The following is a 57,671-nucleotide window of genomic DNA, read 5'->3' on the forward strand; positions in this document are numbered from 1 at the left end:
GCGCAACCCCAGGCGCTCTACACCGCTCATTTCTTGTCGTACTGCCGGTTTAGACTGCTTCTTAGCCACGTATACACCTCCCAAATTAGCTGTATATGCATACAGTTAAATCGCAGGTTATCTCATGCCCTCTCAAACTGAAAGCTTCCTGAGCAAGACCGATGCAGCATTTAAAGTTTAGTTTTCTAATCAATCCGATTGACAGATCACGTTTAGTTTTCTAAATTAAACCCATCGGCGCTCATCAAGCAGCGCCACAACGACAAACAAGGATCTCGACCATGATCACCACCACTACCAGCAACGGCACATGGACTGGCTTTCTCGGCCGGGGTCTTGCCGTGCGAGAGATGGAGGCGACGTTACTGGCCGCTGGTGGCTTGACGATGAAGGAGATTGCCAAAGAGATGGGCGTGTCGCCAAAGGCAATCGAGAAAGGCCTCGAAAATGCCAGATTCAAAATGGGTTGCCGCACCCTTCGAGATTTGGTTGTGGCGTCATTGACTCAGGGGCTGATTGCCTTTTCGACCCCCGCACAAACGCCTAATAACCAAAAGGGTAGCGATCAGCACGACGGCGTTTTTGTCGCATAACCGCCGAGGCAGCGGCGAGCGCCTTTGCGAGGGCGCTGTCCGGTGCGAAAGCATCACGTGGTCGGGCGGGCCGTTGTACGGCTGGGCTGGGCATGGCTTGGCAATGCATGGGCTGCAAAGCAGCGTACAGGGCTTTCACTGAGAGCTCTGTGCGATGCGAAAGCATCGCAAGGCGCCGTAAGGTCGGGTTAGGCGAGGCTGGGCCTGGCCGGGCGAGGTTAGGCATGGGCTGGATGTATCAGCGTACTGGTCACCATCAGGTGATCAGTGCAGTGAAACAATCATCAAGGCAGGGTGCGGAAAATGCAGACGATCAAACTCAAACTCATTGGCCAGTCGCCGCTGCTGATGCACAGCGACCGGTTCGCCAATCCGTTGGACGAAGCGACCAAGGGTCACAAAGTGCTGACCAGCAAGCGCAAAAAGCTGGATGAGGACCACGCCGACATTGCCAAGTCTGAGTGGCTGGGCGCGCTCTATCACGACACGGAGCTGGGTCCGTTCCTGCCAGGCCAGAACATCAAGTCTGCGCTGGTTGGGGCGGCAAAAATCCAACGCCTGGGCGCGGCATTCAAGCGTGCGGTGCTGGTGCTTGATGACCGCTGCAAGCTCGAGTACACCGGGCCGCGAGACCAAGAAAAGATGTTCGCAAATCCTCGTTTCGTTGATGCGCGCAGCGTAGTGGTCGGCACCTCCAGGATTATCCGGTACCGACCGAAGTTTTCGGACTGGGCCACCACTGTTGAGATTATGTACTCCCCCGAAATGATCGAGCGCGAAGACGTGATCCGTGCCGCTGAGAACGCGGGCCTGTTCGTTGGTCTCTGCGATTACCGCCCAGAGAAAGGTGGTGCATTCGGGCGCTTCAATGTGGAGGTGATTGAATGACCAAGACGACACTTCACCCGGAATGGCGCCAGGCCGCAAAAGATATCGCAGAGCAATTCAAGTACGGCGATCTGGTGAGCATGGCCTGGCTGCAGGAATCGTTTCACTTGCAAGAGCCGAAGAACATCGAAGAGTTCAAGTCTTACCAACTGGACTTCCTCGCCAGCATGGACGCTCTGCGCCAGGAACTATTAGAAGAACATAAGTTGGTTCTTCGCAATGTTCGCGGCGCCGGCTATGAAGTTGTCGAGCCAAATGAGCAAGTTGAATTCGCGTGGCATTCGGCATTTGGAAAGGTTAAGCAAGAACTTGGCAAGCTGGCCGGTGCAATTCGCAATATCCGCTATGACGAGCTATCAGAAGAAAAATGCCGGGAACACGCGGATGCTCAAGCAAAGCTGTGCGGCGTAACAGCTTTCGTGCGACGCGAAGGTAAACGAAAAACCGGACTGCTCAAAGCTTCCTAATAGAAGAGCATTAACCAACTCTAATTGATTGCCATATATCGGCGGGCTACTGGCTTGCCCGGAGAAAGCAAATGAAGTCTATGCGAGTTACACCCACACGGCTTTTCTTAATCCTGACAGTGACGCTTTCCTATATCACTATTTCGGGTGTCTGGCTGATTCACTTTGCGCCAAACCTAATTGGGAGTTCATCAGAGTTTGAAGTTGTTGCTGGTTTCTTTGGCGTGTCCGTTTGGTTGATCGCTTCGGCGTGTCTGGCGTTGAGCGTGATTGGAATCCCTTCCAGCACCCGCCTCCCCGCCGAGCCGTTCAATATCGACACGCACGTACACATGATCGCCGATGCGCGCCGATATCAGTGGCTGCGCGACCGCAATCGCGTAACCGATATCGATACCGCTCTGTGTGTTGCGCGTGATGACACTGTCTTCTTCGGACACGACCTGGACAAAAACGTCGACGACGAAATGCGCCTGGCCCGCCTGGAGGAGTTGCACCCATGCATCGACTGATCGCGATTGCCCTGGTGCTGATAGTTGGCCAGGCCACTGCCGAGGGCTTGCCATTCAACGTCACCGTCTTTCACGACGCCGAGCGCGGCGCAACCTGCTGGCTTTACTCAGGCATCAATAAAGGCGGCATCAGTTGCTTGCCGGACAGTTCGCTCCTACAGCAGGACACTGCCATCGCCACCCCTGAAAGCGAGGCGGCGCGGGCCTCTTTGGCGGTTTCACCTAGCGAGAATGGCCCCGTCATCGCCACCCCGCTCCCACAAGATGAGAGGTTCCAGCTATGAGCAGCGGAGCAAGAGTAGTGACGCACCGTAACCGTGCCGGCGAGCTGGCCAACCTCGGCTCCCGCTTGGTCCGCCTGGGCCAGATGCTGCAGGACGATCAGACCAAGATCGGCGAACTGATGCGCCTGGCCCAGGAGTGTCGCTTTAATCTGAACCTGCATGTGGCGACTGACTCCGGCCAGGAGGCGGAGTAGTTCATGCGCCAAAACCTCGGCGGGCGTAAGCGTAGGCACTGGACCGAAACAGAGGACGCCACACTCCGGAGCCTCTATGCGGATAGCGATCCTGACACTTTGGCGGAGCATCTGCCAGGTCGGACCTACAGCTCAATAATCACTCGCGCTCACCTTCTCGGTGTTGGAAAGAGCCAGAAGTATCTGCGTGAAGTTGGTTGCGCCAGCATGAAGATCGGAATGGAGCGCTACGGAAAAGAGCTTTGGGAAAAGCCTATAGGGTCAACTCGCAATAGCGGAGATAGAACGCTCTTAAAAGTTGCAAGCCCTGATGTTTGGATCGCTCTACACATTCATGTATGGGAGCAGGCGAACGGGCCAATTCCCGAAGGCTTACTCGTCGTCGCCAAAGACGGAAACCTGAAGAACGTGGACCTACAGAACTTGCGTCTGCGCACATTCAGCGAACACGTTGTTCGAAGCTGCCCGAACTACCGGCACCTCCCCGAAGAGATTGTCGACATCCTGCACCTGCAGAACGAAATCAAAAAAGAGATCAAGAGGAAGAAGTCATGAAGAACAAACTGAGCGATCTGCGGGACCACCTTTTTGCGCAGCTTGAAGCGGTGCGCGAAGCAACTGACGAGAACTTGGCCAAGGAAGTATCCAGGGCGCAATCCGTCTCCGACATCAGCCGCGTGTTGATCGAGAGCGCCAAGGTAGAGATCGATTACTTCCGCCACATCGGCGGAGAGAACGGCGCCAGCAGCTTCATTGAATCGAAGCCTGCGCTGCCTCCGGTAAACAGGAGCTAGCCATGAGCAATAAGCCACTTTTCGACGGTGAGAAACTGGCACTGCTTCGGGCAAGAGCCGGCACCACCCAGCGCGACCTTGCTGAAAACCTCGGCGTCAACGCGAGCATGATTTGCAAGTACGAGGCCGGTACGTGTCAGCCCAGGCTGAAGGTAGTGCTCCGATTGGAGGGCGCATTTTGCGTGGAGCGTGGCGGTCTGTACGTGAAGGTCGCGACACAAAACACGCACAACGAAAACGTGTCGCGACACGAAGAGCGGTGAAGGTATGCGCTATGTGACCGTCAGGAAATTTGCCAGTGAGTCTGGCTACACAGAAGACGCGATCCGCTCAAAGATCCGTGACGGCATCTGGCGGCTCGGTGAGATATGGATCAAGGCGCCGGATGGCCGGACGCTTCTCGACGTAGAGGGTTATGAATCATGGGTAGAGGCGGGAGGGGAGTTCGGGCAGTCTCCGATACGAGTATCGAAATCACGTTCATGTATCGGGGCGTCAGGTGCCGCGAGCGGATCACGCTCAAGCCCACCGCCACTAACCTGAAGAAGGCCGAGCAGCACAAGGCGGCGATTGAGCACGCGATATCTATCGGTACCTTCGACTATGCGGTGACCTTCCCAGGCTCGCCCAGAGCGTCGAAGTTTGCGCCCGAAGCATCCCGAGAAACGGTCAATGGTTTCTTGACCGGGTGGCTGACGGCAAAGGAAAAGCACGTCGCCAGCAGCACCTTCGACGGATACAGGAAGCTTGTCACGCTGCGCCTGATCCCGGCCCTTGGCGATACCATGCTCGTGGACCTGAAACGAAAGGCAGTACGCGACTGGCTGGACACCCTGGAAGTGAGCAACAAGACGCTCAGCAATATCCAGAGTTGCCTGCGCTCCGCGCTCAACGATGCTGCCGAGGAGGAGTTGATCGAGTTGAACCCGCTGGCCGGCTGGACCTACTCGCGCAAGGCGGCGCCGCCGAAAGAGGATGATGTCGACCCCTTCAGTCCAGAGGAGCAGCAGGCTGTGCTGGGCGCCCTCTCCGGCCAGGCTCGCAACATGATGCAGTTCGCCCTATGGACCGGCCTTCGCACTAGCGAGCTAGTGGCGCTGAACTGGGGCGATATCGATTGGCTGCGCGAAGAGATCATGGTGAGCCGAGCGATGACCCAGGCAGGCAAGGGGAAGGCGGAGACAACGAAGACCGTTGCCGGGCGCCGAAGCGTAAAGTTGTTGAGGCCCGCGCTGGAGGCATTGAAGGCGCAAAAGGCGCACACGTTCTTGGCGGATGCTGAAGTCTTTCAAAATCCCCGCACCCTTGACCGATGGACCGGCGACGGACCGATCCGGAAAACGATGTGGGTGCCCGCGATGAAGAAGGCCGGCGTTCGGTACCGGCGACCGTACCAGACAAGGCACACCTATGCCTCGATGATGCTATCTGCTGGAGAGCACCCTATGTGGGTCGCGAAACAGATGGGCCACACTGATTGGACCATGATCGCGCGCGTCTACGGAAGATGGATGCCGGCCGCAGATACTGCTGCCGGTTCCAAGGCAGAAAACTTGTGGCTCGTCAGTACGAGCGAGCGGGTGCCAACTTCAAAAATAATTCCTTAGATTAGCTTTTCCATAAAAATGCTGTTCCAGCGAAGCTTGTATAAAGCAAATATAGCCGCCGCATAAACAGCAAAATACACGGGTGCCATAATTAGTGCTGAAGGAATAAGAAGAGCAAAAGCAATAAGAATAATCACAACATAAAGGTTCATCAGCGGAGAAAACTCGCTCCTGCTCTTTATTCTATAAACTGCCATGCCAATACCTGTCAGATAAATGGCGAGACAGAATAATGCTAAGCGCGCGGTAGAAAGTAAGGCGTAATGACCGGTGCCCTCGTCATTTTTTAATGCAGAGTAACCAAATACCAACATCACCCCAAAATAAATAGCGAAGGCACCAATCCCGCCATACAAGAAATAGGTCTTAAAAAAACCATACTCCCCGCGACACAATTTGCTATTGAAAAAGCCTTTTGAAAAAAAGGCTACAAGGATAATTACGAGGTAAGCCATGACTGTATTCCGTTACGAGTGATGGCAAAAGCATACCATAGCGGTACCACTCATGAATCGCTGCGAATGGAAATGCCAGCTTTATGACAGCCTCGTCGCTGCAGGCTATGGGATATATAGCCTAGACGGGGGTTCAAATCCCCCCGGCTCCACCAACTTTACATCTAAAGACGTCCACGGACGTCTTTTTTTGTGCCTTAAATCTAGCAAAATCAAGGCTTTAGGGTCTATTAGCGTCCATGGATGTCCGGCACAATCCACGCCACCTGGTATTCCAGATGGTATTCCAAGCCCTGCAGTGGTAATTTTTGGAATACCAATTGATGTCATGGAATACCTCATGTGCGCCCAAGCAACCCGCCTCTCTGACCGCCAGCTCAAAGCGGTAAAGCCGAAAGACAAGGACTACGTCCTCAGCGATGGAGACGGCTTACAGCTGCGCGTGAGGATCAATGGCTCTACGCTATGGAACTTCAACTACCGCCAGCCAATTACCAAAAACCGCATCAATATGGGCCTCGGTACCTATCCAGAGCTTTCACTTGCGCAGGCCAGGAAGAAGACAGTCGAAGCCAGAGAGCTTCTCGCCCAGGGCATCGACCCGAAAGAACAACGTAGCGAGTTGGAGGAGACAAAAAGGCAAGCAACCGAGCACACGTTCGAGAACGTGGCATCTGCCTGGTTTGAACTAAAAAAGGATTCGGTCACTCAGGCTTATGCCGAGGACATCTGGCGCTCGCTCACGCTGCATGTCTTTCCATCGCTGAGAACAACACCTATCTCGCAGATCAATGCCCCGGTGGTCATCGAGCTGCTGCGCCCTTTGGAAACGAAAGGTAGTCTGGAGACGGTGAAGCGGCTGACCCAACGACTCAACGAGATCATGACCTACGGCGTGAACTCGGGAATGATCTTTGCCAATCCACTCAGTGGCATCCGGGCTGTTTTCAAAAAGCCGAAAAAGCAGAACATGGCCGCCCTTCGTCCTGAAGAGCTGCCGGAACTGATGGTCGCCATTGCCAATGCGAGCATAAAAAGAACAACGCGCTGCCTGATCGAATGGCAACTTCACACCATGACCCGCCCTGCGGAAGCCGCGACGACTTCCTGGGCTGACATCGACCTCGACAAGAAAATCTGGACGATTCCAGCGGAGCGTATGAAGAAGCGACGCGCTCACGTCATTCCACTGACCGAACACGCGCTTGCTCTGCTAGAGACGATCAAGCCCTACAGCGGCCACAGAGAGTACGTGTTCCCGGCCGACAGAGACCCACGAGATCATTGCAACAGCCAGACAGCAAACATGGCCCTGAAACGAATGGGCTTTGAAGGTCGATTGGTCAGCCACGGCATGCGCTCCATGGCCAGTACTATCTTGAACGAACAGGGATGGGACCCGGAGCTGATCGAGGTAGCACTTGCCCACGTGGACAAAGATGAGGTGCGCAGCGCCTACAATCGTGCGGATTACATAGAGAGAAGACGCCCTATGATGATCTGGTGGAGCGAGCACATTCAGCATGCTGCTACTGGCAGCCTTTCAGTTTCAGCCATTCAAGGAACCAGAGGCCTGAAAGTCGTTTCGATGCGATAGCAAGTTACGGCGAGATATGGGCCCGCATGGACACTGAACATGTCTATGTACAAAAATGTTCAAACCCAAAGAACTAGATCCTGACCACCGGGTAACAGGCGTCTCCCCAGAGCGTGCGTGGGTTATCGAGCATCAGCACAATCACCAGCGGGACCAATTTGCTGAGCAATTTCGCACAATCCGCCCGGCTGACGCTGCTATCCCAGGTTGCACCGCCATGAATCAACTGGTTGCGCAGGGTGTGTTGGTATCTCTGATCAATCAAGCCAAGACCAAGCCCACAGAAAAAGGTCGTGCTAGTTTCCGACGACTACACCGCCTCTTCTAAAGGAAGAAAATTAGTGATAAATTCCGCTTTAAGAAGATCAGCGCTCGGAGAGCCTAATGTCACTTAAGCAAGATATTCTGCGTTTTTTGAGAACCGAGGCCTCAAAGGGCCAGGTTGAGGAGCTCGTGGACGCCGTCAACCGGGCGTATGAGCGTGCTTTTGAGCAGAGCAAAGGTCTTCGGAACCTTCCAACACACCGAAAGCTCGCACAAGATCGAAATTTCTTCGTGCAGGACGTGTTGATCGGTCAGAGCTCTTGGCAAGGTAGCTGTGTCTCCGCATCCCACAACGGGGAACAATTTGCCCTGCTTAGAGCAGGCAGTACACTCATCACCGCATCGGTCGTACCATGGCGGAAGAAAATCCGCCCCTCAAAAGGTCGGCTTAAGAATTCGAGATTGAACGCGTATCTGGAGCACCTCCAGAGAAATCCAGACCTGTTCGAAGGCCAGGATCTGCTAGGTAAGCTGGCCACGGATAGCCTGAATCTCATCATAGCTCCTTTGTCACCCGCTACCAAAAGCACCCTGGACCAATCGAAGCCGCAAGGGCTGATGATTGCAGTGCCTTATGCCAACAATCTAGATAAGTTCCACTTATGGTGCACGGTTCAGGAACTTCTGTTGAGCTACGAAGACGAAGCTGATGATGATGAGTCTGGTGATTCCGTATGGCCAAAACTCCGTATTCGGATGCGGAGTGAAGAAGAAAAGACTGATTCAGAAGATGATCAATAGCGTTATATGAGGTACATGTATCATGCGCATAGGTATTCAAGGTTTTAAACCTGAACGCCTGAAACAGCTCCGCCTTTCTGCTGATATGACGCAGACCGAACTAGCTGAAAAGCTGGAGTGCGCGGCCGGCAATATATCGAAGTGGGAAAAAGGCGACAGCTGCCCATCAGCTCAGAGCTTCAACCGCCTTTGCGAGATATTTTTCACAACAGAAAAATGGCTACTGGAAGCTCCCGTTCAGGGCCATAAAACCAATCCCAGCTTTTATAGAAGCCAGGTGAGCACTCATAAGTCGTCTTGGGAAATCGGGCGAGTTCGTCTGAACTGGCTTGAGGAGATATCATACAAACTTCAGGAGGCCTTAGAATTTCCGCCTGTCGACATCCCACTTTTCGAGGGAGATGACGCACGCCTGATTGATGATTCTGACATTGAGCGGCTTGCCACCAACTTTCGAAAAAAATGGGGCCTCGGAAATGGACCGATAAAAGATGTCGTCCACACACTTGAGAAATCAGGGGTTGTTGTAGCAAGGGACGAGATCGGATATGTAAAAATGGATGGAATTTCGAAATGGTCGTTAGTTGATAGCCGCCCTTATGTACTCCTTGCCGCAGACAAGGCCGCTCCCATCCGGAATCGGTTTGACGCTGCTCACGAGCTTGGACATATCGTACTCCATAGCAAAATTTCTAATGAGCAATATTTGAGTCATTATGACTTAATCGAGAGACAGGCTCACCGTTTTGCGAGCGCATTTCTAATGCCCGCGGAGAGCTTTAGTCACGAAGTCAGCTACGCGACGCTGGATACTTTCCACTCAATGAAACCCCGATGGAATGTTTCAATTGCCTCAATGATAAAGAGGTGCATTGATCTGGAGCTGGTTTCCCCTGACGCAGGTATAAGACTTTGGAAAGCTAGGTCAGCTCGAGGATGGGTTAAGTCAGAACCACTGGACGACTCAATACCTTTTGAACAGCCAAAACTCCTTTCACGCAGCGTACAAATGCTTGTGGAAAACAAAATCCTATCAAAGGATCAGCTGAGGAACGAATTAGGTCTACCCACCGCTAGGCTTGAGAGACTATGCAACTTACCTAAAGACTATTTTTCAACAAGCAGCAAAGATAGAGTGCTGGACCTTCGACTTCGAACTTCCAGTTCGAGAACAAGTAACTCAAATCCAGCTAACGGCCATCAAAAGGTCTTACAATTCCCTAAGAAACCATCATGAAATAGATCAGTTGCTGCCGTATAAGTGGCAAACGCTTTAATCACGCAAGGTGTGATACCCGGACGCATAAGCGTCCGGCCAACACACCTTCCTGCCCCCTGCCTAGTGAAGAGGGGCAACTAATGCAATTAAAAACCTTTGAAGGATTGCCGAGAGGATTCACACACGCGGCAGGTAGGCTTTTTTTGGCAGAAACCTATCTTCAAAACACGCAGGAAATGGGTCATCGGTATGCATGCCCCCAACCGGTTTGCGCAGGTACTGTTCCCAATCGTCCGTCACATTACGCAGATCGATCTCGTCGTTGAACTCGGTATGACGGCAGGCATCCATACGCGTCTCGACCGCATGCTTGAGTAATACGAATGAGGCTAATTGCTCCTGGTCGAACGAACGTGTGAGATAGGGATAGTGAATCGCCAGTTCAGCCTCTCCTTTCTCTTGCAACTGCCGGTTTATTCGACCGAACAGCCGATCCACACGGCCTACTCGCTGCTCGTTGTCACCAGGCGTCCAAGCGATACCATAGTGATGCACCTTGCGGCATTGCAGATGCAGATTCACACCTTCCTGGAATACCGAAGTGGCCACTAGCACGTTTGGATAAAAAGGACTGTTGAAGCCAAGAATCAGCCGCTGCCGGTTACCTGACTGACCACTGGCGAACCAGGCAGGGCTTTGCAGACTGGTGAGAGTGCGCCAATCTTTCTGCCAGTCCGCCAGCGCATGATCGGTAATTTTTTCACATATTTGCTCGAAAGAATCCAGGGCCGCGATGAAGTACTTCCGGATCAGCGAACTTGGAAGGCGCGGTGTCATCCAATCGACAAAAGCAAGGTAACGCTGCTGAGCATCGCCACCATGAGAGGTGCGACGAAACTCAGTGAACCAACTATAGAGTTCGATGATTACGGGGCTAGCAAACAGGAAGCCTGCTTTCACATAATTGCCGAAGTTTTCGGCAATACCTCGATTTCCCGTCTCGGGGTCCAGCCAGACATCCAGTCTCTGACGCGTAGTTTCGGGCAGCCCTTCATACATCAGGCTCCACAGGCTCGGCATTGGCCTGTCGTAATCGATTTGTGTTCGGCCAGCCGTATCTCCCAGTTCGCTGCTACTCGCTCCCCCCTGATGTGATGCAAGACGCGCCTGCAGCGCCGCCGTACCGTAGTCGTCGCGATCACGTTCGCCAACATGTTTGCGGTCATACCGCGTATACCCGCCTCGGCGGTAGTCACTTGCCGGCTCCAACAACAAAGAGAACAGGCTCTCGGGCTTGCGCAATCGCAAGCTGAAATTCGAGCAGTCCGTACTGCGCTCCTTGTGGTTCTTCTTCACTACAAATAGATCAGCAATGCGGGAGGCCAGCTTTTCATCGCTTTCGTGAGCATCGGCAACATCTGTTTGATCCTGCTCATCTAGCAGATCCTGATCGCCCAAATCCTCAGATGCCTGCTGCCTGACAAACTGATTGAAATAACTACGCGACCAACCCGTCTTCCGCCACCGCTCTAATAACCGCTCCTGATCTTCCGGTTGCCAGGCCTGGACAATTCGTCGCGCCAGCATCTGGTCACTGGCTGCATTCAAGCGCTGGGTGATTTCCCGGACCGAAGCAATCCGCCGCACAAACACCAGATGCTTGTGTTCGTGCAAGGCGATGCGCGTATCAAAAACATCTTCAGGCTGGCACTCGCGCATCAGCGCGTCGTATTTAGGATGCTCGGGATAGCTGTGGAAATACTCACGGTGCAGTTGGGTTAGATGATTAAGAATCTTCGTATCCGGGGCGCCAGAAAATGCCTGTGTGGAGTGATCCTGTTCCGCCTGTGCAGCATCAATAACGTCGACATCCAGCTTGGTGCCAATGGATTCGAATCCCTCGAGGTAGCCGTACAAAAACCTGCGATTGCTACCAGCCTGCCCCTGTTGTTGCACGAGTTTTTTCTGATACAACGCGAAGAACATCTCGGCTTCAGGATTGTTCTGGAAGCTTGCCGGCAAGGCTTTTTCATGACGATAGTTGTACTTGTTGCGGTAGCCTTGTGCGCCCTGCATCAGACGCAGACGCCGCAACGCATATTTGGTTAGAAGCTCATCAGGCTCTAGTTGTCGCCCGTCGACCGGAGTATCGATGAAATAGCCGAGAATGGCCGCTATATCCTTGAGCGAGGAATGACTGGGCGTAGCGGTCAGCAGTAAGACTTTCTGCCCGAGCCGATTGCCCAGTTCACCGAAGAATTTCCGGGCTGCTTTGGCGCGCTGTGACCCTCCATCAGCGTTGCGGAAATAATGGGCTTCATCCACGACGATTAGATCGAACCCCTTGTCACCCAGCGATGACTTGAGTTTTCGGTGAATGCCGGCCGCGGCTTGTTGCGCTTTTGCCAACACGTCACCCTCTTCTTTTTCGCATTTCAGAACCAGGTTGCTGAGCGAATAAATCGTGGTGAGATAAAGTTGCCCACTGCCCTCACTGACCGCTTCCGCCAGATCCGCAAGCCGCCAGTGCATTTGCGCTTCATGTAGCGGTCTGCGGTCGGGCGCATCGCTGGTCAAATGCTCACCGCCCCGGTAGTGGTCACGCAGGAAGGCCGCATATTCCCGCGCCCAGTGATGGCAAATGTCCCGATTGGGTGCCATAACCAGCACCCGGGCAGAGGGCTTCAGTTTCCATAACAGCGCCATGATACCTAGCGCCTGAAACGTCTTGCCCATGCCGACCTCATCGGCCAGCAGTGCCACGTTGTGCATAGACAGTTTGTTCCACAAACCAGCGACACCTTCGGCCTGACGCGCCGGCATTGAAATACGCTCGCTGCTTGCGTAATGCCAGTCGCGATCAGTCGCGTCGAAGTTGATCCAGTCCGCGACCTGTTCTGGCTTCAAGCCCCCCCACTCACTGCCGCGCATAGTCACATTCCTGTTCGACGCAGCGAAGATAGTCCAGATGTTTTTCCAATCCCCGCGGCAATTTTGGCGGCACCACTCTCAATGTCGACCACAATTCCTGTGCGGGCTTGCGGCGCTCGTAGCTCCGGTATGACCGCACTGCCTGGTCGTAAAGCGAATTGACTTCCTGTGCGAGAAACCAGTTGAACACGCTGGGTTGACTCCCTTGAAGTTGTTGGCGCGTTTTGGCCGCCAGTTCCTGCAGACAACCTGGGTAGCCGAAAAGCCATTTCTCCAGTTGTACCGTTTCCGCGACTGTGTTCAGGCGCTCCCGAAAATGCTCAATCGCTTGGAACAGTCGGAAATAAGACAACGCATCATGTTCGATAGAGGCCGAAGGTATCGGCAGGTCTTCATCCGGCCCGGCACCTGTACGCAGGCACGCGCGGAGCACCGTGTTGTTATCGCTCTGCGGATCAATTTGAGTGACCAAACTGTCGAGCAAATCCTTGAGCGACTCGAATCCTTGCGCACGCCGGAAAGACTGACCGCTTTCAACAATAATCCCCCGATAGACCGGAGGGGTCTGGTTCCGCAGAAGAATGCTGTAGCTGTGATCCGCCAGCATTGCCTCATTATCCGGGGTAATCCGCTCGATCGGCGTAAGCGAAAAGATTCCACCCTGACGTCGCGTCCTCCAGTGCAGGGGAATCGCTTCGTTCACACCCGGCAGCTTCAGCCAATAATTACTGTTGGGTTTGTTGGCGCACCACTGTCCCGTCACCGTAAAGCAGGCTCTCTTCCAGTCGTAATGCACGTTCAGGTCGAATGGCAGTTCCTCTGGAATGGTCAGGCTATCCTCTAGCAACAACAGGTCGCTGGCAAAGTCAGCCTCGGTGACATCGATGGGGTCTCCAAGCATGTCTGCGTTGCGCTTGTAGTTCAGTACGATGCCCGCTTCGATATTGCGCTGCTCGAAACTGCTGGTACCTGCGTGCGTGAAATTCCACGATCCGATCGCCAGGCGGCACCCCTTGGTTGAGCGAAACAACCATGCCTTGGCGTGAGTTATTTCGACGAGGTTATGGCGAAAGGAAGGGTTGTGATGAAAAGCCAGGCTCTCATCGTCAATACTCGTTGCCAGTGCTTCGCTCCAAGGCGTTCGGAAGTAGCGGCCCTCGAGCCGGTCTGCGACCAGTGCCACTTTCAACTTGGGATTGCCCGACACTTGCTGAAGTCGAGCCAGCAGATCGGGCAGGTCCGCCGCCAGGTACGGTGACCACACCTGCAAAGAAGTGATCCTGTCCTGCGCCATGAGTCGATGGAGAAAAGTGTCTCGGTCAAAGCTGTGCACGAACTGCCAATCGGAACCGTTGTTCGCAAAGCGTCTGTCGGGCCAATCGAACGTCAGCTCCCACGGTTCGATCAATGCATTGAAAAACGCTTTTATCTGTTTGTATTGCCCGACATTGCAGACCCGATGAAAAGTGAACACTTCCTGATTGCGTCCCCAGCCACCGACCGTCAGGTTGGCACTGCCCGCGCCTAACACCATCTGTCCCGACTTGCTCTCAAGGTAGATGACTTTCGGATGAAATAGAGACTGGTCTGTGAAGCCATCGTCTTCACTGAATGCACGCGCTGAAACGCAATGAACATGGATGGCCGTACGTTTGTATTGTTCGGCCCCCAGCATGCGTTTGTCGCAGAAGATCCGAAAATCAATGTCTTTTTCTACCAGATACAATTGGAAGCTTTCGTAGTCCATGCGATTGCGTGGCTGATCCATGCCCAGCACTGCCGGCAGCAGGTAAGTTTCGACAAAACCGATATTCAGGTTGAAGCTAGTCAGCCAGACCCGGCGTATTTCGCCCAGTTCCTCCAACTGCTGCTTGAAGGCATCGAGCAGCTTCATGCTGCCACTCCCTGCAAGCCGCCGAGCAAATGACGAAACTGGGGAATGTAATACTGATGAACCCAACAACCCAACGGCCTGTCGGCGAGGGTCGGTTCACTCCGAGGCCGAACATGTAGCTTGAGCTGCGCGCCATTGACCAATGTCAGCCACGGCGACTGCCCGCGGCTTTCCATGACTTGCGCATGGTAGTTCAGCAATGCGCATATCTGGGTCGGTACGTCACCCTGCCTGGACAATATCAGCAAGCGATTCAGCCGTGATTGACCGGTTGCCGAAAGCACCGAAGACATCGCTACGTTCTCTTCAATGGGGGCGGCATAGGATGCCAAGGTGGCGGCATTACGGCCGAGGGCCTCCCAGCGTCGTTCAGCCTGCTCCAAGGATTGGGACTTCTCGGCCAGCATTAAGTTGAACAACAGATCCAGCTCGCCCAGTAAAGGCTCAAGCAGCCGCACGTGTTCAAGCTTGTCCTGCGCTTCTGGCGGCAGCGGGTGCTTCACCGCCTTCTCAAACACGGCGGCAGCGGATGCGCTGCTGAGCCCTTCACCGCTCTTGGCGGGTGAGAGCACCTTGTACAACGCTCCCGGTGCTCCCTGATCCAGCTCTGTGACGGAAAGCCAGAAGTCGCACGTCCTGGCGCCGACAGCCGCCGAAGAAGGAAAGGCTTCAATCAGAGCCAGTTTAAGCGTCGTGGGTATGTCGGAAAAATCCCGCTTCGGCTCGCCACTGTTGCTCGCCAGCAATTCCCGCAGATGCAGGCGCAGTACGCCATAGAGGCGGGAGAGTGTCGGGACACTCTTGATCAGTGCCTCTGCGCTTTTCCACAGCGGTGCGGACGTCGGCAAACTGTAGTGATACTGACGATTGAAAAAGCCAATCTCCACCAGAGGAGTCTTATAGCGACCGCTCACACCAAGCATGGTTTGACGAACCAGTACCTGAGCCTCGCTGTTATGGCTGAACGTAAGCCGTGGGTTCCCGCCGCGTTCGTACCACCTGCGTCGCGCCTTGCTGATCCCCAGCACACCAGTGCTTTCCAGGTCGGCAGTGTCTTGATGAGCAATGACGCTATAGACGTACAAGTTTTCCAGGTATACCAGGCAAGCATGCTTGAAGTTGAGATCATTTTTGCCGGCGTAGACTTTTTTCAAACCGCTGCCTAACGCGACCGAGTCGTCATCAATCAGGTTCTTGATCAACCAGTGATTGAACAGATTCAAGGTGTAGTTGCGGATATCGTTGGAAATCGAACTGATCCGGTTCTGAAAAATCTGCTGGCCAAACGCCGACCAAATCACCTGCAACCCCAACGGATCAATATTCAGTTCACTGCCAAGACTGTCATCATACTCGGTCAAAAACTCATTTAGAAACATACATGGATACCTTCGCAGCCCAGACACCAAAAAATCAAATAGCCGCCAGAACTACAGACGCGCCATGCCTAGTCACGTGCAAACCTGCCATCCTGACCGGCTAGCAGTGTGTGAGGCTGATAGCCGGGCGGGCCGTCTGAGACCCCGCACCTGCATCCTTGCTAGTAACTGTTGGTTCAAGTTCTCAGAGTCCACCGAAATTGAAGTTGCGCATCATATCCGTGTTGAAACGCTTCAATATGTGACAGCCAACTTGATTTTTTTGGACGTATTCCACACTTGCCCTTAAAGTCGGCCCTCAGCCCCTCGCCACTATTACTTCCCGTACCATTACGCCCTAACGCGATCCAAAGACAACGCTGGCCCTCAAGTGATACTGCTGAACCGCTCCGGAAATCCGGAGCTATTCAGCAGTGTCACTATTTGTCCAAAGAGAGGAATAGTTGCGTCCCTTCGTCTGCAGCGGCACGTATAGGGGTTTGAATTTTCTCCATAAGCTCTGCGCCCATATTTCCTATCTCGAAATTGAAACGGGTGGAGTAAGCATTTTCGCTACGCGTTGCCTCCCAAAAAGAGAGCCCCTGGTCAAACTGAATGGTCAAACTTCGACCGGACGCAAGCCCGATACGTAATTGACGGTAATGAGCGAGCACAGGCTGGCTCAACACTTCACCAATCAGACCGCAATACTCAATCGCCTGAAGAATAGCTCTGTCACGATCTTCGCTACTCAACCAGTCATGCCAGCACTTCCAGGAGGTACGGCTTGACTCACGAAGGTACTTACGCCCCAGAATTTTGACCGAGAACTCCTCGCCGCTGCGCTGCTTTAGCTCGTACAGAATGTTGACTAGGACGCAGGCGGTGAATGGGTTGCATACATAGCGATCGGAGTACGACACGGTCTCAATTGGGTCTTGGCCGCTCAATGCAAAGTCAAGTAGGCCGGCTTCAGGCTCAACGGCATCCCAGAACCGTTTTGCAAAGCCGCTCAGGGAGCCATCCAGCTCGCTCCCCAGCTCGACTTTCACGATTCCCGGTGCCGACGCCGATGCTTGGTTCAGATCCTGAGCCGTGATCAGTCTTGCTTGCGGCAAGGCTGGAAGCACCCCGTACACGATGCACGATCCAGCAGCGACGGGGTTCCAATCTTTGTTAGGTATCAGTAGTCCCTCGTCATTACTCGCCCAGGCGATATGCTGTTTCTGGCTGGACAGGACCGTATTTAACGTCAGCACGCCGACGTCTAACAACGACTGTTCGACTTCGATATTAATGTTGTTCACAGCCAGGCGATGCAGCCACTCTTTCTGATCAGAGGGCAGCTCGTTGAAGGTGCTTTCTGTCAGGCGCAACGCTATTTGGTGACCAGCCCCCTCCCAAGCCAGAAGTCGGTGACGCAGTTTTCGAGCGATAGCCAGATCCCACTCTGCGGCTGGCGCTGGCAGGTAAATCGAGAGTGTCTTGGGCAAATTATCAGCCGCAAGCTCACGCTCAATCGCCCCATACAGTGTGACGATCTCCGGTCGTGTATCCACGCCAAACACCTTCAGCTCGGCTGGCAGGTCCAGCTTCACCAACCAGTCCTTGTTGATCCATTTCAGCGCTTCATGACGATCCAGACGGTCTGCTTCAAAACGGGTATCGAAGCTCAATAGGCAGCACTGGCATGCGTGACTGCAATCGCAGTCGAGTCGGTCAATCACTCGTTCCCACAGGCCTCGCTCATTCAGCAAACCCACCGCTTGGGTCGCGTAACCTCCGCTGCGCTGATCGAACACACGAATCGCGCTGGCCCAGTGTCCGTCGATCTGGATGTTCTCGCAGTCGCAGCCAAGCTCGTCTGGCTGCACGCACAGTTGCTCGGCAATTGCATCACGCAGGGCAATGGCGATGGAATAGCCGGTATCTTCATCCTTGAGCGGCTCACCGCTATCAGGATTGAACAAGATTAGTTCCAGGGCGTCGGTAATGCTGTCGTTACCCAGATGGATAGCCTGTTTGATTTTCCATGAGTTATAGCTGCCCGGACAGACGTTTTCGCCCGAGTCGTTCTTGCCGCCGCGCAGGCGTCGGTGCGTTTGCCCACTACGAAAGGTATGAGCAAGGCGCTGCTCATTGGCCGCAGTCGAGTCCGAACTGTCATCAACTTCCAGCATCGGTTCTGCTCGACCGCATTCAAGGCATATTGCAAAGCCGTTGCCGCCAGCCCCAGAGGTGTAATGAAACAGGTGTGCTTCATGGCTGCTTCGGAACTGTCCCAATGCAGGGTTCGACAAGGCAATCCAACTCGCAGGGACGTTCAGCAACGGCTTTTTGACCGGCACATACGCCAATGACTCAATGGCGGTATGTGGCTCTGCAAAGAAATCTACGGCAAACCCGGACGGAACAAGGTACTCACGAATATTACCCTTATCGACGTCAGCGCCACATTCCGGACAGTTAAGATTGAGTCCGGGGTTGAGCCCCGTTCCGCTGGCCCCACAAGCACCACACTTCCAGGCTTTCTTTATCAATTGCAGCTCTTTGACGTTTTCCTCGGAGGCCGGGGCATGCCAGTTGAGAGTAATCCCTCCTGACTTGTATACCAGGCCATCCATCACCAGTTCTGCGCCAGGGCCATACTCGCGAAGGCCAGTAATCCGGTCGCGGGATGCCAGGTCACGGTAGCGTCCCCTGTTATCCTCGCGGCCTGCGCCTCCTTCGTTTGACCTGAAGTTTTGCATGCACTGGTTGTCGAAGCTCACGATGTCGGTCGGGAATCCGTATCCCGGCAGGAACCGGCGGCCAGCCAGTTCACTTAGCAGATACTCCTTCTCGACTCGAGCCAGTTGCGCGGACATCGCCCGATAAGCAGCAGCCGTCTTGTTACCAATCCCATCCAATTGAGACTTACTGATCGAGTGTTCGCCTACCCATTTCTGTTGAATTTCGCGCAAGGCTTTCAATGCATCATTCAACAATCCAGACACAGGCATTGACGACAACACGCTGCGCCGGGTGATGCTGGCGACCGCCTCGGTGACCGCAGCGCAAGCGCCATGAGACTCACCCTCAACCCAGGCGCAAAAACGCTCGGCCAGGGAAACGGGAAGATCTCCATTCAGAAAGAAGGCCCCCACGGTCATGGATTTGATTTCCAAGGCACCTGCGATGTTTTTCAACCAGTGAGAAAGTAGCCAGGAATTAACGTGACGCTGGATTAACGCGGGACTTTGCAGAGAAACCTTGGGCATCCGCATGCCGGTATTGAACGGCCAGAGCGGATTGCGGAACACAGCCTGATCATGTGGTGTGTTCTTGCAGACGGTCACTGCCAGTGCACGACCTTCACGTCGACGACCGGCGCGACCAGCGCGCTGCAAGTAGTTCGCCGGATGCGGCGGTACATTATTCATCGCAACCACCGTGATACCGCCGATATCCACACCCATCTCCATGGTGGTGGAACAGCTCAACAGGTTCAGTTTGCCTAACTTGAAGTCAGTCTCGTAGCGATCGAGCTTCTTCTTTGGCTGTTGAGCCGAGTGCTCGGCAGAACGGAAATAGTGCCCGCCCTCGACTACCAGGTCAGCAACGTCAGACCACAAGCCTTGCTGGCGGAGCTGGACGATCCCTGGTTCGTTTTCACTCCAGTCACGTATCGCCAGCAGTCCCTCGTCACCATGCATATCGATCAGAGACTGCGCCGGCACCGGCAACGTGTAAGGCTTCACTATGGCGACGTGATTGCGGTCATTTCGTGGAGTGTAAGGACTCAAACCCTCGAAGGGGGTATCGATAAATCGGCGACTCACCGTGCAGAAATAGACCGTTTTCGGAAGACGGAAACTTAGGTCAGCCAGATCCAGTTGATAGCCATCAGCTTTATTGGTGAGCAGTCTGACTTGCTGGGTCAGCACCTGCCAGGCGTCCTGCAAAATGGAGTCGATTTCCTGATCATGCGTTTGCACTGACCAACCAAATGCCTTGCAGAGCATAAGGATCGGGCGCGACTGTACGCTGGAGCCCTTATTAACTGAAGGCCAGCGGACAAAACGTCGACCTGGCTTGTCATTGGTGTCTGAAGGCAACAGCCACTTCGGTTGAATTTTGGCACCAATAAGCGACTGCCAACGCTTGTCGATATTCAGGATGGTGTTTTCACGAACATAGAAATCCATAATCACTTTCAGGTAACTGCGCCACGAATCCACGCCTTTACCGCTGGGCCATGCCGGAGGTGTGCTGGTTACCTGAGCTAGCTTCGAGTAAGTCACTTGCACCAGGCCCATGGTCTCCAGGCTGTTGGCGCGTTTCGGGCGACGATAGAACTCACGCGCCATCAGCATACCGGCCAACGCCACACTGTCGTGCGGGCCAAAAACGTGCGGTGCCAGACCACGGTAGTAGTCGAGGATACCGATTTCCACCTCAGGAATGCTCGAAAGCTGGCTGACCATGGCAGTCCAGCTGATTTCTGCCGGACCTGCGTTATCGCGCAGAGCAACAAGCATGTCGAAAAGCATTTTCTCCATCGGATCGCGATCAGCTTTTGCTTCCAGCGCGGCGAGACTGACCTGCTGGGCACTTGTCAGCGTATTGACGGACTGCGAACTGATTAGGTGGTGGTAGACCAACCCCCGGATACGGTTGCGTTCCGAGTCCTGCTGCAACTTGACCGCAATCCGGGCCGTGCCCTGCCGGCTGTCAGTGAATGAGATCAACTTGCGGCCCTGGAACGGCTTGCCTTGAGGAGTTTTATCCTCCGGGCAGTACTCCAACAACGTGCCAATGACCGTACCCAGAGTAAACGGCGCACCAATACGGTGAGCGCGCATGATGCTGCGCGTTTTGCTCTGATTGGTGCAGCACGGGCACTCGTTTACAAGGCTACGAAACAGGGTTACTTCAATGCAGTCTTCGGTTGGTGTATTGATGAACTTCTGGCTGGCGCGATCCAAATGCTCGGTGTAGCAATCCTCACCTGGGCGATTGGTGATCAGCACCGGGGTACGCATTGCTTCGCCGCCATCGTCGGCTTCCACGTCGTCCCCACCCTCTGCATCCATGGGTTCCGAATTCATGGAGAATTCGTCGTCCTGATTAAAGGACTGATCTACCAACCGATCTCTTTCGCTCTGATACCCCTGCAAGAACAGCTCTGTACACTCTTCGCACTTCACCAGAGGCATTAGTGGAGCGTTGCAATCACAATGTGTGCGGTCATCGGTGTAGACCATGCCAAACGGCCAGTCCTGATTGCCGAGTGCAGTTCCCGGTTTGAGCTTGCAGTTTTTGTCGATGCAGGCGCGAATGATTGGGATCACACCATGGAAGAGGTGACCACGAAGAGGTAGGAAAGCAAGTCCCTCAGCATTCTTGGTGCCAGTCATCAAATCGAGCCAAGCCAGCAGCACGCTCAGGGGCAACCCCGATATTTCCTGAAGGGCTGTAAGGGTTTGCGGCCGTGTTTCACCGCCCGGCACAAAGGCGTCACGCAGACTGACGGCTATTGGGCTTGCTGCCAGACGCAAATAGCGTTGTGCAGAAACTTCGTGGTCGGGGTCGATGTCTGCAATGCCTTGCGGGGAGTCATCTACTTTATTCGCGGCCAGTACCGGTAGCGCCGGAATCTCGCGTCGCCCCTGTACGACGTGAACCTGATCCACTGAAATACCACCGATGTCTGCCAGAAAACTGCGCAAGTTTTCAATTGTCTGCTCATCCGAACCAAAGGTGGCGGATGTTGCAACGAATCGAACGTCTTCCGGTTTGACCTTGAACGCTAGCATTACCCGGCGCAACAAGAGAGCCATTTCAGCCGCTTGGGAACCGATGTAACTGTGGGCCTCGTCAAGAATAATCCAGCGCAACTTGCCTTCCGACTTCTGAAGCAGCGGCGCATCCTCTTTACGAATCAGCATGTACTCCAGCATGGTTGCGTTAGTGACCAGGATCTGCGGTGGACTATCGCGCAATCTGGTGCGATCGATCACCTGACCTTTGTACTTCTGGTCTGTCGCCTTGCGCTCGTTTTCCAAAGCACCCGTGTAGAGACAGTGGCGTATCTTGCCGTCGAAACCATCCGTCCAGGCATCCAGACGGCTTTGCTGGGAGTTGATCAGGGCATTGAGCGGATATATGAACAGCGCACGGATGCCTTCAGGGTCGACGGTAGCGTCAACTTCATTAGCAAGCTGATTGAGCACAGGCACAAGAAAGCACTCAGTCTTACCGGAGCCGGTGCCGCTGGTCACCACCAGTGATTGCGGTTTTGGATGGTTCAGCACCTCCCACGCACTCAACTGATGTTCAAACGGGTGCCGATCAGAAGGGAAGGCATACTCCTCTGCTAACTCCTTGGGCGGCGCAGCCATTACCTGCGCCAACTTACGATTCAGAAATGAGCCGCCAGCCAGTGACGACATGGTTTCCTGGCTTTCCTGCCAGCCGAAAGTCGGCTCGAAAACCGGGTCAGCCAGCAGTGCTCCTTCGGTGCCTGGCACCGCTGTCAAACGGTCATGCAGAAACTGACGCAAAGGCGCATTACCGATCCCAAGCAAGCCAAGCGCCGCACGCTCGCTGCGCTGTGTCAGGTTGTGCACCAATGAACTGAAATAGTTTTTTTTATAGAGCATGGTTAGTTCTTCAAATTCAGAGAGGCAGTGTGGGCCATAGCTAGGCTCAACTCGTAAGCGGAGTCAAACCAGGCGGCATCGAATTGGCGAGCGGCGCGCAGAGCAAAAAGGCGCGAGGAGTCCCCTTGCCAGAACTCACTTTTTCCGGCGCACGCATCAAATCCCACCATGAACGGCAGCATCGTCGCCGGCATTTTTACGTCATCCGCGCTGAGCCGTACGCGCTTTAGGAGGAGCTTGCCGTTGTCGGTGCGTAGAAACTCCTTCATCAAGTTTCCAGGCAGCATCGGCCAAGGTTGATCGTCTGCATAATTGCGATGAAAAAACTGCTGCATTTCACAGTCCGGCCCATCAAGCAGCCGACCAAGCCACAGTTCCGTCAACATCTGTGGGTTATTGAGAAAAAGGCGAGCATCCTGGGTATTGCCATCGAAGTGACGATGAATACCCTGATCAAAGATGAATTTCAGAGCGGGCTGCCAGCGCGGCAGGTACTGGCTTTTGCGCTGAATGTCCCTACGGATGATTGGCAGCAGCGCAGTGTCGGTCACCAGCGCCTCTTTCAACACCTCAAATGCCTGAAGCCATTGCGAAGGAGAAATCAACAGCCATTCAAAAGGGAGCTCAAGCGGCATGCGCTCTACCATGTTGGCGGCAAAGCCATCCAGCAAAAGCGTGACCATAACAAGCGCAGAAGGCGTGCGGATCAGCGCTTGGTACAGATCAAGACTAGGTAATGGGAGGTGCTGCAACTTATCCAGCAACGCCTCAAGTAACACCCAATCCTTATCCATCGGGGTCAACGCCATCTGTTCCAGTCGGCTGATCAGCAGCAATATGCGATTATCGTGATTCGCTTCACAAAGAGCCTTTTGTAGTGGTGAAAACCCTTCCGCCTGGGCGTCCCCTTGCGGAGGTGCGACGCACGGGCGGCAACGGTAGTTACTTTCAGCGCTGGCGTAGATCAGCCATGGGCTGGCGACGTTATCGGGAAGGTTTAGCCCCCAACTACCGGTGAATACTTGCTCGGATAAATGTAACGATAACGGCTCGGGGTCACGATTCGGTAACGCGAGGGGGAGCGCCATTAGCAAGCCCTCCGCATCCTCTCGCTCCAGCAACAAATCGCGCCGTCCATCATTGACCGAAACGAACGGCGAATGACTGTGTAGGCGAGCGACGGTGGAGTAACGACCGACGTGAAAGGTCCCTCGAACTCGATGAGCGTGGACGAACTGCATCGTCACGCTCATGTCGAGCCCGGTATGGCATGACAGTATTTGCTGGATGGGATTGATCAGTTCAAACAAACGTATTTCACGAGTGCCTGTATAGCGAATTTCACGTGTAAGCGCGTTAGGTTGGTCTGTGCTGTGCGCAGTCAACCGTACTTGCCAGGCGTCGGCGCCAGTGGGAGACATTAGGATTGCCCGACAGCCCATTAGCTCCTCAACCGACAGATTTGCTCCTTCCCGGATAGACTCTTGCCTGGCATCCAGAAGAACGGCCCCTTGCCCCGGGAATGCCAGGGTCAGCTTCTGCTCCCCCTCCGGCCATTGAATGAGTAGCTGAACCGAGGTAGCCGGCGCCGCAGCCTTGCTTTCTACCGTCAGGACATTCGTATTGTTTTCATAGGTACGAGACAGCGTGATATCCGGACTAGCGCAGGTGACATGAATATCAGGCCAGTTCTCCAGAAGGATGCAACCCTTGGCGGGATCTGCACTCGGAGTAAAACTAATAGATGCATTGGCAGGCAAAACAACGGCACGGGAACGTAATAGACGTTGCCCTCCTCGGGACCAGCTTAGCCAGCATAGTCCCGGGGCTTTTGCCTGAGCGAACGGTGTGTCTATGCCATTGGATCGAGTATAGAGCTCGCTGACGGGAGCATAGGTAAAGCTGCCACCCGCCTGTTGGACACGCAGGCGAGGATTGCCACGGAAGAGCAGCCCCGGCACGGAGCCCGCATCCAGAGTCTGCCCTTGCCAATACGCATCAACTCTGGGGGCAGCATTAGGGCTCACGGTGACGTAATAGGACTGCTTACGATAGGTAAACTGCGTCTTACCCTGAGAGATTATCAGCAAGACCTGATCGCCGGGCATGCCCTCGTGTAGAACAATGGCGTCGTCGCCTTCCGAGTAGAAAAACGCGTTGGCGGGGATGAGGGCTATCGCTCTGCCCCCTTTGAGCGTAGCGCTGCCCTGCCCGATAAGGCTGGCGAAAGGTCGGCAGTCTTCAAACAGCAAGGGCTCGTCGAAGCTAATTGGCTCCCCCCCAGGCAGATGCGCTGTATGTATCGCCTGACCGTTGCGACTGAGGATCAGCTGCGCTCCCGCATGGAGGTTTTGCAGGGAAAGCCCCTTGCGTGCAACGAGTTGATAGCCGCCTCCGCGACGCAGGGCTTCACCTACCAGATGCTCCTTGCCCGCAACCAACAGCAGCAACCGGAACTGGTGAGGCAGCTTATCGGGAGCAATGCCTAAGGCGTCAGCCAGTTCTTGTGTCGATGTCTGAGCCAGCATCTCAAATGCCATTTCAAACACGGGCATTCCATCATCGGACGAAAATCGCAAACCACGGACAATCTGAAACGGTACGCGACTGTTCTGCACGCTGATAGTCGCAACGCTGGCGACAAGCCCCTTGATTAGCGTGGTAGCGACGGCACTATCCAAAGCTAGCGGAAATCGCATTTCCCAGTCAGGGCATTGCTGCTGAAGCTTCAAGAGTGGATCGGACTCATTTTGAAGCTTGTATTGCTCGCGAAGCTGCAATACGCCCCACACCAGATCGCGGAGTAATTGGTAAATAAGGTCCTGGCGATAGCTTACTGGAAGTAATGCCGCCTGCGTCTTGATGGCATCCAGCAAGTCATCCTGGTGTAGGCTGCATCGAAGCGTTTGCTCAAGCACCATTCGTAGAAGACGAGACAAGCCGCCTTGAGCGGTCTCGAGCAGACGCATGGGTAGGCCACCGTTAATGGCGACATGTCCAATGTAGCGCTTGCCCTCCCCCCTGATTTCGGTGGTCAACTGCCATTGGCGGTGGCCTGCCAATACGTGGCGACTTGTTTGCTCATGGGTCATGCCGGGTTGTCCGGCCGCGAGGCAGAGCGGAGCCCAGCGCCAAGCTCCGCCGGCGTATTCACGCTTCCACCATTCCGCAGCAAACAGAAGCCATACCTGGCAGTACTCTGCACTACCAACGGCAAAACTTGGAATCGCACGAAGACATTGCTTTAGCTCGTTGTACTGAGCTTCTGTGGTTTTGTAAGCGAATAGCGGCCGGCCATCCGGAGCATCAAGGCCTTTTTCAGAAAGAAAACGGCTAATCCATTGGTTAAGCTGCACGTCTAGCTCCATCTATTCGCATGCTGGGCAGGGGTGTCGATGGTCGATACCTCCCGATTTCTCTGAGCTTAGAATTGCAAGCTGGCCGTTTAATATCAACCAATACTTTCTCGTTGAAGGAAGTCTGACGGGCAATACTTTCCCGCCTAGGCATTAGCAATTCTGCGGGCACTGCACGGCATCACCGCCAATTATGGGAAGCATCGCCTTTACGTAGAGAGGCAGTACTATTCCATCTAAAAAAAATTCAGTCCTACATCACTGCTATGACATCCCACCATGGAGCTTCAAACCATGTCATTGCAGTGTCCTCGCTGTAACTCACCCAAAATCGCGTCTTTCCACCAAGCCATGAAAATTGCGGCGGCCATAGGTACGGTTGGCGGTGCAGCACGCGGCGTCAGCGCAGCACTCGCGGGCGGCCAGTTAGGAGCCACTGTTGGCGCTATCGCTGGCCCACTCGGAATCACTCTCGGAACCGTTTCCGGCGCCATTCTCGGAGGACTAGCCGGCGGTGTCGGCGGCTGTGCGCTTGGCGCCCAACTCGGCGACCAACTTGACCGCCATGTGCTCGCCCACAATTTCTGCCTGATCTGTGGACATCGTTTCAATCTGCCTGCTTAAACCGTCCTCCCCTCCTCTCTTTTAGTACGTCCGGACAGTGCCACGCGATGCGTGGCATTTATGCCGGCTTGCACCCTCTTGCACCTTAAGGAATCGTAATCATGGCTCATCAAATCGAACAAATGGCTTACGTTGGCGCGACCCCGTGGCATGGCCTCGGCAGTCAACTGACTCAAAAACAACCTATTGAAATCTGGCAGCGTGAGGCCGGTATGGACTGGAAGATCCAGGAAAGCCCCGTTCACTTCAAAGCCGATGCTATCGGCCATCTCGGTAGCATTCACTCGTTCCCGGAGCAAAAGGTGCTTTACCGCTCTGACACCAAAGCGCCGCTGTCAGTGGTTTCCAACCGCTATCAAATTGTTCAGCCGCGTGAGGTGATGGAGTTCTATCGAGACCTGACTGAAGTGTCCGGCTATGAGCTGGAAACCGCTGGTGTGCTCAAGGGGGGTCGTAAGTTCTGGGCATTAGCGCGAACCGGGCAAAACACCGCGTTGAAGACCAACGATCAGGTCAGCGGCTATTTGTTGCTGGCGACCTCTTGCGACGGCACGCTCGCCACCACCGCGACACCAACCACCGTTCGTGTGGTCTGCAACAATACCTTGTCCATCGCACTGGATGGCACCACTCGCGCCATCAAGGTGCCGCACAGCACCCGTTTCGACCCACAGGTTGTCAAAAAGCAATTGGGTATCGCCGTCTCGCAATGGGACGAGTTCATGTATCGCATGCGCATGCTGGCCGAGCGCAAAGTCCAGTGGCATGAGGCCATGGGGTTCTTCATGACCGTATTGTGTGATGTCACGCCCAATAGCAAATTGCCTGAAATCCTCCCCAATGAACGCGCCCTGCGCAAGGTACAAAGCCTGTACGAGGGACGTGGCCGTGGTGCAACGCTTGAGTCGGCGCAGGGCACTGCCTGGGGTCTGCTCAACGCCGTGACCGAGTACGTCGACCACGAGCGCAGAGCGCGCAGCAATGAGTACCGCATGGACTCCGCCTGGTTCGGTCAGGGCGCACAGATAAAGCAACGTACGTTGGATGCAGCCCTGCAACTCGTAGCCTGAAATGCCTCCCCCCTCAACCATAACGCCCGTTCAGCACCGAGCTTAACGGGCGTTTTTGTGTCCGCAAGGTAACCCCTATGAAAGCGATCCCCCTAAATGAAAACACCTACAAGAGCCGTCCTGCCCTTCGTCTGATCGGCACTAAGGAACTACCCCGTGAAGATTGGCTAGCCGTGCGTAAGCAAGGTATCGGCAGCTCAGACGCAGGCGCAGCGGTTGGCCTCAACCCCTACAAATCGCAGTTGGAGTTGTGGCTTGAAAAAACTGGCCGGGATGCCAAGTTACCGAAAATAGATCCTCAGGATGAGGAAAGCCCAGCCTACTGGGGCAATGTTCTGGAGCCCATCGTGGCCTGGCATTACAGCAAGCGCAGCGGCAATCGGGTTCGCCGGATCAATGCGGTACTGCAGCATCCCGATCCTAAACTGCCCTGGATGCTGGCCAATATCGACCGCGAGGTTATCGGCACAGACGATGTACAAATCCTCGAATGCAAGACTGCCGGCATAAATGGAGCACGCCTCTGGAAAGAAGGCGTGCCCGAGTATGTGCAGTTGCAAGTCATGCACCAGCTCGCCGTCACCGGCAAACAGGCGGCGGATGTGGCGGTACTGCTCGGTGGTCAGCATCTGGAAATTCATCGCATCGAACGCGACGAGTCACTGATTGCTCGGCTGATCGACTTGGAGCGGCTGTTCTGGGATTACGTCGTCAGTGATACCCCGCCGCCGGCAGATGGTTCTGCCTCGGCGGAGCAGGCGTTGCGCTGCCTGTATCCACAGGACAGTGGGCAAAGCCTGGACCTTAGCCAGGACTCTCTGCTCTGTACGACCTTTACCGAATTGCAGAGCGTACGCGAGTCGATTGCTCTGCAGGAGAAGCAGGAAGCTCAGCTCAAGCAAACGTTGCAACAGGCCATGGGCGATGCCAGTCGGGCAGACTTCGCAACCGGCAGCATCACTTGGAAGAAAGCCAAAGACAGCGTGGCCCTGGACATCCCCCGTCTGCTGAAAGAAAAGCCCTATCTGCAAGTGCGCTACTCGACCACCAAAACCGGCAGTCGACGTTTTCTGCTGGCCTGAAAGCTCTTTCGCTCTTCTCTTATCCCCACGTCCTTTCTCTCCAAAGCCACACCGGTAGTTTGCACGGTCTCGGTGGCGTTTTTATTTCAGACACAGGAGAATTCCCATGCTCAAAGGTTTATCCATCACTCCCCCGATTTTGGGCCGAATTTCCATCGGCAAGGTCGTCGAAAAGAACGGCAAACGTCTGCCGGAGAAAGATGATCAGTTCACCATTACTTCGCAGGTTCAGAGCCGCGACGGCTGGCTGCTGCATCCACTCAATGAGGAGCTGCGCAACGGCCAGGACGGCAAACTACGCAGCGTTCCGATCCGTTTACTGTTCAACGAACCTGACCTCAACTTTCGGGCTGACTACAGCCTGTTCGACCGTAACACCGGCCGGCCGCTGTGCGTCGGCAACGGTGAGACCTGCAAGCGTTTGACCAAGGACGGCATCCAGTCGTTGCCCTGCCCTTCACCGGATGGCTGCTCATTTGCTAGAGGCAATTCCTGCAAGCCTTACGGCCGGCTGAACGTGATAATTGGTGATGACGATCCGCTGGGCAGTTTTGTCTTTCGCACTACGGGCTATAACAGCATCCGCACCCTGGCAGCACGCCTGCACTACCTGCAAGCCATCTCTGGCAATCGACTGGCCTGTCTGCCGCTGGAGTTACGCCTGCGCGGCAAGTCCACCCGCCAGAGCCATGGCACTCCGATCTTCTACGTAGACATCACGGTACGCAATGGCCTGAGCCTAGAAGACGCCTTAATGGAAGCCAAGCAACTGGAGGAAACCCGGCAAGCAGCGGGCTTTGAACAGAGCGCCTTGGATCACGCGGCCCGACGGGGCTTTAACCACGGGGCCTTTGAAGACAGCGAGGAGGACAGCGGGGCAATCGTCGAAGAGTTCTTCTCTGTCATTGAAAATCAGCCCGGCCCTATAGAGCCCCAAGGTCAACGGACAGCGCCTGCCAAATCCTCACTCGCGCAAAAGTTGGAGTCGCAAGTCACGCGGCACAACAGCAAGCCCACCGTCCAGTAACCGAGTTTCTCAACCCTCTCCGTTCTTACGCATTCGTATAGGAATATCCGCATGAAATATCACAAGCTCATAGCCGGTGAAACGACCGGTACCTATGTCATGGAGTCACCCGTCACCGAAGCTGACATTCTGCAGATGGCGCAACAACTGGCGATGAGTCGTCTGTCTAAAGGCAGGGCATTGACTGAGCCCAAGCACGTCTTCAGCCACCTGCAAACACTCCTGCAATACCATGAGTACGAAGTCTTTGCTTTGCTGCTGCTCGACTCCAAGTACCGAGTGATTGGTTTCAGAGAGCTATTCAGAGGCACGCTAGATGGTGCCCAAGTGTATCCACGAGAAGTAGTCAAGATAGCTTTGGAGCACAATGCTGCAGCAGTGATCCTGGTGCATAACCACCCATCTGGCGACCCAGAGCCCAGCCAAACCGATCGCACTATAACTACTGCTCTCAAAAACGCCCTTGACCTGGTTGGTACTCGGATATTGGATCACGTGATCGTGGGCTATGAAGGCTGCGTATCGCTGGCAGAGCGAGGGTATTTGTAGACGACTTTGTCTTTGGCGTTGCTTGTAAATGGCAGGTGCTTCGCTAACCGAACCCACATCGCCCCAACTCAAGGAGATCCCCCGTGGCGCTGATAAGCTTCCTAATTGCACTTCTCACGTTCATCGGCGTGCTGGCGAGTGCTTCGGCATTAGTTCTGACAGTGATTATGATGCTGCGCTGTCCACCTTTGCTGGTCGCTGTACTACTGGCCTGTTGGGTGCTAAGCCGGGTGCTCAAGAAAATCAACAAGCCGATTCTCAATTGTTCGCAAAGCAATAAAAACCACTGACAAAACCCACAAAAAATATTGAGATGAAGCAAGTCTGGTGTAATCCTACGAGGATGATGAGTGCACAGTTAACCGCAAGAAAGTGGCAAAAGCAGAGCGTAACAAATACATTCCAGCTATCTACGAGTTGAAAGTACTAAATGCCGGCGGATATTGCGAGGATCCGATTTGCCATGACAAAAATGACAAACCGGTTGGCATTCACTAGAAATAAAGGCACAGCATACCTCCGCGCCTTTATTTTTTTCGCTTTAATCGGCGAACATAGTACGCATCTAAAATATTTACTACCTATCAACCAGCTCCAGAAGCTCAATCTGATACCGATAACGTGCAGCAAGATGTTCCAGCAGAATTGAACCTATGGACATGCCGAGCAAGAACGCGCCAGCACCCAACAGTAAGGTATTACCGAAGTTCTCTATCCGACAGCCTGCTGCCAGCGTTCGGGAAATCCCTTCAAAGCCGCCAAACTCATCAGCAAATTAATACGCGGTTGCCAAAAGCCCTATGGCTGCGGCCTTCTCTCCAACAAAACGCCCTGTACGTGCACTGATACGTCTGACTTGCGTTCTAGTCAAAAACGAGCGTCTTTCAAAGCTGCAGACTCGTAATTAGCTAGACGATCAGCCAATGATTGCTCATGACGAATATCTGCACATAGTCCATCAAACGCCAGTTTTTTCCATCGAAAAGACAGCAAAAAAGAAGCCACCATCGGCGCAATTAATGTGGATATGGCCAGCAGCATGGAAATCGCACTCATCAGCAGCACAAATATTCTGGCGTATGTTGAGGGTAGTCTCGTGTCATAGAAAAGAACGAAGCACCCATTAACAAGAAGAAAAAGCAGAGAAAACCCTAAACACCAGTTGGTGATAACTTTTGCCTTCGCTCCCAAGCCGGTGCGCCGCACTTTACGCGGCTCACAACGACTTAGCTCTTTCAGTACCTGAATCGTTTTATCGATTGAAGTGGGCATTAACTCTCCATAATTACTGTTGGCGCCCTTAAAATCCTAGACTGCGAGCATCCCGCGAAATAACGCCAATTTAAATCGACTCGCTCTATCTAAGATAGAAGCGAGCCTTAAATGATACAAGTGGAATTTATATATCCAGCGGTGGCAGAGCCTTAACAATCTTCATAGTTTCCAGGCTAACCGTCACCACACGCAGGAACAGCTCCAATGGATATTTAGGATTGCTCATGGTCTCAATAGCCCAATCGTTGGCGTCGTTGGTGATACCGCTGTCTTTGTGGGTGCTGACGCATTGGCGCTCGACCACCCAATCCAATGCGGGCTTGCCGTTGACGATGTAGTCGTAGGCTTGCAGCGGGATGCCGGTGACGGTGATCTTGGCGTTGTAGTGCAAAATGGTAAGGTCTTTATCTTTGCCTTTCTTGCCGTACTTCATCTTGGTTACGCGGTAGTCACCGTCGCTGCTGGCTGTGCTTTGCACGTTAGCCGGGTACATGGCCACAGCTTCATAATCAATATGTAGCTCGGCCAGGGCACGGCCCGCTTTGGAGTAAGCCCAGAAATCAGCAGCAGCCTTTACCGCCGGTATGCGCGGCAACTCTTTGCTAAGGTTATCGGCGTACTTATCGCGGTACTCCGGCGAATGCAGCAGGCCGTAGACGTAATAAAATAGGTCTTCCTTCCTGATGACTTCGCCTGGGTAGGCGGAGCTGAAGTGCGCCAGACCTTCGTCGGTGATAGCGTCGCGGCGGTGCCCCTTGAGCGCGGCCTGTGGCTCTTTAAAGAGGCCAGCTTCAGCAGCGTCTTTTTCTTCATAGCCATATAAGAAGAGAGGAAAGCACTGCGCCTTTTCCAAAGTATCATACGTTCCTACGCTGCGCAGCATCAAAGCAGAAAATCCGCTCCGAGAACCCTTACCGGAAACAGTTATAACCTTATTATCTTCTGTAAAATAGTCAGGAGTCTTTCCACGAGACTCCACCAGCGATTTGTCGATATAAATCCAACTGTTTGTGAACGGCCTATAAGAGCAGCGAACAAAGGCATCAGTATTTATTGCATGCGTTTTCAACCGCTCACAATCTTTTCGAAGGGCTCTAGACCAGCTAATCTGCGCAGAGTCTAAACTCACAGAATCGTCAACACTTGGCCGCCCCCCTAAAGCAGCAAGTCTTTCAACTTCAGAATTATAAAAATCTAAAGTTTTATTTATATTTGATCGTAATTTTTTATCTGAATAATTAACACACCAGGTATCTCTATTAGTCATCAATGCCGGAGAGCAAACGCGAAATATTGACTCCCTCTCAGCGCCACCGAGCTTGATAAATTCTCCGAAACCATCATCGCGCTGCCTTAGCCAATCGTTGTGTACATCGGGAGTAATAGTCTGCCAGGGATTTTCATAAGACACCCCTGAGACACTTACTAAGCGGCGGAGTCTTTCTAGTTTCTCAGGGAGCGTCAGGTCATCCCCTATGTCATGATAAAAAATATTTCCATGACTATTGGAAGCTGGATTTTTTACAAATAAGGTTATTGCAACACCTGTCATGCTGTCACCAGCAAAAATATTTTCACCCTCTTTTGCACGCCCCTTACTTAGCATGTTTTTTCGGATATCTCCCCGAAGATTTAGCACATACACGGTAGTAAATTCTTCGGCTAACGCTTTGCGCATACCACTCATGGCGGCTTTATCAACAAATCCTGAGCCAGATACATATCCAATAATTCCGCTATTGCCAATCCTGTCACTAGCCCAACGAATTGCACGTATATAACTATCATACAAAGAGCGAGTAAGCGTTAGATTTGAGCCCTCCACATAGGTAGCGCGAATACGACTATCCAGATGAGGGTAAGCGATATTTTGATTATTATCGTTTGCGCTTTCCTGCCCGACTGAATATGGAGGATTTCCGATTATAACCCGAATATCCAATGCTTTTTGGCGGGTGCGGCGAGCACTGTTATCCACAAGCAGCTCACTGACCAAATCGTCCTTTTCGTAAAGCTGGAAGGTATCGGTTAAGCAGATACCTTCGAAGGGCTGGTACTCGCCCCCGACAATACTGTGATACACGGCCTCGATATTGATGGCAGCAATGTAGTAAGCCAACAGTACGATTTCGTTAGCGTGGATTTGGCCTTGGTATTTGGCCTGTAGCTGCTCTTTACTTATTAGGCCGCTTTGCAGCAGGCGGGTAATGAAAGTTCCGGTTCCAGTGAAGGGATCGATGATATGCACCCCATCGCTGCCCAAGGTTTGGCCGAACTCACTTTGCAAGATTTCGTTAACACTGTGGATGATGAAATCGACCACCTCCACCGGGGTGTAAACGATACCTAGGCGATCACTCATTCGTGGAAACGCATTTTTGAAAAACTTGTTGTACAGCTCGACGATGATTTTCTGTTTGCCTTCAGCATTGTCGATGCCTTCGGCACGCATCTTCACACTGTCATAAAAGCGCTGGAGAGTATCGGCCTCTTTGTCCAGGTGATGTTCTTGCAGCACGTCCAGGACGTTTTGCATGGCACAGGACATGGGGTTGCTGCTGGCGAAGCTGTAGCCCTCGAATAATGCGTCAAACACCGGTTTGGTGATCAGGTGCTGGGCTAGCATCTCGATCACTTCACCATCGCTGATACTGTCGTTCAAGTCGTCGCGTAATTCGCCGGCAAAACTAAAGAAGGCATCCCGCTCACGGATGTTGGCTTCGTTTTCAATGATGCTTGTGATGCGGATAATGTGGGTGTGGGCAATCTTGGCGATATCCTTGGCCCAGTCTTCCCAGTGACTGCGGTTACCGCACTTTTTTACTACCTTTGCATAGATCGCACGCTCAATTTCGCCAATCTCGAACTCTAAACCGAACTGCTCAGGTGCGGGGCCGTGGTCATATTTTCCGCTCGCTTCGCCAATGCCATAGGTATTCTTGCCGGTGTCTTTGCCGGTGTTGCTGCGGTCGGACTTTTTGTTGAGTTTCTCAGTGACGGCGATGACTTCCATCTTGGCCGGATCGCTTCCGATCAGGTCGAGCTTGTTGACCATGGCGTCGAAGCGATCATCGTGGGAGCGCAGGGCTTGCAGTACTTGCCAGACGACCTTATAGGTCTTGTTGTCGTTTAACGCGTCCTCAGGGGACATGTTGGAGGGAATAACGACGGGCAAAATCACATAGCCACGCTTCTTGCCTTCGGCTTTGCGCATGACGCGGCCAACCGATTGCACAACGTCCACTTGAGAATTGCGCGGGGTAAGAAACAGCACAGCATCTAGCGCAGGCACATCTACGCCTTCAGACAGACAGCGCACGTTGCTTAAAATGCGACAGGTGTTGTCGGGAACCTCCGCTTTCAACCAAGTGAGCTCGTCCTCCTTCTGCCCTGCAGTCATGCCCCCGTCCACATGGGAAGCTTCGCAGATAAGAGTTGCAGCGACGTCATCGTTGTCAGGGTTGCTGGCTTTGTACTCTTCAACCACCTGCTTAAACATGTTGGCGATATTTTTGGAGCTGACCTTGTGCGTCTTAGCGAACTTTTGGTACTCGATCACCTGGCAGAAGGCCACGGCACGGCGCATTGGGTCGCCATCGTCGACAAGATCTTCGCGGGTGTCTTGTTTGCTCAGGGCCTTCCAGCAGCCGATGATTTTGGCGGCGTCTTCCAGCTTGATTTGGTTGTCATCATCGGCCAGCAGTTTTTGCAGGCGGCTGCTGATGTGCTTTTCATCCATGGCCAGCACAAGTACTTTGTAATCGACCAGCAGCTCAGTTTTTACCGCCTCGCTGAAGGTGATAACAAATAGCTCTTTGCCGTACAGGCTGTCGTCATCCATGGAGCACAGAGCAACATCATCTTTTTCAGCGCTTGCCTTGGCCAGCTCACCATAAATGCGCGGAGTAGCGGTCATGTACAGCCGCTTGGCACTGCGGATGTAATCGGCATTGTGAACTTTAACGAAGGCGCTCTCGTCATCATCGAAGGTGGCCCCGGTAGTGCGGTGGGCTTCGTCGCAGACGATCAGGTCAAATTCAGCCAGACCATGCAGATGCTGGGCATCGCTGATGACTCCAATGGAGTGGTAGGTGCTGAACACCACGCTCATGTGATTGTCTTCGTGTCGTTTGAGCATCTCTGCCGCCAGCCGGGCCGAGTCGGTGGTGGCTGGGTAGCGCAATTCGTGGGCAAAGGTTTGTACTATGTCATCGTCTTTCTTGCGTTTTTTACCTACGTCGCTGTCAGAACACACGGCAAAGCTATGGAGTGGGATTTCGCTCTCTTGCGTCCACTCGGTCAGGGTTTGCGACAGTAATGACAGGCTAGGCACCAGAAACAGTACACGCTTACCCTCGCCAGCTAGCTGCTCTGCGATCTTGAGGCTGGTAAAGGTTTTACCAGTGCCGCACGCCATGATCAGCTTGCCCCGATCAGCGCCTTGCAAGCCGCTGGTAACGGATAGCAAAGCGCGCTTCTGATGGTCGCGCAGCGATTTCTTAGCTTTAAGAACAGCTATCTGATTAGGCTTGTATTTGACCCAATCGATCTGACTGTCCTCCAAGGCTTGCAGGTCTATCTTGTTGATCGCCTGGTGTCGATTTAACAAAGCATTGTCGGCATGCTCTGACCAGTTATTCGTTGTTGTAACAATGATGCTGTGTGTGAAAGGCTTTTGACCTGATGACGCGAGGAAGCTATCTATATCGCCTTTCTGCACACGATAGTTTTCTGCGTACATCTTGCACTGGATAGCATGAAACTCTTTGGTTCCCTGAGTTCTAGCTACTAGGTCTATACCAGTGTCACGGCCGTCCTCTCCATACTCCTTCGCCCAATCTGAGAATGTCCAAATCTGCTCGTACAAATCACGATATTGGGCTTCATTGCGCAGGTACGTGCAGATCAGCTCTTCGAAGTAGGTACCTTTCTCACGTTCAGTTACAGAAGCATTGCGGTAGCTATCGAGCAGGCTGGCCAGGGCGGACATGGAAATTCCTTTTGACTACGGCAGGCGCGTTACGCACGCCAAATTTCGGCAGTTTACCAAGCAAGGTGGGGGTAGGTAAGTAAATGACAGCTCAGCGGCGCAACGGAAACAAGGCAAGCTAGCAAGTCGAAGAATGTTTGCATAAACGCTCCCAAATCGATCCGAGCAGGGTGCATGCAAAAGCTACAGCGCAACAGGTCGTGGTGGCGAACCTGGATGAATGCAGCCCTGGCTCTATCAGTGACGGGCTAGGCGGCCTACCAACCCCATTCGCAGGCATCGAGCTCCCAAGGGCTTCAGCCGCAGCGGCTGATCATCCTTGACCAGGTAAACCATCGCATAATGGACATGGGCACGAATCGTCCGGTCATTCCGAAGGATCATGCCTATACCCAGCCGGTCCTCCTTATCCTTATCCTCGTCCTTGTACTCTTCCTTGTCGTGGTTGCAGCTGTGGAAGTAGCCCTGCCCCCAAGTGATGCGCTCCCACAACTCACCAATCTGCTGGGCCTTGTAGAGGTCAGCCCACACCTCGTTACCGTTGAAAAAGAAAGCCGCATGAATGTGGTAGCCACGATCCTCCCCCTGCTCCACTGCGCAGATATAGCCAATGAGGTGGTCAAATATCGGGTTACGCTCACGCTCAGCAATCAACCGGTCGAGATCATCGAATATTTGCTCGACTCGCAGCCTGACCTGAACCGTCTGGTAGTAATAAAGATTGACCCGAATGATCAGGGTCCGCGAGTAGCGAGCAAGCATCGCGTCTGAGTAATCACGGACACGGTCCCCCTGCTGGCTGGCCAGATCGCGACGATCCCCCTTCTTACGGCGATACCATTGCTGACCCGTTAACCGACGGATCTGGTCGACGAGTACGTTCATGCTGCGGTGATGGTCCAGGTAGGCTGTAGCGCTCTCGTTCAAGCAGACGGGACGTTCTATGCCACGTTCTAGCCCGACGTCTTGGCAAGCGTCCCAGAACGCTTGCAGGTGCTCGCTGTATTGGTATTCGCAGCGATCATCGAACAGGTCAATCATTTGCCGAATGTGTTTGAAGTACCTGGACAGTCTGGTCCGCTCAATCTGCTCATTACCTGAACGCGTGCCTGGCAGCCAGAATGCTGGGGTGTCGGATCGCTCGATGGACTTAACGAGCCGCTCGATCTGTATGGCGATATCGGATTGGGGGAGGCTGGTATAGGGAGTGCTATGGCTCATGGTTGAGTACCTGGTTGGTTGTTCACATACCAGATACCGACTGTGCAATTTATAACCGCTGACCTACTCCCTTGATAACCAGCGATGACTGGACCATAGGGAGATTATTCATAGGTCGTTGATGAGTGCTTCATGGCGAGTAGATTGGGTAGTGAATGCCTACCTAGGAGCTATATAAATAGATGCAGCTCCGACTCAAGTGAACGCTCCCGACCTGACAGGGCAATGAAGATCAACATTACCAAGCCAGCCGGGGAATTTGCCAATCCGTCGTCTGTGGAAGTTAGCTGAGAGCTGATGACCACCAGTCGGCATAAACACCATGACCAACAACAAGCTGGTCATGGTGTTTATGCTGGATGGAAAGACTTACTCGCCATGGTTTGCTGGGTCACGCGCTCGCGGCCAGATCACGCTCCTCGATCCTGGCCAGGATCCAATCTTGGACCTCACTTTCGACAAATCCAATGCAGCGTTCGCCGAGCGAGACTGTTTTTGGAAAGGTGCCTTCCCCGATGTACTTGTAGATGGTCGACCGGGCCAGTCCAGTCGAGTCGATAACTTCTTTTAAGCGGATGATCCTCATGAACGAGCTCCTGTATTACGTTCAGAGGATTGGCAAGGTCGGTAAAAAATGAACTCCGCCCAATCGCTTACCCTTTAGGACGTGTCAGCAACCCGCAGTCATAGCGATCCTCCAACGACATGCACGCCTCACGGGATGAACTCAATACATCCGGAATCTGAATTCCATTTTCTTTAATCAGACGACTGCCTCGCCAACCACTCACGGAACGGGGGAAGGCCAGCAGCGACAGATGAAAGTAGCCCTTGGGCAGCGGCAGGATGATGAAATCCATATCACCAAAAGGAATCCCGGATACTTGAGCAAATCGCGTTTTAAACTGATCGGCCAATTCAAAGGCCAGGCCATAGAAATAATCCACGGCAGCATCCCGTAGACTCTTGTCGTTCATCCTCTCGTCGGAGGTGGACAATTCTTGCGGAAACCGAAAGTCCCGATCAATCCAGTCATTCAAGTAAGGAACCTCAATACGCTTGCCGCGTATCCCAAGGTCCGGCCAATGATGGGAGAGCAGATAGGAGGCGTACGCATTCAGTTTTAACTGCAGCACTTGGAACACCGCGAGATGCCGCCAGCTCTTGAAAAAAGTGGCCACCTGCAGAGGTGTTGCTCTCGCGTAGCCCGCAGGTTGCTTCTCAGCAGCCCGTACATTCTCAATAAAAATATTCATGTGCAGCTCATGGCTATCTGCCAAATGCAAAGCCTGATGCACCAGCACAGCATGCACGTCACCTAACGGCGCGAGCATTGGGTGGTTCAGGTTCAAAAAGTAGGTGCTTTTGATCTTCGCAGGAAAGATCGAGCTGGACACACCGCCTACATAGCTGCGAATAAAGCCCAGGCTAGTTAAGCGTTGAAGTCTGTGTTTCAGGCTTGCATCATCCAGCCCAGTTAGCCGCCTCAGCTGAGCGTTACCCACATCACGCACCACACCGAAGGCATCCGCCCGACTCAGCAGAGTGATCAGCAAGAGCCGACCGGGAATGCTAAGCCGACCTCTGCTCTGAAGCCTCGGCGCTCCACCGCTGCCGGCGACAGGCTGAATCTGTTTCACGGCACCCGAAGGGTTATCAGGTAGCTGGGCCTGAATATCCGGATCGCTTATTAGATGCCCTATCATTGACTCATACTTTACAGATGATTCATTCACGCACCGCAGCTTGTCTGCAAACGCCGCGTGGATAACAAACCGACTTTTCGGTCGCCCCCTGCCTTCAGCCACCGCCAAGCTTTCAAGCCAACCCCTACAGACAAGATCAGCCGTCGCTCTCGACACTAATTGATCTGGTACCCCGAGCACCTTGGCCAAGTCTTTAACCGTGCGCGCTACAACATCTGTACACCCGAAACGCCGAACAAACGCAGCCAGGAAGAATTTCACTTCTGGTTTGACGTCATCAAGCTCCATTGCCAGAACACGCAGATACACGACCAATTCACCCGGCTATAAAATTAATTTATCTCGATAAATATACCTTATTTTATTGGTATCTATAAAATCTAGCCGAACTAATAACGTTACGCATAACGAATTGAACAGCGGAGCATCTTAAGCTATAACATAAACTCGGTTGATGACGTGGTGGTATGCGATGCGCCAGAGAACACTAGGCTTGGATTGGCTGGACGAAAACGACAGAGAACAACGGCGCTGGGCTCTGAGTTACCTCAGAACCAAAGGGAAGACCACCGGCTCTGTCGCTACACATAAGTTCATGCTGGAGCTAGGTTTGGAGTTAGAGGGGTCAGCCGATGACCGTAAAATTCTCGATTTGATGAAAAACGCTTGGCGTCAAAAGCGGGGCCGAGCTCCCACCAAAGAAAGGAAACCCTGCACTTTCACTCTCCAGCTTTCGACAAAAAAAACGTTAGCCAAATTAGCCAAGGCTAACGATATGCCCGCCACTTCCCTGCTTGAGATTCTGATTGAGAACGCAGCGAGCGAAGCAAAAGACCAAATAGAGTGGATGAAGCAGCAAAAGACACGCGCTAATGATTTGAAGCGAGAACTAGAGGAAGGGAAAATTCGGCAAGCCAACACTGAGGCCCACCTAGAAAAATGCTTTATCTTTCTGACTGACTGGGAAGCAACGTTGGAAGGTAAGGGATCAAGCAATATTAATGAGCTCACGATCGAGGCAAAGAGCCTGCCGCCGATGGAATTGATCAAGCAGGAGATCAATCATGCCCTTGAAGCAATCCAATCATCCGCTGGTCGCAGACGTCGCAGGGACCTGAAGCAGCATTCAACATCTGACGCCATGTCTCCAATCAGGGCGACTGATTTAGTAAGGTTTCACAAACGCCCATGTGATGCCGTGCAGGCCGCTGATACATCCGTAAACCCTGACCCATTAAATGATCAGCATGCCGTCGAAAAACCAAAATACGTCATTCAACAGCGCAAAAGACTTTCAGAGCAGACCCTGAATTCACTGCGTAAAATAGGTGTTGTTCCTGAACAGCATGAACTCAATACTCAGCATGCTGATGATGATTGAGTGGCCGAGGTGCGGACGAGACATAGATCTCCTACACGGGCCGTCAACACTGAGAACAGTCGATACCTAACGCAGGTATTCCAAATGGTATTCCAAGCACATAATAAAACTGTACTTTCCTTTTTATATCAGCAACTTACAAAACCAGTTCAAATTACCCCGGCCCACCACTTCAACATCTAAAGACGTCCACGGACGTCTTTTTTTGTGCCTGCAATCCACCGTCAAAACGCTCTAACCCTGCGCCCACAATTAATCCTATCCCCATCCCCCCAAAAAACCTCAACCCCGCCCCCCCAAAATAATATGCGAAGCCTTAATCACCGCAGTAGCACCAACGCCCGGCATCAGCCCCAGCTCTGCAACGGCATCGCGGGTGACGATGGAGTAGACCTTCGACCCTCCTGCCAGCTCGATAACTACTTCAGCGTTGACCGCACCATCGTTGACGCTCAACACCTTGCCTTCCAGGCAGTTGCGCGCCGACAGGCGAATGTCGCTGGATTCGGTCATCAGCATCACCCACGGTGCCTTGATCAGGGCGACTGCGTCTTTACCCACCGCAATTCCGAGGTTGCGGATGCTTTCCATGGTCACCACGGCAACCAGTTGCTCGCCGCCCGGTAGGGTCAATACCACTTCGGCGTTGACGGCCCCTGCCTGGACCTGGCTGACACGGCCGTTGAATACGTTGCGTGCACTGACTTTCATGAGAGAGGCCTTTTTTGACTTTTCAGTTAAGAACTCCAGCCATCATTACGCTTAGCGCTGTGTAAAGACAACGACAGCGATTCGCGCAGCAGGCTCAAGCCCGTACATACACCCAGGCCCGGCTGCCCGATTTGAGGGCCACGCTGACTCGTTTGTAGTCCGCCACCTCGTAGGCATCGGCGGCAATCAGTTCCTGCTGGGTAATCTCGAAAACAGTGCCGGCGATTTCATCCTGCAGGTTGGCGCTCTCCTGCACGATGGGATGATGGGTTTTCCCACTGGCGGCCAGCACCGCGGGGTCGGTGATTTCGACCAGTTGTTGCGTGTAACCGGGCAGCGTATCGGGGCGGCCCTTCAATTCGCGGCCAAAATTGGACAGCTGCACGGCCTTGTCCTGCAAGGTGCCGTAGGAAAACAACAGAACCGCTTGCTCGATGTCATGTGTCATGGGGTGTCCTTGGGTAAGTCTTCATAAAACCTGCCGCTGTTAGAAAGCGCAGGTCATTCGCTATGTAGTTTTGTATATTGCGATATTCGTCAATGATACAGCCATGAGCCCTCATCATGACCACCTCTAGCGCGCAAGACGGTGCCGAGCGTTGCCGCACCCGTGAGCATCATCAACGTGTGATCCTGCAGGCTGCCTGCGAGGAATTCGCCGCCACAGGCTTCGACGCGACCCAGACCCGCACCATCGCCGCACGCGCCGGGGTCCCTAAGGCAAACCTCTATTACTACTTCCACAGTAAAGAAAACCTGTACGCCCAGGTGCTGCTCAGCTTTGTAGAGCCCCTGCTCCAGGCGTCTGCAGAACTGCGCGCCAGCGACGATCCGGTGGTGGCACTACAGGCCTATGTCCATGCCAGGATTCGCATCCTTGAGCAAAACCCGCTGACCTCGAAGGTCTTCAGCCACGAACTACTACTTGGAGGCAAACAACTCCCGGATGAATGCAGGGACCTGCTCCAGGCCGAGGTGCGGCGTAATGTCGAATGCCTGCGCAACTGGATCGACCGTGGCCTGCTCGGCCCTTTTGATCCGGAACACTTGATGCTGTTCATCTGGTCGGCAACGCGGACCTACACCAACCTCGGCTGGCAGATGTCGTTGATTACCGGCAAGCCAACACCCGACGACGCCGACTATGCGTGCGCGGCCGCGACTATTACGCGAATGGTGCTGCGCGGGGTAATCCCCGGTACACCGCCAGGTTACTGACCGCCCTCTTCACAAACAGCCTTCAACCCCAAGACGGTGGTCGGCGTGCTGCCAATATGCGTCTGCGTGGCAACCACCATATTGGCCCCGGTATCACCTTCCAGATGATATGGCTTGCCATCACAGGCCTTGGCGGCCTTTTGGTTGATGTTTTCCAACAAGCCTTCGCGGGAGTTAAAGATGCTGCCGTGGCTGGTGATCATGTATTGGCCGGGAGCGATTTCATTGACGCCGGTGAAGGTGCAACCCGTCAGGGCCAGGGCAATACATCCGGTTAACAGTAATGCTTTCAAGTGCTCGAACTCCTGTAAGGGCCTGACGATTGCGCAGGCGCCGCGCATTGTCGAGCAATCGCCAGCCCCTGGCCATAAGTGAACAGGCTTCAACTAGCGCCTGACGAATCATCGTTTGTCCCCGCCATAGGCCTGAAATCTAATCCATCGCAAACAACTAACAATAACTGCGATGGAGCAGACCCACCCATGTCCCCTACCTTTTCTCTATTGATCCTCGGCGCGTCAATCCTGTTGATCGTCATGCTGATCGGTAAATGTCGCGTCCATCCATTCCTCGCCCTGATCGCCGCCAGCCTGCTGGTGGGTGTCGGCACGGGAATGACCCCCACCGCCATTGTCTCGGCATTTGAGAAGGGCATGGGCAGCACGCTCGGCTTTCTCGCCGGCATCATTGGGTTGGGCAGTATTCTCGGCAAGTTGCTGGAAGAGTCTGGCGGCGCCAAGCGCATTGCGACCACGCTGCTGCGGCTGCTGGGTGAGCAGAACGCCGCGTGGGCGATGATGCTGGTGGGCTTTATTGCCGGGATTCCGGTGTTCTTCGAGGTGGGATTTGTGCTGCTGATCCCGCTGATTTATGTGGTTGCCCGTCAGACCCGGATCAACCTGCTGTACCTGGGCGTGCCGCTAGCGACCTCGCTGATGGTGGTGCACTGCATCCTGCCGCCGCACCCTGCCGCCACGGCCATTACCGGCATGCTCAATGCCGATATCGGCAAGGTGATTCTGTACGGGCTGATCGTCGGGTTGCCGACCGCCGTGATCGCCGGGCCGATCTGGGTCAAGCTGACCTGCGCGCGGCAGGCCCCGGCCGGCCAGGCGCAGTTCCTGGCCGAGCGCGGCGAAGGGAACATCGACGACAGCCAATCCCCCAGCTTCGCGATTGCGATGATCACCGTGCTGTTGCCCTTGGCGCTGATGGTGGGCAAAACCCTGGCCACCCCCTTGCTGGCCAAAGGCTCGATGGCGTTTGAGTGGGTATCTTTTATAGGCAACCCGCTGATTGCGCTCGTACTGTCGATTTGCTTTGCCTACTGGTCCCTGGGCCTGCGCCGTGGGCTGGGCATGGGCGACCTGCTTGACCTGACCCACCGCTGCTTCCCGCCACTGGCCGGCATTCTGCTGGTGATCGGTGCAGGTGGGGCGTTCAACGACATGCTGGTCGGCAGCGGCATCGGCAAAGTCCTGGCGGACGTGCTGGGCCAGTCCAACATCAACCCGATCCTCCTGGCGTGGCTGATCGCCGGGCTGATGCACTTCGCCGTGGGCTCGGCCACCGTCGCCATGATCAGCACCGCCGGCATGGTGCTGCCGATCCTCGGACAGAACCCGCAATACAGCCCCGAGATCCTGGTGATCGCCATCGGTGCCGGCGCCATCGGCTGGACCCACGTGACCGACTCGGCGTTCTGGGTCGTAAAAGAGTACCTGGGGATTTCCCTCTCCGAGGCCCTCAAGAAATTCACCGGCGCCACCGTGCTCGCCTCGGTAGCGGCCCTGGTCTTTACCCTGATTCTTTCCCGGTTTGTGTGATGAACCCCACCCCAAAGGCAGTTCCCATGATTCAAGGCAAAACCCTAGACGCCTGGTATGCAAGTCATCCCGTTATCCAGCAACTGGTCGCGCTTGAGCCGGTCAGTTGGTTCAACCCCGCGATCGCCCCGGCCGCTGTAGGGCTGGGGGATGTCGGCCTGACCCTGGACGATGTACAAGACGCCAGCGCGCGCCTGCTTCGCTTCGCGCCCTATCTCGCCAAGGTGTTCCCGGAGACGGCGGCGGCGGGCGGCATCATCGAGTCCGCGATCCAGCCGCTGAAGGCCATGCAGCACGCGCTGTTGAGCGAGGCCGCCCTCCCCGACAGCGGCGCGCTGTGGCTGAAAAAAGACAGCGACCTGCCGATCTCCGGCTCGATCAAGGCCCGTGGCGGTATCCATGAAGTGCTCAAGCACGCCGAAGACCTGGCCCTGCAGGCAGGCCTGATCACCCTCGACGACAACTACGCAGCCTTGGCCGGCGAGCGCGCACTGGCGTTTTTCAGCCAGTACAAAATCGCCGTGGGCTCCACCGGCAACCTGGGCCTGTCCATCGGCATCATCAGCGCCAAGCTGGGTTTCCAGGCGACGGTGCACATGTCCTCCGATGCCCGCCAATGGAAGAAGGACAAACTGCGCGCCAGCGGCGTGACGGTGGTGGAATACGCCTCTGACTACAGCGTTGCCGTGGAAAACGGCCGCCTGCAGGCGCAAAACGATCCGGCCTGCTATTTCATCGACGATGAAAACTCGCCCCACCTGTTCCTCGGCTATGCCGTGGCCGCCGAGCGCCTGGCCCGGCAATTCGACGTGGCGGGCGTGCGGGTAGACGCCGAGCACCCGCTGTTCGTGTATCTGCCCTGCGGTGTTGGCGGCGGCCCTGGTGGCGTGGCATTTGGCTTGAAGCTGGCGTTTGGCGATGCGGTGCATTGTGTGTTTGCCGAGCCGACCCACTCCCCATGCATGCTGCTCGGTGTGTACAGCGGGCTGCACGACCAGGTGAGCGTGCAGGACTTCGGCATCGACAACGTCACCGCGGCTGACGGCCTGGCAGTGGGCCGCCCCTCCGGCTTCGTCGGCAAGGCGATGCAGCGCCTGATCGATGGCTACTACACCGTCACCGACGAAGAGCTCTACCGCCTGATGTTCCTCGCCCACGACCTTGAAGGGGTAAAACTCGAACCTTCGGCCCTGGCCGGCGCGCCAGGCATTGTGCGGGTACTCAAGGACGCGCAGTATTTGCAGCGCATTGGCGTCGGTGCCGCACAACTGGCCAACGCCACGCACTTGATCTGGGGTACCGGCGGCAGCATGGTACCTGCGCAGGAGTACGCGACTTATCTGGATAAGGGGCGTGCTCTGCAAACGACAATCCACCGCTGATCGCCGGCGGCTGACGCGAAGAGGGATACCCACATGGCAGTACTTGGCCTGAGCAAAGCGCCCAAGCTCAACGGCGCCCACCTGTCCAACCTGCATACGTTCCTGGTCGCCGCCCGCCACCTCAGCTTCGCCCGCGCCGCCGACGAACTGTGCCTGACCGCCAGTGCGGTCAGTCACCGCATAGCGCGCCTGGAAGAAGAACTGTCGCTCAAGCTGTTCCATCGCTTGCCGCGCAAGGTCGACCTGACCGATGACGGCGAGCGCATTTTCAAGGTCATGCAGCACACCATGGACATCCTGTCCGAGGCTGTGCAGGAGCGTTCCGATACGCAGATCGAAGGCCAGCTGTGCTTCTACGCCAGGCCTTCCGTCGCGCAATGCTGGCTGGTGCCAAGGCTGGCCGATTTCACCGCCCGCTACCCCGGGATTCAACTGGATGTGCGGGTCGGCAACGAACCGATCGACTATCGCACCCGGCGCATTGACCTGGTGCTGTGCTACTCCAACGGCGAGCATCCGGGCCTGGCAAGCCTGCGCCTGATGCCCGAGCGGATTGCCCCGGTGTGCAGCCCGCAATATGCCCAGGCCCATGGCCTGATGGGGCACCCGGAACGCTTGGCACAGTGCACGGTGCTGCACGATGTAGCGGCATGGGACAACATTTCATTCGATGCAGAATGGCGTTTATGGCTGGATGCGGTGGGCGACAGCAGCCCATTGCCAAGCCGCTTCATGACCTTTGACCGCTCCGACTTGAGCACCCTCGCGGCAATCAACCACGCGGGCGTTGCCATCGGCCGCGAGCAACTGGTGCGCAAGCGCGTGCAGGATGGCGAGTTGGTACTGCCGTTCGGCGGGTTCAGCGAGGCGGTCAATTACGGTTACTACCTGGTCCACCCCGCCCACGAAACCCTGCCCAGACGGCTCAAGGCGCTGATCGACTGGCTGGTCGAGCAAGCGGACAATTGACGCCTCTACCCGCGCGCAAATCACGCTGACCTCAGGACTTCACCATGCCGCTGAACTTTCACAAGATGCACGCCAATGGCGATGATTTTGTCGTTGTCGACGCACGCAACGCCACCAACCCTATCACCAGCGCCCTGGCCAAGCGCATGGGGGATCGCCACCGTGGGGTTGGCTTCAACCAACTGGCGGTGATGCTCGATTGCGACGATGCACAGGCGCGGGTGGAGTTCTGGAATGCCGATGGTTCTGCGCTGGATACCTGTGGCAGCGCCACGCGAGGGGTTGCCGAGCGCTTGATGCGCGAATCCAACAGCACCTCGGTGATACTGCGAACCAACCGTGGCCTGCTTACCTGCGAACAAACCAGCAGCGGCGCGATTACCGTGAGCATGGGCGAACCGCTGCTCGGCTGGGCGCAGATCCCCTTGGCCACGGCCATGGATAGCCTACGGCTGCCACTGGCCGGAGAGCCCACCGCATGCAGCATGGGTAATCCGCACTGCACCTATTTTGTCGATGATCTGGCGAACATTGACATCGCGGCCCTCGGCTCGTTGATTGAAACCAACCCGCTGTTTCCCGCGCGCACGAATGTGCATTTCGTCAAAGTCATCAACCGCCGGCATATCCGGCTGCGCATTTGGGAGCGCGGTGGTGGCGTGCCGTTGGGGTCTGGCTCGTGCTCGTGTGGTGCGGCGATCAATGGGATACGTCGGGGGCTGCTGGACGATTGCGTTGAGGTTGAATGTGATGGGGGCAGCGTCACGGTGCAATGGCGTGGCACCGGCCCGGTGCTGCTTACCGGGCCGGTTGAATGGGTGTTTTCAGGGACGTTTGCGGCCTAGAAATCCCAGCGCGTAGTCACCATCACATTGCGCGGGTCGCCGTAATACGCCGAGTCGTAGAAGCCGATGTTGGTGTAGTACGCCTTGTCGAACAGGTTGTTGACGTTGAGCGTGGCCGACAGGTTTTCCGTCAGTTGATAACGGGCCATCAGGTCCACCAGCCAGTACGGGTCCTGGGTGAATTTTTCGCTCTGGCGCGTGCCGGGGTTGTTGACGTTTTGCCAACCGGCAGCCTGCCAACGCGCGCCACCGCCCAGGGTGAGTTTGTCCAGGCGGCCCTGGAGTTTGTAGCTGGTGTAGAAACTCAGTTGATCTTCCGGCTCCCAGGTGGCGACCTTTTTCTTGTCGGCATCGCGGGCGATCTTGTGGGTGTAGCCGGCCTGTAGCTGCCAGCCGGGGCTCAGTTCACCGGAGATTTCCGCTTCGTAGCCCTTGGTCTCGGTTTTAGTGCCGATGTAGGAGTAGTCCACGCCCGGCTGGGAGTTGTAGGCCGTATCAGCAACCGGGCGGTTTTTTTCGTGGACCTCGAAGTAAGCCAGGCTGGCGTTCAGGCGCCCGTCGAAGAACTCACTCTTGAGGCCCAGTTCGTAGTTCTTGCCTTCGTTGGGATCAAGCATGGTGCGCGTACGGTCGCGATACTGGGTTTGTGGCTGGAAGATTTCGGTGTAGCTGGCGTAGGCCGTGAAGTTGTCGTTGAGGTCGTAGGTCAGGCCGGCATAGGGCACGACCTTGCCGCTTTCCCGGGTGTCGCTGGTGCCCGTGACCTGGTAGTTGGCGATGCGCGTGCCCAGCAGCAAGTGCAGGTCCTCCATCAGGCTGAAGCGCCCGGTGATGTAGCTGCCGGTCTGGCGCGTGGTTTCGTCGCTGATCCTGGTCGGTTGGTTCCACAGCGGCTCGATGGCTTCGCCGTGCCACTTGTAGAAGTCGTAGGAGTTGTCGAAATAGGTCGCGCTGCCGTAGTCCTTGCCCTTCCATTTGGAGATGGACAACGACTGGCCCACCACCAGTTGATGCTCACGACCAAACCACTCAAACGGCCCGGACGCGTACACATCGACGCTGTCACTGGTGGTCTCGCCGGTGTATTTACGCGCAAAGATCGAGCTGGCGGTCAGGGAGTCCTGGGAGATGTAGCCCAGGGGCGCGTTGTAGCCGTTGATCTGATGGTTGTACTGGCCCTTGGTCACCCAGCCATTGTCGAAGGTGTGTTCCAGGGTGGCGAACAGGGTGCGGGTGTACTGCTCCCAACTGCTCCACTTCGGCCCGTTGTTGAACGAGCGCGGCAGGTCCAGTTTGTTGCCGGCCGGGTCGAAGATGGTCCGCGTACCGGTCCAGCTGGAGCCTTTCGGGTCGCTGTCCTGATAGTCGGCGCCCAGGGTCAGCAGGGTGTCGGGATCAAGGTCGAATTCAAGGATGCCGTAGTAAACGCCGGTCTTGCGCGAATAGTGGTCGAGAAACGATTTTTTATCCTGGTACGCCGCCACCGCCCGGCCGCGCACGTTGCCGGTTTCGGTCAACGGGCCGCTGACGTCGATCTGCGAGCGGTAGTTGTCCCAGGAGCCGGCGCCCAGTTCGATGCTGCTCTTGAACTCCGAGGTCGGCTTCTTGCGAATCAGGTTGATGGTACCGCCCGGGCCGCCCGCGCCGGTGAGCAGGCCGGTGGCGCCCTTGAGCACTTCGACCCGGTCATACAGGGCCATGTCGGTCAGGGTCTGCCCCGCCGAGTACTGCGCGTCGCGCAGGGTGGGGATGCCGTCGTACTGGAAGTTGACGATGGAAAAACCACGGGAATAGTAGTTGGTGCGCTCGGTGTCGTAGGTCGACACGGTGATGCCGGGCGTGTGGCGCATCACGTCGTCGATGGCATTGAGGCCGAAGTCATCCATCACCTGGCGCGTGACCACCGAGATCGATTGCGGCGTTTCCCGTGGGGTGAGCACCATCCGCGTGGCGGTGGCAATCGTGCCCGGGGTGTAGGAGCCAGTGCCTTCGGTGATCGAGCCCAACTGGTTGGCGCTGATCTGCGTGGCCTGCAATTGCACTTGCCCGTCTGCGACGGCCCGCGCCACCACACGATAGCTGCCCTGCTCATACTCGGCCTGCAGGCCCAGCGGTGCCAGCAGGCGCTCAAGCCCCTCGGCCAGGGCAAAACTGCCGTGCAAGCCCTGGCTGTGCACACCCTTGGCCAGCGCCGAATCGATAGCGATCATCACGCCCGCCTGATTGCCGAAAGCACCCAGCACGCGGTCCAGGCTGCCGGCAGCGATGTCGTAGGACTGGCGCGGGGCCTGTTCGGTAGCCGGTTGCGCAGCGGCGGCCATGGCGCCGTGGCTGGCCGTGGCCACGGTTAAACCAACGATGATGGCGCGCAGGGCGCTGGCAAGCGGAGTGACGCGGCTGTGCATAAAGACTGTCCTGTGGTGAAAGGTTGGGGGCGCTCTTATTCAGCGTCTTCCCTGTCTTGATGCACGAGATGGCAAATACTGCCGGCCCCATGGAATTTTTTTTACCTAGGCCGCCACCACCGTCGCCAGGTAGCCGAAGACCCGCTGCACGCGCACCGGCAGCACCTTGGCCAGCAGGTCGAGGCTGGCATCCGGGCGGTCGAGGGAGAACGAACCCGAGACTTGCAGACCGGCAACCGCCGGGTCACAGCGCAACACCCCGCGCCGGTAACGGTTGAGCTGATCGACCACCTGGGCCAGCGGCATGCGCTCGGCAATCAGCAAGCCACGGCTCCAGGCATCGGCGGCGGGCGCAAGGGGTTGTGCCGGGCCGCTTTGGCGGCTGTCGAAGGCCAACTGCTGGCCGGCACCGATCGACACCCGGCCACCTTGCTGCGGTTCGATCCAGACATGGCCTGCGAGCACTTGCACCAGGGTCCCGCGCTGGCCTGGCAGATCCTGGCTGATGATCAGCCGCGACAGCGCCACCGGCCGCACCCAGCCATGGGCGGTCTTGACGCCGACGAAGGTGTCCGCCGCCGTCGCCAATAGCAAGCGCCCCTGGTTCAGGGCCAATTGCGGGCCGCGCACATCCACCGCCGTCTGGGTGTCCAGTTGCACCGCGCCAGCGCCGGCCAACTGCAAGGGCCGCCGCTCGCCGGTGGTGGTGCGGTAGTCACTGAACAACTGCGGCAACACCACGCGCTCGCGCACACCCAGGCCCATGGCCGCCGCCATCCCCAGGCCGGCGAAACCCTTGAGCAGCGTGCGCCGCGAGGTCAGGCTGCGCGCCCGCAACAACTGGCGGGCGGCGGGCGCCGGCAGGGCAACGGTGCTGCTACGCAGGTCGCGGCTCAAGCCGGTCAAGCGCTGCCAGGCCAGTTCATGCTGGGGATTTGCATTGCGCCAGGCTGCACACGCGCGTTGCTCGGCGGCGCCGCTGACGCCCGATTGCAGGGTGACCATCCACATCAGCGCCTGGTCCAGCACGTATTCATCCAACAATTGATCGTCGGTTGGCTGGAACATCGTCATGCCTGGTACACCGCCAGGTAACAATGCCGATAGGCCTTGAGCATGGCCTTTTGCACAACATTCACGGTCAGGCCCAGTTGCTCGGCGATCTGTGGATAAGTCAGGCCGTCCAACTGCGACAGCAGGAAAATCTCCCGCACCTTGCTCCCCAACCCGTCCAGCACCTGCCCGACCGCATCCAGTGCTTCAAGTACCAACAAGCGGGTCTCCGGCGACGGCGCGTGTTCCGGCTCGAGGATCAACAGGGATTGTTCGTACGCACGCTCCAGGGCCTGGCGGCGAAAATACTGGCCGCACAGGCGGCTGGCGACCGTGGTGAGATAAGCCCGCGGCTCACGCAACAGCGGCAAGGGCCCACTGCTGAGGATGCGCACGAAGGTGTCCTGAGCCAGGTCCAGTGCCTGCTCCTGCCCACCCAGCTTGCGCCGCAGCAACTGCACCACCCAGCCGTGATGCTGGGCGTAGAGTTCACCCACAGCACGGTGGGAGGAAGAGGATGAGGCCATCGAGGTGATTTCCGGACTGGCAGCTGACGGGAGGCGCGTATGATAATACTTCTCATTAGAGACAAGTAGAAGTTTATACTCCCTGCTGTTTTATCCGACCCAAACACAGTGCCTGTCGCGTTTACCCCTTTGCTTCACTGCATGGAAGCCATTTGAATTGAGAAGACCGCTGACCTCTACACGCCTGCTCGTCGGCCTGGGCGTAGTACTTTTCGTGGCAACCATCGGGTTATGGGTGTTCTGGCTCGACCGCATCGTGTACTTCAATACGTTGAGCGTGATGATCTGCCTGGTGACATCGCCCCTATTGGCTGCGGTGGCATTTGTGCTGGGGGTGCGGCGCAGGAGTCCGCGCCTCAGATTTACAATAATGGACTCGTTGCAAGAGGCGATCTCGCTGCTCGCCGTTATCGCCGTGGCCGAATTTTTCGTGTTGTCATTGCTTGTGTTTTTTTCAAGCACAAGGCCGGGCGACTACATCGCCAGCTACGAATACACCTCCGCCGGCAAGGGCTGTAGCGGGTTAAAGGTCTACGATCGAGAACTCGAAAAACGTATAAGAATCTGCCACCCGGATGCGCTTCGGGCGGGTGGCAAGGTCAGGGTCGAAAAGCTCAGCGGCCCGTTGGGTATCGCGGTGAAACGCGCCGAACTCCTTTAGCCCGCCGCACGCGCCTGAACCCCGCGCCCACCGTGAATCACCCCATGCACCAACAACCCCGCCACCAGCCCCCAGAACGCGCCGCCAATGCCCAGCAGCGTGACATTGGCCGCCGTCGCCAAAAAAGTGATCAACGCGGTTTCCCGGGTGCGTGTATCGGCCATGGCATTGGCCAGGCTTGAACCGATGGCGCCGAGCAGCGCCAGGCCCGCCAAGGTGGTGATAAACGCGCGCGGCAGGACCATGAACAAGGTCGCCAACGTCACGCCAAACACCCCGACCAGGATGTACAGCGCCCCACACACCAACCCGGCGATGTAGCGTTTGGACGGATCCTGATGGGTATCGCGCCCGGTGCAGATCGCCGCCGTGATCGCTGCGACGTTGAATGCATGGGCGCCGAACGGCGCCATCAGCAAAGAACCCAGGCCGGTAATAGTGATGATCGGGTTGGCGCTGGTCTTGAACCCGTCGTTGCGCAGCACCAGCATGCCGGGGATGTATTGCCCGGTCAGGGTAATCACGAACAGCGGCAAGGCCACGCCAAAAAACGCCGCGATGGAAAAATGCGGCATTTCAAACACCGGGGCGGCCAGTTGCAGCTCCAGGCTGTGCAGGTCAAGCCGCTGTTGGGCGAGCAGCAACCCCAGGCCAATCAACAGAACTCCGACCATCGCATAACGTGAAGTGAAACGGCGCAGCACCGCGTAGGACACCACCAGGACAATCACCAGCAGCGGGTCCGCGTTGGCCCCGCCAAACGCCGCCACACCAAATTGCAGGAGGATCCCCGCCAGCAAACCCGCCGCAATGCCACCGGGGATCAGCCGCACCAAACGCTCGAACGCACCGCTCAGGCCCAGCACGATAAAACCGATGGCGCACATCACATAGGCACCGATCACTTCGGCATACGGCGTAAACGCCATGACCGTCGCCAGAAAGGCCACCCCCGGCGTCGACCACGCCGTGATGATCGGCTCGCGGTAGCGGTAGCTCAACCACGCACCGGTCACGCCCACGCCAATACTCACCGACCAGACCCAGGACGCGGTTTGCGCCGCGCTCAGTTGCGCCAGGTGCGCGGCCTGGAACACCAGGACAAAGGTCCCGGCGTAATTGACGATGACGGAAATCAGCGCACTGATGCTCGGTGACAGGTAGTCGGCAAGACGCAGGCGTGGGGCGGGTCGGTTCATGGCGCATTCCTTTGGTTGAGGCCGCAAAGGCTAACAAGCACCGGACCGCCCGTTCAGTCCACTTCCCGACCTTGCACCAGACCACCCTTGAGTACCTTGGCCAATTGCCGGCTGGCGCTGTCGATTTCACCGGGCGTCAGCGCCGAGAACCCCAGCAGCCATCCGCCCCTTGCCGGCGGCTGGGCGTAGAGCCGCGTGAGGCCAGGCAGTTGGATACCCACCCGCGCCGCCTGGCGAATCGTCTCCAGCTCCGACCATCCCTCATGCAGCACGCAAGGCAATTGCAAGCCCCCGGGCGGCAAGCTGGCGGTAACCACATGGCTCAAGTGGCGCCCGACCGCCTCGGCCATGGCATCACGTCGCTCGCCGTAGACTTTGCGCATCGCGCGGATATGGCTGCCGAAATGCCCGTCGCTCATAAAGCGCGCCAGGGTCAACTGGGCGATTTGCGGGGTGTGGCCGTCGAGGATGCTGCGGGCGTAAGTCATGGGCTTGACCAACTCCCGGGGCAGCACCATAAAGCCCATGCGCAAGCCGGGGTACAGGGATTTGCTGAAGGTGCCGAGGTACAGCGTGCGCTGGTAACTATCCAGGCCTTGTACACAGGCGGTCGGCAGGCCTTCGTAGTGAAACTGGCTGTCGTAGTCGTCCTCGATGATCCAGCCTTGGCGCTGCTCGGCCCAGGCGATCAGGTCCAGGCGCCGTTCCAGCGCGAGGGTGGCGCCAGTGGGGTATTGATGGGACGGCGTGACATACACGGCATTGGCGCCACTGCGGTCGGCGCGCAAGGCGTCGATACACAGGCCTTTGGCGTCCACCGCAACCGGTACCACCTTGAGCTGGGCCATTTCAAACGCCTTGCGGGCGCCGAAGTAGCCGGGGTCTTCCATCAGGATCGGCCGGCCTTCATCCACCAGCACCTGCGCGCACAAATACAGGGCCTGGCGCGTACTCGACAGCACCAGCACCTGATCCGGCGTAACCCGCGCGCCGCGCTCCAGGTTCAGGTAGTCGGCGATGGCCTGGCGCAGGGGTTCGGCGCCTTGCGGGTCGCCGTGCAACAGCAGGTTCGGGCGATAATCCTTCAATGCCTGGCGGTGCAGGCGCTCCCAGATGCCCACGGGAAAGGTGCGCGTTTCCGGCAGCCCCGTGGCAAACGCCTTGACCACTTGCTGGTCGGTAACGCCGCCGCTGGCGAGGATCTGCGCGCCCCTGGCACTCAGCGCCGCCGCCTGGTTCGCCATCACTGGCTGGCGCTTGCGCGCCCCCAGCAGGCTCGGCCCGATTTTCTCGGAGACAAAACTGCCCGAGCCTTCGCGCCGACACAGATAACCGTCCAATTGCAGTTGGACGTAGGCCATTTCCACGGTATCCCGGGAGATGCCCAGTGACTTGCACAGCGTGCGCGTGGCGGGCAAGCGGCTGCCGGGCGCGAGGATGCCCTCGAGGATCAACTGGCGCAGCACCCGTTGCACCCGCACCCGCAAATCCAGCGAGGCAAGCTTGGGGTCCGTCAGGCGGATCTTCAGCGTGTCCAGTTCCAGGTTGTGGGTCATTGACTTGGCCAAGGGCTAAAAAACCATGCATCTTTGTGCGAAGCCGCCGATATGTCCACGAGCAATATCGGCGAGCGTTGCGGGCGGGCGCTACAGGGCCATCCGATACTCGATGCAGCCCGAGTCTTCGGCGATCCAGTTGTAGAGTTTCTGCGCACGTTTATTGGTCTGCTGGGTATGCCAGTACAACCGGGCGCAGCCGTGGTGTTGCGCATAGCGCTGGACCCATTCGATCAACAGCTTGCCGGTGCCGCCGCCGCGCACGGTGGGGGCCACGTACAGGTCTTCGAGGTAGCAGAAATCAGCGACCGCCCAGGTCGAACGATGCAACAGCGCATGCACCAGCCCGACCAACTCATCGCCCTGTACCGCCACGGCGCAGGCCATGGCTTCATCGGCATCGAGCAAGCGACTGAAGGCGGTGCGGGTGGTGGTCTCATCCAGGGTGACTTGATAAAAGTCCTGGTAGGCCAGCCACAGTTGCAGCCATTGCTCATAGTCTTCGGGTTGCACAGCTCTCACCACGATTGCCTGTGGATCGTTACTCATCGCGTTCTCCTATCGGGAAGCCCGGTCCGGGATGGATCGGGACCCGGCAATGGTAGGTTTCCAAGGCGGCGGCGAACCGACCACTTCCAGACCACCTGGCAGGCCAATCTACAACGGGCGCTACGTTCACAATTCGTTAAGGATTGCCTTCGTATACTCCAACGCTACCCCCCTCTAGCATCCGGTAACCCACCCCATGACACGCCCTGCCCCGCTGTTGCTGCTGCTTGCCGGTCTGCTGTTCTTCGTGGCCCTGGGTAATCATGAGTTGCAAGGCTCCACCGAAGCCCGGGTGGCCGGGATTGCCATGGCCATGCACCTGGATAATGACTGGGTGGTGCCGCGCCTGTTCGGTGAGCCGTTCCTGGAAAAACCACCCCTGAGCCTATGGCTGGATGCCGGGGCGATTCGCCTGTTTGGCGCCAGCACCGGCGCGGTACGACTGGCCTCGGCGTTTGCCGGGTTGTTCAGTGTGATGCTGCTGTACGGCATGCTGCGCCGCTTCGGACGGCCCAAGCCCCTGGCGTTTGGCGCCGCGCTGGTGCTGGCGACCATGGCCAGTTACTGGAGCAACGTGCGCGGCGTAGGTGAGGATGCGCTGCTCAGCCTCGGCGTGACCCTGGCCCTGCTGGCGTTCTACCAGGCCACCCGCGCGGAATCCCAGCCCGGTGCCAATATCGGCACATGGCTGCTGTTTACCTTGGGGATGGCCATCGCCACCTTGAGCAAAGGCGTGCTGGGCCTGGCGATGCCGGGCATTGTGATTTTTGCCTACCTGGCCTGCACCAGCCTGTTGGACAAGCGCGTGCGGCCCGGCCAATGGCTGCGGCCCGGCATGTTCACCCTACTGGCGCTGGTGCCGTTGTTGATCTGGCTGGGGTTTCTGTATCAACGGGGTGGGATGCAGGCAGTCGGTGAGGTGTTGTGGACCAACAGTGTCGGGCGTTTCAACGGCTCCTTCGTCGAAGCCGGGCATTACGAGCCGATCTACTATTACCTCGCCAAACTGCCCGAAGCCTTTTTGCCGTGGAATATCCTGGTGTACCTGGGCCTGTGGCATTTTCGCAAAAGCCTGGCGAGCAATCGGTACCTGCTGTTTTTCAGCCTGTGGCTGGTGGCGCAATTTACCCTACTGACCTTCGCCTCCAGCAAACGCATCGTGTATCTGATGGCCCTGACCCCGGCGGCGGCGGTCCTCGCGGCCGAATATGGCGCGGTTCTGCTTGGCCGCGTGCCCGCCTATCGCCGTAGCCTGATTACTGGCGTGTTTGCGGTGGTGATTGCCGGCTACCTGGGCGCTGCTATCTGGTATGCGCCCAAGGCCGACCGGCGAGAATCCTTCGTGCCGCTGACCCGCCAAATCCAGGAATTACAAGCCCAGGGCCACACGGTGGTGCTGTACCAGCCCAACGAGCGTGTGGCCGGCGCCAGCGTGTTTTACACCCAGAGCAACTTGCCGATCCTGCAGACGGAGGCACAACTGCGCGCCTATCTCGATGCCAGGCCGGGCAACGTGGCGTTGCTGGACCGTATCGAGCAACTGACGACTCCGGTCACCGCTCTCAAGCAGATCACCGTGGGCAGCCGGCCCTACTCGTTTGTCGAACAGTAAGGCCTACCAGAGCGCCAGATCGTACGTCAGGTAGACCCGGTAATTATCGCGGTCACTGGCATAGGTGGAACGGTAGGTGGCCTTGCGCAATTCCACGCCCAGGCCTTTGAGGGTGCTGTCCTGGATCACATAGCGCAGGTGGGTGTCGGACTCCCACTCGCGCGCTTCGCGGCCCTTGAAGTCGCCGTTCTGGCCCTTGTAGTAACGGGTCATGAAGCTCAGGCCCGGCAGCACGGCGGCAAAGTCGTAGTCATAGCGCAGCATCCAGGTTTGCTCACCGGCCTGGATGAACTTGCCGACCCCAGCGTTGCTGAACGAGTACACCGTCGACACGCTGGCATAGGGCAGCGCGGTGTCGCCGCTGACTTTCTGGTA

General features: G+C 55.9%; 49 protein-coding genes and 1 pseudogene (2 of these 50 running past the window's edge). 27 read left to right on the top strand and 23 right to left on the bottom strand.

Annotated elements, in window-relative coordinates; translation table 11 throughout:
• A protein-coding gene (locus HBO12_RS25735) for a DUF1654 domain-containing protein (protein ID WP_170043616.1) crosses the window boundary here: on the bottom strand, positions 1 to 30 show its 5' end (the start). 240 nt of this gene lie to the left of the window's left edge; only the first 30 of its 270 coding nucleotides appear in the window; it begins with the start codon at positions 28 to 30; the stop codon falls past the left edge of the window.
• A 251-nt stretch (positions 31 to 281) separates the two neighbouring features.
• Here HBO12_RS25735 and HBO12_RS25740 point away from each other — a divergent pair, with 251 nt between their 5' ends.
• The 10 genes from HBO12_RS25740 to HBO12_RS25785 all read left to right on the top strand — a co-directional run bounded on the left by HBO12_RS25740 (position 282) and on the right by HBO12_RS25785 (position 5,339).
• Complete coding sequence (locus HBO12_RS25740) at positions 282 to 593, top strand: helix-turn-helix transcriptional regulator (RefSeq protein ID WP_170043617.1); 312 nt, start codon at positions 282 to 284, stop codon at positions 591 to 593.
• Between the two features lie 303 nt (positions 594 to 896).
• On the top strand, positions 897 to 1,481 hold the full coding sequence (locus HBO12_RS25745; RefSeq protein ID WP_170043618.1) for a hypothetical protein: 585 nt from the start codon (positions 897 to 899) through the stop codon (positions 1,479 to 1,481).
• Positions 1,478 to 1,948, top strand: a complete 471-nt coding sequence (locus HBO12_RS25750) for a hypothetical protein (protein ID WP_170043619.1) — start codon at positions 1,478 to 1,480, stop codon at positions 1,946 to 1,948. Before HBO12_RS25745 ends, HBO12_RS25750 begins: the two co-directional genes overlap by 4 nt.
• Positions 1,949 to 2,019: 71 nt before the next feature.
• On the top strand, positions 2,020 to 2,460 hold the full coding sequence (locus tag HBO12_RS25755) for a hypothetical protein (RefSeq protein WP_170043620.1): 441 nt from the start codon (positions 2,020 to 2,022) through the stop codon (positions 2,458 to 2,460).
• The gene (locus tag HBO12_RS25760; RefSeq protein WP_170043621.1) at positions 2,448 to 2,744 is read left to right on the top strand and encodes a hypothetical protein; all 297 of its coding nucleotides are present in this window, start codon (positions 2,448 to 2,450) and stop codon (positions 2,742 to 2,744) included. The genes HBO12_RS25755 and HBO12_RS25760 overlap by 13 nt, the downstream gene beginning before the upstream one ends.
• Positions 2,745 to 2,761: 17 nt before the next feature.
• On the top strand, positions 2,762 to 2,938 hold the full coding sequence (locus HBO12_RS25765) for a hypothetical protein (RefSeq protein WP_170043622.1): 177 nt from the start codon (positions 2,762 to 2,764) through the stop codon (positions 2,936 to 2,938).
• A 3-nt stretch (positions 2,939 to 2,941) separates the two neighbouring features.
• On the top strand, positions 2,942 to 3,493 hold the full coding sequence (locus tag HBO12_RS25770; protein ID WP_170043623.1) for an HNH endonuclease signature motif containing protein: 552 nt from the start codon (positions 2,942 to 2,944) through the stop codon (positions 3,491 to 3,493).
• On the top strand, positions 3,490 to 3,732 hold the full coding sequence (locus HBO12_RS25775) for a hypothetical protein (protein ID WP_170043624.1): 243 nt from the start codon (positions 3,490 to 3,492) through the stop codon (positions 3,730 to 3,732). The genes HBO12_RS25770 and HBO12_RS25775 overlap by 4 nt, the downstream gene beginning before the upstream one ends.
• A 2-nt stretch (positions 3,733 to 3,734) precedes the next feature.
• A complete protein-coding gene (locus HBO12_RS25780) occupies positions 3,735 to 3,995 on the top strand; it encodes a helix-turn-helix domain-containing protein (protein ID WP_170043625.1) in 261 nt (86 codons plus the stop codon).
• A gap of 159 nt (positions 3,996 to 4,154) precedes the next feature.
• Positions 4,155 to 5,339 (top strand): Arm DNA-binding domain-containing protein, encoded by a 1,185-nt coding sequence (locus HBO12_RS25785; protein ID WP_170043626.1) that lies wholly within the window; start codon positions 4,155 to 4,157, stop codon positions 5,337 to 5,339.
• Here HBO12_RS25785 and HBO12_RS25790 read toward each other — a convergent pair.
• A complete protein-coding gene (locus tag HBO12_RS25790; RefSeq protein ID WP_170043627.1) occupies positions 5,336 to 5,794 on the bottom strand; it encodes a hypothetical protein in 459 nt (152 codons plus the stop codon). The two genes, HBO12_RS25785 and HBO12_RS25790, sit on opposite strands and share 4 nt — an antisense overlap.
• A gap of 340 nt (positions 5,795 to 6,134) precedes the next feature.
• Between HBO12_RS25790 and HBO12_RS25795 the strand changes: the two genes are divergently transcribed.
• Positions 6,135 to 7,391: an integrase domain-containing protein gene (locus HBO12_RS25795; RefSeq protein WP_170043628.1), complete on the top strand. Its 1,257-nt coding sequence runs from the start codon at positions 6,135 to 6,137 to the stop codon at positions 7,389 to 7,391.
• A gap of 73 nt (positions 7,392 to 7,464) precedes the next feature.
• Here the strand turns inward: HBO12_RS25795 and HBO12_RS25800 are convergent.
• Positions 7,465 to 7,662 (bottom strand): annotated as a pseudogene (locus tag HBO12_RS25800) (hypothetical protein); the annotation flags it as partial.
• A gap of 113 nt (positions 7,663 to 7,775) precedes the next feature.
• On the opposite strand from HBO12_RS25800, the gene HBO12_RS25805 reads away from it, so the two are divergent.
• Both HBO12_RS25805 and HBO12_RS25810 read left to right on the top strand, forming a co-directional pair.
• A complete protein-coding gene (locus HBO12_RS25805; protein ID WP_170043629.1) occupies positions 7,776 to 8,456 on the top strand; it encodes a hypothetical protein in 681 nt (226 codons plus the stop codon).
• 22 nt (positions 8,457 to 8,478) lie between these two features.
• Positions 8,479 to 9,693, top strand: a complete 1,215-nt coding sequence (locus tag HBO12_RS25810; protein WP_170043630.1) for a helix-turn-helix domain-containing protein — start codon at positions 8,479 to 8,481, stop codon at positions 9,691 to 9,693.
• 159 nt (positions 9,694 to 9,852) lie between these two features.
• Here HBO12_RS25810 and HBO12_RS25815 read toward each other — a convergent pair whose 3' ends face one another.
• The 5 genes from HBO12_RS25815 to HBO12_RS25835 form a co-directional block, all read right to left on the bottom strand.
• On the bottom strand, positions 9,853 to 12,606 hold the full coding sequence (locus tag HBO12_RS25815) for a DEAD/DEAH box helicase (protein WP_170043631.1): 2,754 nt from the start codon (positions 12,604 to 12,606) through the stop codon (positions 9,853 to 9,855).
• Complete coding sequence (locus tag HBO12_RS25820; protein WP_170043632.1) at positions 12,593 to 14,500, bottom strand: phospholipase D-like domain-containing protein; 1,908 nt, start codon at positions 14,498 to 14,500, stop codon at positions 12,593 to 12,595. The genes HBO12_RS25815 and HBO12_RS25820 overlap by 14 nt, the downstream gene beginning before the upstream one ends.
• Positions 14,497 to 15,879, bottom strand: coding sequence for a hypothetical protein (locus HBO12_RS25825; RefSeq protein WP_170043633.1), 1,383 nt, complete (start codon positions 15,877 to 15,879; stop codon positions 14,497 to 14,499). The genes HBO12_RS25820 and HBO12_RS25825 overlap by 4 nt, the downstream gene beginning before the upstream one ends.
• 419 nt (positions 15,880 to 16,298) lie before the next feature.
• Complete coding sequence (locus HBO12_RS25830) at positions 16,299 to 22,502, bottom strand: DEAD/DEAH box helicase (RefSeq protein ID WP_170043634.1); 6,204 nt, start codon at positions 22,500 to 22,502, stop codon at positions 16,299 to 16,301.
• A 2-nt stretch (positions 22,503 to 22,504) separates the two neighbouring features.
• Positions 22,505 to 25,858: an STY4851/ECs_5259 family protein gene (locus HBO12_RS25835; protein WP_346343194.1), complete on the bottom strand. Its 3,354-nt coding sequence runs from the start codon at positions 25,856 to 25,858 to the stop codon at positions 22,505 to 22,507.
• A gap of 351 nt (positions 25,859 to 26,209) precedes the next feature.
• Between HBO12_RS25835 and HBO12_RS28515 the strand changes: the two genes are divergently transcribed.
• The 6 genes from HBO12_RS28515 (at position 26,210) to HBO12_RS25860 (ending at position 30,500) form a co-directional block, all read left to right on the top strand.
• A complete protein-coding gene (locus HBO12_RS28515; RefSeq protein WP_262377082.1) occupies positions 26,210 to 26,482 on the top strand; it encodes a hypothetical protein in 273 nt (90 codons plus the stop codon).
• A 101-nt stretch (positions 26,483 to 26,583) separates the two neighbouring features.
• On the top strand, positions 26,584 to 27,552 hold the full coding sequence (locus HBO12_RS25840) for a DUF932 domain-containing protein (RefSeq protein ID WP_170043635.1): 969 nt from the start codon (positions 26,584 to 26,586) through the stop codon (positions 27,550 to 27,552).
• A 77-nt stretch (positions 27,553 to 27,629) separates the two neighbouring features.
• Positions 27,630 to 28,634, top strand: a complete 1,005-nt coding sequence (locus tag HBO12_RS25845) for a YqaJ viral recombinase family nuclease (protein ID WP_170043636.1) — start codon at positions 27,630 to 27,632, stop codon at positions 28,632 to 28,634.
• 106 nt (positions 28,635 to 28,740) lie between these two features.
• Positions 28,741 to 29,661, top strand: coding sequence for a recombination directionality factor (locus HBO12_RS25850; RefSeq protein ID WP_170043637.1), 921 nt, complete (start codon positions 28,741 to 28,743; stop codon positions 29,659 to 29,661).
• 51 nt (positions 29,662 to 29,712) lie between these two features.
• The gene (gene radC / locus HBO12_RS25855) at positions 29,713 to 30,210 is read left to right on the top strand and encodes a RadC family protein (RefSeq protein WP_170043638.1); all 498 of its coding nucleotides are present in this window, start codon (positions 29,713 to 29,715) and stop codon (positions 30,208 to 30,210) included.
• 83 nt (positions 30,211 to 30,293) lie between these two features.
• Positions 30,294 to 30,500: a hypothetical protein gene (locus tag HBO12_RS25860; RefSeq protein ID WP_170043639.1), complete on the top strand. Its 207-nt coding sequence runs from the start codon at positions 30,294 to 30,296 to the stop codon at positions 30,498 to 30,500.
• A 577-nt stretch (positions 30,501 to 31,077) separates the two neighbouring features.
• Here HBO12_RS25860 and HBO12_RS25865 read toward each other — a convergent pair.
• The 5 genes from HBO12_RS25865 to HBO12_RS25885 form a co-directional block, all read right to left on the bottom strand.
• A complete protein-coding gene (locus HBO12_RS25865) occupies positions 31,078 to 31,482 on the bottom strand; it encodes a hypothetical protein (protein WP_170043640.1) in 405 nt (134 codons plus the stop codon).
• Positions 31,483 to 31,609: 127 nt separating this feature from the next.
• The gene (locus HBO12_RS25870; RefSeq protein WP_170043641.1) at positions 31,610 to 36,475 is read right to left on the bottom strand and encodes a DEAD/DEAH box helicase; all 4,866 of its coding nucleotides are present in this window, start codon (positions 36,473 to 36,475) and stop codon (positions 31,610 to 31,612) included.
• A 237-nt stretch (positions 36,476 to 36,712) separates the two neighbouring features.
• On the bottom strand, positions 36,713 to 37,696 hold the full coding sequence (locus HBO12_RS25875; RefSeq protein ID WP_170043642.1) for a YagK/YfjJ domain-containing protein: 984 nt from the start codon (positions 37,694 to 37,696) through the stop codon (positions 36,713 to 36,715).
• A 391-nt stretch (positions 37,697 to 38,087) separates the two neighbouring features.
• Positions 38,088 to 38,282 (bottom strand): helix-turn-helix transcriptional regulator, encoded by a 195-nt coding sequence (locus tag HBO12_RS25880; protein ID WP_170043643.1) that lies wholly within the window; start codon positions 38,280 to 38,282, stop codon positions 38,088 to 38,090.
• Between the two features lie 67 nt (positions 38,283 to 38,349).
• A complete protein-coding gene (locus HBO12_RS25885) occupies positions 38,350 to 39,711 on the bottom strand; it encodes a hypothetical protein (protein WP_170043644.1) in 1,362 nt (453 codons plus the stop codon).
• Between the two features lie 163 nt (positions 39,712 to 39,874).
• On the opposite strand from HBO12_RS25885, the gene HBO12_RS25890 reads away from it, so the two are divergent.
• Positions 39,875 to 40,783 carry a hypothetical protein gene (locus HBO12_RS25890; RefSeq protein ID WP_170043645.1) on the top strand — a complete coding sequence of 303 codons (909 nt, stop codon included), beginning with the start codon at positions 39,875 to 39,877 and terminating at the stop codon, positions 40,781 to 40,783.
• Between the two features lie 282 nt (positions 40,784 to 41,065).
• On the opposite strand, the gene HBO12_RS25895 is transcribed toward HBO12_RS25890, so the two are convergent.
• Both HBO12_RS25895 and HBO12_RS25900 read right to left on the bottom strand, forming a co-directional pair.
• Positions 41,066 to 41,494 carry a TOBE domain-containing protein gene (locus tag HBO12_RS25895; RefSeq protein WP_170043646.1) on the bottom strand — a complete coding sequence of 143 codons (429 nt, stop codon included), beginning with the start codon at positions 41,492 to 41,494 and terminating at the stop codon, positions 41,066 to 41,068.
• Between the two features lie 94 nt (positions 41,495 to 41,588).
• Positions 41,589 to 41,942: a gamma-glutamylcyclotransferase family protein gene (locus HBO12_RS25900; protein ID WP_169955100.1), complete on the bottom strand. Its 354-nt coding sequence runs from the start codon at positions 41,940 to 41,942 to the stop codon at positions 41,589 to 41,591.
• A gap of 116 nt (positions 41,943 to 42,058) precedes the next feature.
• On the opposite strand from HBO12_RS25900, the gene HBO12_RS25905 reads away from it, so the two are divergent.
• A complete protein-coding gene (locus HBO12_RS25905; RefSeq protein ID WP_169955101.1) occupies positions 42,059 to 42,712 on the top strand; it encodes a TetR/AcrR family transcriptional regulator in 654 nt (217 codons plus the stop codon).
• Here the strand turns inward: HBO12_RS25905 and HBO12_RS25910 are convergent.
• Entirely contained in the window at positions 42,706 to 43,005 is a 300-nt protein-coding gene (locus HBO12_RS25910) for a hypothetical protein (RefSeq protein WP_169955102.1), read from the bottom strand. The genes HBO12_RS25905 and HBO12_RS25910 overlap by 7 nt on opposite strands.
• A 189-nt stretch (positions 43,006 to 43,194) precedes the next feature.
• Between HBO12_RS25910 and HBO12_RS25915 the strand changes: the two genes are divergently transcribed.
• Genes HBO12_RS25915 through dapF form a run of 4 tightly spaced genes read left to right on the top strand, consistent with a single transcriptional unit; the run spans position 43,195 to position 47,734 of the window.
• A complete protein-coding gene (locus HBO12_RS25915) occupies positions 43,195 to 44,538 on the top strand; it encodes a GntT/GntP/DsdX family permease (RefSeq protein WP_169955103.1) in 1,344 nt (447 codons plus the stop codon).
• 26 nt (positions 44,539 to 44,564) lie between these two features.
• Positions 44,565 to 45,920, top strand: a complete 1,356-nt coding sequence (locus tag HBO12_RS25920) for a D-serine ammonia-lyase (protein ID WP_170043647.1) — start codon at positions 44,565 to 44,567, stop codon at positions 45,918 to 45,920.
• Between the two features lie 33 nt (positions 45,921 to 45,953).
• Positions 45,954 to 46,889: a DNA-binding transcriptional regulator DsdC gene (dsdC, locus tag HBO12_RS25925; RefSeq protein WP_170043648.1), complete on the top strand. Its 936-nt coding sequence runs from the start codon at positions 45,954 to 45,956 to the stop codon at positions 46,887 to 46,889.
• Between the two features lie 44 nt (positions 46,890 to 46,933).
• On the top strand, positions 46,934 to 47,734 hold the full coding sequence (dapF, locus tag HBO12_RS25930) for a diaminopimelate epimerase (RefSeq protein WP_170043649.1): 801 nt from the start codon (positions 46,934 to 46,936) through the stop codon (positions 47,732 to 47,734).
• Here dapF and HBO12_RS25935 read toward each other — a convergent pair.
• From HBO12_RS25935 to HBO12_RS25945, 3 genes are all read right to left on the bottom strand, one after another.
• A complete protein-coding gene (locus HBO12_RS25935; RefSeq protein WP_170043650.1) occupies positions 47,731 to 50,139 on the bottom strand; it encodes a TonB-dependent siderophore receptor in 2,409 nt (802 codons plus the stop codon). The genes dapF and HBO12_RS25935 overlap by 4 nt on opposite strands.
• 105 nt (positions 50,140 to 50,244) lie before the next feature.
• A complete protein-coding gene (locus tag HBO12_RS25940; protein ID WP_346343195.1) occupies positions 50,245 to 51,207 on the bottom strand; it encodes a DUF4880 domain-containing protein in 963 nt (320 codons plus the stop codon).
• Positions 51,208 to 51,209: 2 nt separating this feature from the next.
• Positions 51,210 to 51,719 carry a sigma-70 family RNA polymerase sigma factor gene (locus HBO12_RS25945; RefSeq protein ID WP_057440199.1) on the bottom strand — a complete coding sequence of 170 codons (510 nt, stop codon included), beginning with the start codon at positions 51,717 to 51,719 and terminating at the stop codon, positions 51,210 to 51,212.
• 157 nt (positions 51,720 to 51,876) lie between these two features.
• On the opposite strand from HBO12_RS25945, the gene HBO12_RS25950 reads away from it, so the two are divergent.
• Positions 51,877 to 52,380 carry a hypothetical protein gene (locus tag HBO12_RS25950; RefSeq protein WP_170043652.1) on the top strand — a complete coding sequence of 168 codons (504 nt, stop codon included), beginning with the start codon at positions 51,877 to 51,879 and terminating at the stop codon, positions 52,378 to 52,380.
• Here HBO12_RS25950 and HBO12_RS25955 read toward each other — a convergent pair.
• The 3 genes from HBO12_RS25955 to HBO12_RS25965 all read right to left on the bottom strand — a co-directional run bounded on the left by HBO12_RS25955 (position 52,377) and on the right by HBO12_RS25965 (position 55,684).
• Entirely contained in the window at positions 52,377 to 53,579 is a 1,203-nt protein-coding gene (locus HBO12_RS25955; RefSeq protein ID WP_170043653.1) for a benzoate/H(+) symporter BenE family transporter, read from the bottom strand. The two genes, HBO12_RS25950 and HBO12_RS25955, sit on opposite strands and share 4 nt — an antisense overlap.
• Before the next feature lie 53 nt (positions 53,580 to 53,632).
• Positions 53,633 to 55,135, bottom strand: coding sequence for a MocR-like pyridoxine biosynthesis transcription factor PdxR (gene pdxR / locus HBO12_RS25960; RefSeq protein WP_170043654.1), 1,503 nt, complete (start codon positions 55,133 to 55,135; stop codon positions 53,633 to 53,635).
• Between the two features lie 90 nt (positions 55,136 to 55,225).
• Positions 55,226 to 55,684 carry a GNAT family N-acetyltransferase gene (locus HBO12_RS25965; RefSeq protein WP_170043655.1) on the bottom strand — a complete coding sequence of 153 codons (459 nt, stop codon included), beginning with the start codon at positions 55,682 to 55,684 and terminating at the stop codon, positions 55,226 to 55,228.
• A gap of 196 nt (positions 55,685 to 55,880) precedes the next feature.
• On the opposite strand from HBO12_RS25965, the gene HBO12_RS25970 reads away from it, so the two are divergent.
• Positions 55,881 to 57,296: an ArnT family glycosyltransferase gene (locus tag HBO12_RS25970; protein ID WP_170043656.1), complete on the top strand. Its 1,416-nt coding sequence runs from the start codon at positions 55,881 to 55,883 to the stop codon at positions 57,294 to 57,296.
• A 3-nt stretch (positions 57,297 to 57,299) separates the two neighbouring features.
• On the opposite strand, the gene HBO12_RS25975 is transcribed toward HBO12_RS25970, so the two are convergent.
• Positions 57,300 to 57,671 carry the end of an OprD family porin gene (locus HBO12_RS25975; protein WP_170043657.1) on the bottom strand. It continues 852 nt past the right edge of the window, so only the last 372 of its 1,224 coding nucleotides appear in the window; its start codon lies off the right edge, out of view; the stop codon is at positions 57,300 to 57,302.

This window comes from Pseudomonas sp. WS 5059, from assembly GCF_012985525.1.
GTDB lineage: Bacteria > Pseudomonadota > Gammaproteobacteria > Pseudomonadales > Pseudomonadaceae > Aquipseudomonas.

Bases quoted from the DNA above. Each gene is read 5' to 3' on its own strand.
- HBO12_RS25740 (WP_170043617.1), top strand. From the start codon at position 282: ATGATCACCACCACTACCAGCAACGGCACATGGACTGGCTTTCTCGGC.
- HBO12_RS25745 (WP_170043618.1), top strand. From the start codon at position 897: ATGCAGACGATCAAACTCAAACTCATTGGCCAGTCGCCGCTGCTGATG.
- HBO12_RS25750 (WP_170043619.1), top strand. From the start codon at position 1,478: ATGACCAAGACGACACTTCACCCGGAATGGCGCCAGGCCGCAAAAGAT.
- HBO12_RS25755 (WP_170043620.1), top strand. From the start codon at position 2,020: ATGAAGTCTATGCGAGTTACACCCACACGGCTTTTCTTAATCCTGACA.
- HBO12_RS25760 (WP_170043621.1), top strand. From the start codon at position 2,448: ATGCATCGACTGATCGCGATTGCCCTGGTGCTGATAGTTGGCCAGGCC.
- HBO12_RS25770 (WP_170043623.1), top strand. From the start codon at position 2,942: ATGCGCCAAAACCTCGGCGGGCGTAAGCGTAGGCACTGGACCGAAACA.
- HBO12_RS25775 (WP_170043624.1), top strand. From the start codon at position 3,490: ATGAAGAACAAACTGAGCGATCTGCGGGACCACCTTTTTGCGCAGCTT.
- HBO12_RS25780 (WP_170043625.1), top strand. From the start codon at position 3,735: ATGAGCAATAAGCCACTTTTCGACGGTGAGAAACTGGCACTGCTTCGG.
- HBO12_RS25785 (WP_170043626.1), top strand. From the start codon at position 4,155: ATGGGTAGAGGCGGGAGGGGAGTTCGGGCAGTCTCCGATACGAGTATC.
- HBO12_RS25790 (WP_170043627.1), bottom strand. From the start codon at position 5,794: ATGGCTTACCTCGTAATTATCCTTGTAGCCTTTTTTTCAAAAGGCTTT.
- HBO12_RS25795 (WP_170043628.1), top strand. From the start codon at position 6,135: ATGTGCGCCCAAGCAACCCGCCTCTCTGACCGCCAGCTCAAAGCGGTA.
- HBO12_RS25805 (WP_170043629.1), top strand. From the start codon at position 7,776: ATGTCACTTAAGCAAGATATTCTGCGTTTTTTGAGAACCGAGGCCTCA.
- HBO12_RS25810 (WP_170043630.1), top strand. From the start codon at position 8,479: ATGCGCATAGGTATTCAAGGTTTTAAACCTGAACGCCTGAAACAGCTC.
- HBO12_RS25815 (WP_170043631.1), bottom strand. From the start codon at position 12,606: ATGCGCGGCAGTGAGTGGGGGGGCTTGAAGCCAGAACAGGTCGCGGAC.
- HBO12_RS25820 (WP_170043632.1), bottom strand. From the start codon at position 14,500: ATGAAGCTGCTCGATGCCTTCAAGCAGCAGTTGGAGGAACTGGGCGAA.
- HBO12_RS25825 (WP_170043633.1), bottom strand. From the start codon at position 15,879: ATGTTTCTAAATGAGTTTTTGACCGAGTATGATGACAGTCTTGGCAGT.
- HBO12_RS25830 (WP_170043634.1), bottom strand. From the start codon at position 22,502: ATGCTCTATAAAAAAAACTATTTCAGTTCATTGGTGCACAACCTGACA.
- HBO12_RS28515 (WP_262377082.1), top strand. From the start codon at position 26,210: ATGAAAATTGCGGCGGCCATAGGTACGGTTGGCGGTGCAGCACGCGGC.
- HBO12_RS25840 (WP_170043635.1), top strand. From the start codon at position 26,584: ATGGCTCATCAAATCGAACAAATGGCTTACGTTGGCGCGACCCCGTGG.
- HBO12_RS25845 (WP_170043636.1), top strand. From the start codon at position 27,630: ATGAAAGCGATCCCCCTAAATGAAAACACCTACAAGAGCCGTCCTGCC.
- HBO12_RS25850 (WP_170043637.1), top strand. From the start codon at position 28,741: ATGCTCAAAGGTTTATCCATCACTCCCCCGATTTTGGGCCGAATTTCC.
- radC (WP_170043638.1), top strand. From the start codon at position 29,713: ATGAAATATCACAAGCTCATAGCCGGTGAAACGACCGGTACCTATGTC.
- HBO12_RS25865 (WP_170043640.1), bottom strand. From the start codon at position 31,482: ATGCCCACTTCAATCGATAAAACGATTCAGGTACTGAAAGAGCTAAGT.
- HBO12_RS25870 (WP_170043641.1), bottom strand. From the start codon at position 36,475: ATGTCCGCCCTGGCCAGCCTGCTCGATAGCTACCGCAATGCTTCTGTA.
- HBO12_RS25875 (WP_170043642.1), bottom strand. From the start codon at position 37,696: ATGAGCCATAGCACTCCCTATACCAGCCTCCCCCAATCCGATATCGCC.
- HBO12_RS25880 (WP_170043643.1), bottom strand. From the start codon at position 38,282: ATGAGGATCATCCGCTTAAAAGAAGTTATCGACTCGACTGGACTGGCC.
- HBO12_RS25890 (WP_170043645.1), top strand. From the start codon at position 39,875: ATGCGCCAGAGAACACTAGGCTTGGATTGGCTGGACGAAAACGACAGA.
- HBO12_RS25895 (WP_170043646.1), bottom strand. From the start codon at position 41,494: ATGAAAGTCAGTGCACGCAACGTATTCAACGGCCGTGTCAGCCAGGTC.
- HBO12_RS25900 (WP_169955100.1), bottom strand. From the start codon at position 41,942: ATGACACATGACATCGAGCAAGCGGTTCTGTTGTTTTCCTACGGCACC.
- HBO12_RS25905 (WP_169955101.1), top strand. From the start codon at position 42,059: ATGACCACCTCTAGCGCGCAAGACGGTGCCGAGCGTTGCCGCACCCGT.
- HBO12_RS25915 (WP_169955103.1), top strand. From the start codon at position 43,195: ATGTCCCCTACCTTTTCTCTATTGATCCTCGGCGCGTCAATCCTGTTG.
- HBO12_RS25920 (WP_170043647.1), top strand. From the start codon at position 44,565: ATGATTCAAGGCAAAACCCTAGACGCCTGGTATGCAAGTCATCCCGTT.
- dsdC (WP_170043648.1), top strand. From the start codon at position 45,954: ATGGCAGTACTTGGCCTGAGCAAAGCGCCCAAGCTCAACGGCGCCCAC.
- dapF (WP_170043649.1), top strand. From the start codon at position 46,934: ATGCCGCTGAACTTTCACAAGATGCACGCCAATGGCGATGATTTTGTC.
- HBO12_RS25935 (WP_170043650.1), bottom strand. From the start codon at position 50,139: ATGCACAGCCGCGTCACTCCGCTTGCCAGCGCCCTGCGCGCCATCATC.
- HBO12_RS25940 (WP_346343195.1), bottom strand. From the start codon at position 51,207: ATGTTCCAGCCAACCGACGATCAATTGTTGGATGAATACGTGCTGGAC.
- HBO12_RS25945 (WP_057440199.1), bottom strand. From the start codon at position 51,719: ATGGCCTCATCCTCTTCCTCCCACCGTGCTGTGGGTGAACTCTACGCC.
- HBO12_RS25955 (WP_170043653.1), bottom strand. From the start codon at position 53,579: ATGAACCGACCCGCCCCACGCCTGCGTCTTGCCGACTACCTGTCACCG.
- pdxR (WP_170043654.1), bottom strand. From the start codon at position 55,135: ATGACCCACAACCTGGAACTGGACACGCTGAAGATCCGCCTGACGGAC.
- HBO12_RS25965 (WP_170043655.1), bottom strand. From the start codon at position 55,684: ATGAGTAACGATCCACAGGCAATCGTGGTGAGAGCTGTGCAACCCGAA.
- HBO12_RS25970 (WP_170043656.1), top strand. From the start codon at position 55,881: ATGACACGCCCTGCCCCGCTGTTGCTGCTGCTTGCCGGTCTGCTGTTC.